This window comes from Pseudomonas sp. NPDC087598 (genome assembly GCF_044743525.1).
GTDB lineage: Bacteria > Pseudomonadota > Gammaproteobacteria > Pseudomonadales > Pseudomonadaceae > Aquipseudomonas.
Window position 1 is genome coordinate 1 of sequence record NZ_JBIUWQ010000004.1, and the last position, 57,671, is coordinate 57,671.

The 57,671-nt window shown below is 60.7% G+C and carries 32 protein-coding genes, 1 rRNA gene and 3 pseudogenes; 21 read left to right on the plus strand and 15 right to left on the minus strand.

Going from position 1 to position 57,671, the window contains the following annotated elements:
* The first annotated feature begins 154 nt into the window (after nucleotides 1-154).
* A 5S ribosomal RNA gene (gene rrf, locus ACIOWE_RS03575) occupies nucleotides 155-270 on the plus strand.
* A 72-nt stretch (nucleotides 271-342) separates the two neighbouring features.
* Here the strand turns inward: rrf and ACIOWE_RS03580 are convergent.
* The 4 genes from ACIOWE_RS03580 to ACIOWE_RS03595 form a co-directional block, all read right to left on the minus strand.
* Nucleotides 343-1,521, minus strand: coding sequence for a PepSY-associated TM helix domain-containing protein (locus ACIOWE_RS03580; RefSeq protein WP_401387454.1), 1,179 nt, complete (start codon nucleotides 1,519-1,521; stop codon nucleotides 343-345).
* 77 nt (nucleotides 1,522-1,598) lie between these two features.
* Nucleotides 1,599-4,103: a TonB-dependent siderophore receptor gene (locus tag ACIOWE_RS03585; protein WP_401387457.1), complete on the minus strand. Its 2,505-nt coding sequence runs from the start codon at nucleotides 4,101-4,103 to the stop codon at nucleotides 1,599-1,601.
* Nucleotides 4,104-4,190: 87 nt separating this feature from the next.
* Nucleotides 4,191-5,192, minus strand: coding sequence for a FecR domain-containing protein (locus ACIOWE_RS03590; RefSeq protein WP_401387460.1), 1,002 nt, complete (start codon nucleotides 5,190-5,192; stop codon nucleotides 4,191-4,193).
* Nucleotides 5,192-5,692 (minus strand): sigma-70 family RNA polymerase sigma factor, encoded by a 501-nt coding sequence (locus ACIOWE_RS03595; RefSeq protein WP_401387463.1) that lies wholly within the window; start codon nucleotides 5,690-5,692, stop codon nucleotides 5,192-5,194. Before ACIOWE_RS03595 ends, ACIOWE_RS03590 begins: the two co-directional genes overlap by 1 nt.
* Nucleotides 5,693-6,021: 329 nt before the next feature.
* On the opposite strand from ACIOWE_RS03595, the pseudogene ACIOWE_RS03600 reads away from it, so the two are divergent.
* A pseudogene (locus ACIOWE_RS03600) lies at nucleotides 6,022-7,047 on the plus strand (cache domain-containing protein); the annotation flags it as partial.
* A 69-nt stretch (nucleotides 7,048-7,116) separates the two neighbouring features.
* The gene (locus tag ACIOWE_RS03605) at nucleotides 7,117-7,902 is read left to right on the plus strand and encodes a methyl-accepting chemotaxis protein (RefSeq protein WP_371857642.1); all 786 of its coding nucleotides are present in this window, start codon (nucleotides 7,117-7,119) and stop codon (nucleotides 7,900-7,902) included.
* 147 nt (nucleotides 7,903-8,049) lie between these two features.
* Here ACIOWE_RS03605 and ACIOWE_RS03610 read toward each other — a convergent pair whose 3' ends face one another.
* Genes ACIOWE_RS03610 through ACIOWE_RS03625 form a run of 4 tightly spaced genes read right to left on the minus strand, consistent with a single transcriptional unit; the run spans nucleotide 8,050 to nucleotide 13,651 of the window.
* Nucleotides 8,050-8,517: an SRPBCC family protein gene (locus ACIOWE_RS03610; RefSeq protein WP_401387466.1), complete on the minus strand. Its 468-nt coding sequence runs from the start codon at nucleotides 8,515-8,517 to the stop codon at nucleotides 8,050-8,052.
* 22 nt (nucleotides 8,518-8,539) lie between these two features.
* The gene (locus tag ACIOWE_RS03615) at nucleotides 8,540-11,935 is read right to left on the minus strand and encodes an amino acid adenylation domain-containing protein (RefSeq protein WP_401387468.1); all 3,396 of its coding nucleotides are present in this window, start codon (nucleotides 11,933-11,935) and stop codon (nucleotides 8,540-8,542) included.
* A gap of 13 nt (nucleotides 11,936-11,948) precedes the next feature.
* Complete coding sequence (locus tag ACIOWE_RS03620) at nucleotides 11,949-12,878, minus strand: diiron oxygenase (protein ID WP_401387471.1); 930 nt, start codon at nucleotides 12,876-12,878, stop codon at nucleotides 11,949-11,951.
* Nucleotides 12,875-13,651 carry a DUF3050 domain-containing protein gene (locus ACIOWE_RS03625; protein WP_401387474.1) on the minus strand — a complete coding sequence of 259 codons (777 nt, stop codon included), beginning with the start codon at nucleotides 13,649-13,651 and terminating at the stop codon, nucleotides 12,875-12,877. Before ACIOWE_RS03625 ends, ACIOWE_RS03620 begins: the two co-directional genes overlap by 4 nt.
* Nucleotides 13,652-13,677: 26 nt before the next feature.
* On the opposite strand from ACIOWE_RS03625, the gene ACIOWE_RS03630 reads away from it, so the two are divergent.
* A complete protein-coding gene (locus tag ACIOWE_RS03630) occupies nucleotides 13,678-13,968 on the plus strand; it encodes a hypothetical protein (RefSeq protein WP_401387477.1) in 291 nt (96 codons plus the stop codon).
* A gap of 451 nt (nucleotides 13,969-14,419) precedes the next feature.
* Here the strand turns inward: ACIOWE_RS03630 and ACIOWE_RS03635 are convergent, their stop codons facing one another.
* Nucleotides 14,420-15,130 carry a GntR family transcriptional regulator gene (locus ACIOWE_RS03635; RefSeq protein ID WP_401387480.1) on the minus strand — a complete coding sequence of 237 codons (711 nt, stop codon included), beginning with the start codon at nucleotides 15,128-15,130 and terminating at the stop codon, nucleotides 14,420-14,422.
* A gap of 197 nt (nucleotides 15,131-15,327) precedes the next feature.
* Between ACIOWE_RS03635 and lapG the strand changes: the two genes are divergently transcribed.
* On the plus strand, nucleotides 15,328-16,020 hold the full coding sequence (gene lapG, locus ACIOWE_RS03640; protein ID WP_103306851.1) for a cysteine protease LapG: 693 nt from the start codon (nucleotides 15,328-15,330) through the stop codon (nucleotides 16,018-16,020).
* Nucleotides 16,021-16,034: 14 nt separating this feature from the next.
* The gene (lapD, locus tag ACIOWE_RS03645; RefSeq protein ID WP_401387484.1) at nucleotides 16,035-17,981 is read left to right on the plus strand and encodes a cyclic di-GMP receptor LapD; all 1,947 of its coding nucleotides are present in this window, start codon (nucleotides 16,035-16,037) and stop codon (nucleotides 17,979-17,981) included.
* A 125-nt stretch (nucleotides 17,982-18,106) separates the two neighbouring features.
* Here lapD and ACIOWE_RS03650 read toward each other — a convergent pair whose 3' ends face one another.
* From ACIOWE_RS03650 to ACIOWE_RS03660, 3 genes and pseudogenes are all read right to left on the minus strand, one after another.
* Complete coding sequence (locus ACIOWE_RS03650) at nucleotides 18,107-18,445, minus strand: hypothetical protein (RefSeq protein WP_038369138.1); 339 nt, start codon at nucleotides 18,443-18,445, stop codon at nucleotides 18,107-18,109.
* A gap of 148 nt (nucleotides 18,446-18,593) precedes the next feature.
* Entirely contained in the window at nucleotides 18,594-24,140 is a 5,547-nt protein-coding gene (locus ACIOWE_RS03655; protein WP_401387768.1) for an immunoglobulin-like domain-containing protein, read from the minus strand.
* Nucleotides 24,141-24,179: 39 nt separating this feature from the next.
* Nucleotides 24,180-35,732: pseudogene (locus ACIOWE_RS03660) on the minus strand (retention module-containing protein); the annotation flags it as partial.
* A gap of 358 nt (nucleotides 35,733-36,090) precedes the next feature.
* Between ACIOWE_RS03660 and ACIOWE_RS03665 the strand changes: the two are divergent.
* The 11 genes from ACIOWE_RS03665 to ACIOWE_RS03715 all read left to right on the plus strand — a co-directional run bounded on the left by ACIOWE_RS03665 (nucleotide 36,091) and on the right by ACIOWE_RS03715 (nucleotide 50,565).
* A complete protein-coding gene (locus ACIOWE_RS03665; RefSeq protein WP_201236082.1) occupies nucleotides 36,091-37,443 on the plus strand; it encodes a TolC family outer membrane protein in 1,353 nt (450 codons plus the stop codon).
* A 34-nt stretch (nucleotides 37,444-37,477) separates the two neighbouring features.
* On the plus strand, nucleotides 37,478-39,634 hold the full coding sequence (locus ACIOWE_RS03670; protein WP_201236081.1) for a type I secretion system permease/ATPase: 2,157 nt from the start codon (nucleotides 37,478-37,480) through the stop codon (nucleotides 39,632-39,634).
* Nucleotides 39,624-40,991 carry an HlyD family type I secretion periplasmic adaptor subunit gene (locus tag ACIOWE_RS03675; protein WP_401387487.1) on the plus strand — a complete coding sequence of 456 codons (1,368 nt, stop codon included), beginning with the start codon at nucleotides 39,624-39,626 and terminating at the stop codon, nucleotides 40,989-40,991. The genes ACIOWE_RS03670 and ACIOWE_RS03675 overlap by 11 nt, the downstream gene beginning before the upstream one ends.
* 352 nt (nucleotides 40,992-41,343) lie before the next feature.
* The gene (locus ACIOWE_RS03680) at nucleotides 41,344-42,240 is read left to right on the plus strand and encodes a TauD/TfdA dioxygenase family protein (protein WP_401387489.1); all 897 of its coding nucleotides are present in this window, start codon (nucleotides 41,344-41,346) and stop codon (nucleotides 42,238-42,240) included.
* Nucleotides 42,241-42,258: 18 nt separating this feature from the next.
* On the plus strand, nucleotides 42,259-43,284 hold the full coding sequence (locus tag ACIOWE_RS03685; RefSeq protein WP_401387492.1) for an ABC transporter substrate-binding protein: 1,026 nt from the start codon (nucleotides 42,259-42,261) through the stop codon (nucleotides 43,282-43,284).
* 5 nt (nucleotides 43,285-43,289) lie between these two features.
* Complete coding sequence (locus tag ACIOWE_RS03690) at nucleotides 43,290-44,150, plus strand: ABC transporter ATP-binding protein (protein WP_401387495.1); 861 nt, start codon at nucleotides 43,290-43,292, stop codon at nucleotides 44,148-44,150.
* Nucleotides 44,151-44,170: 20 nt separating this feature from the next.
* Entirely contained in the window at nucleotides 44,171-45,037 is an 867-nt protein-coding gene (locus ACIOWE_RS03695; RefSeq protein ID WP_401387498.1) for an ABC transporter permease, read from the plus strand.
* A 173-nt stretch (nucleotides 45,038-45,210) separates the two neighbouring features.
* Nucleotides 45,211-46,128 carry a LysR family transcriptional regulator gene (locus ACIOWE_RS03700; RefSeq protein WP_401387501.1) on the plus strand — a complete coding sequence of 306 codons (918 nt, stop codon included), beginning with the start codon at nucleotides 45,211-45,213 and terminating at the stop codon, nucleotides 46,126-46,128.
* A 221-nt stretch (nucleotides 46,129-46,349) separates the two neighbouring features.
* A complete protein-coding gene (locus ACIOWE_RS03705) occupies nucleotides 46,350-47,888 on the plus strand; it encodes an MFS transporter (RefSeq protein ID WP_401387504.1) in 1,539 nt (512 codons plus the stop codon).
* A 26-nt stretch (nucleotides 47,889-47,914) separates the two neighbouring features.
* Nucleotides 47,915-48,985: an HlyD family secretion protein gene (locus ACIOWE_RS03710; protein WP_401387507.1), complete on the plus strand. Its 1,071-nt coding sequence runs from the start codon at nucleotides 47,915-47,917 to the stop codon at nucleotides 48,983-48,985.
* Complete coding sequence (locus tag ACIOWE_RS03715; RefSeq protein ID WP_401387510.1) at nucleotides 48,982-50,565, plus strand: efflux transporter outer membrane subunit; 1,584 nt, start codon at nucleotides 48,982-48,984, stop codon at nucleotides 50,563-50,565. Before ACIOWE_RS03710 ends, ACIOWE_RS03715 begins: the two co-directional genes overlap by 4 nt.
* Here ACIOWE_RS03715 and ACIOWE_RS03720 read toward each other — a convergent pair.
* Nucleotides 50,546-51,234 (minus strand): annotated as a pseudogene (locus tag ACIOWE_RS03720) (NYN domain-containing protein). The gene ACIOWE_RS03715 and the pseudogene ACIOWE_RS03720 overlap by 20 nt on opposite strands.
* A gap of 486 nt (nucleotides 51,235-51,720) precedes the next feature.
* Here ACIOWE_RS03720 and ACIOWE_RS03725 point away from each other — a divergent pair.
* The 4 genes from ACIOWE_RS03725 to ACIOWE_RS03740 are packed head-to-tail and all read left to right on the plus strand — an operon-like array spanning nucleotide 51,721 to nucleotide 56,420.
* Complete coding sequence (locus tag ACIOWE_RS03725) at nucleotides 51,721-52,500, plus strand: efflux RND transporter periplasmic adaptor subunit (RefSeq protein ID WP_401387513.1); 780 nt, start codon at nucleotides 51,721-51,723, stop codon at nucleotides 52,498-52,500.
* On the plus strand, nucleotides 52,497-53,816 hold the full coding sequence (locus ACIOWE_RS03730; RefSeq protein WP_401387516.1) for an efflux RND transporter periplasmic adaptor subunit: 1,320 nt from the start codon (nucleotides 52,497-52,499) through the stop codon (nucleotides 53,814-53,816). The genes ACIOWE_RS03725 and ACIOWE_RS03730 overlap by 4 nt, the downstream gene beginning before the upstream one ends.
* A complete protein-coding gene (locus ACIOWE_RS03735) occupies nucleotides 53,817-55,913 on the plus strand; it encodes a biotin/lipoyl-binding protein (protein WP_401387519.1) in 2,097 nt (698 codons plus the stop codon).
* Between the two features lie 12 nt (nucleotides 55,914-55,925).
* A complete protein-coding gene (locus ACIOWE_RS03740; RefSeq protein WP_401387522.1) occupies nucleotides 55,926-56,420 on the plus strand; it encodes a GNAT family N-acetyltransferase in 495 nt (164 codons plus the stop codon).
* Nucleotides 56,421-56,516: 96 nt separating this feature from the next.
* Here ACIOWE_RS03740 and ACIOWE_RS03745 read toward each other — a convergent pair whose 3' ends face one another.
* Together ACIOWE_RS03745 and ACIOWE_RS03750 are read right to left on the minus strand one after the other, a co-directional pair.
* Nucleotides 56,517-56,828 (minus strand): DUF6916 family protein, encoded by a 312-nt coding sequence (locus tag ACIOWE_RS03745; protein ID WP_401387525.1) that lies wholly within the window; start codon nucleotides 56,826-56,828, stop codon nucleotides 56,517-56,519.
* Nucleotides 56,829-56,882: 54 nt separating this feature from the next.
* Nucleotides 56,883-57,470, minus strand: coding sequence for a phage tail protein (locus tag ACIOWE_RS03750; RefSeq protein ID WP_401387528.1), 588 nt, complete (start codon nucleotides 57,468-57,470; stop codon nucleotides 56,883-56,885).
* Between the last annotated feature and the right edge of the window lie 201 nt (nucleotides 57,471-57,671).

Genomic DNA, 57,671 nt, shown 5'->3' on the forward strand with positions numbered 1-57,671 from the left:
CCGATGGTAGTGTGGGGTTTCCCCATGTGAGAGTAGGTCATCGTCAAGATTAAATTCCGAAACCCCAATTGCGAAAGCAGTTGGGGTTTTGTTTTAGTAGAAGTTCCCCTTTTTACTGGCTTGTTACCGTGTTGACGGGCCAGGTACAGAATTTCTTGACGACCATAGAGCGTTGGAACCACCTGATCCCATCCCGAACTCAGAAGTGAAACGATGCATCGCCGATGGTAGTGTGGGGTTTCCCCATGTGAGAGTAGGTCATCGTCAAGATTGAATTCCGAGACCCCTGTCTGCTAACGCAGACAGGGGTTTTCTCGTTTCAGGGCCTACAGAATCAAACGATCAAACGGCTTTACGAGCCTTGCTGATGCGACGGGCTTGCCACTTGCGCCACCAGATGTAGACGCCAGTCCCTGACAATCCCGCAATCAAGACACCTAATACCGCGATCATTACTTGACCAGTGAAACCAATGATCCGTCCCCCATGTATCGGCAGCTGCAACCGATAAAACCGCTCTCCCAACGTCCCCTGTCCTGCGATTTCCTGCCCTAACAATCGGCCGTCCGTACCATGAAAGAACAACCAGGATTTGCCATGGGCCTCGGTGTCGTGCTGTCCAAACCCTGCGCCGTAAAAGTTGTACTCAAAGCTGTAATACAACTCCCCGATCGCCGCTGTCAGCCCCAACCTTTTCCCCTCCTGCAATGCCCTGTCGTACGCCTGTTGATAACTCAATTGCGTCACTCCAAGCTCTTCGGGAGGCATTCGTCCTCTAGCCTCGTAGACGCTCGGTTCAATGGGTGAAAACAACGACACCGCAGGCTTGAACACCTGGCTTGGCAAGTTCATGGCCACGCTGCTGATCGCGATCGGCAGCAACAACAGCCATAGCCATAGTCCCCCGGCACGGTGCAGATCGAAGTTGAGACGATAGGCATGTCCGCCCTTTACCTTCCAAGCAGTCGACCACTTCTTCCAGAACGGCTTTCCACGCGGCAATGTCAGCCACAACGCCACAAAACAATCGATCACCCAGGCGATGGCGACCAGCCCCATCAACAGCAATCCCCAGTTACCAGGCAGCGTCAGGTTGTAGTGAAATTCGAGAATGAACGGGACAAAATTCTCTCGGGCAAAACAGCACTCTCCCCAGTAACGTTGCCCCTTCTGTTCTGCACTGACCGGGTCCAGATAGAACACCTGATTACGCTCATTGAACGGCTTGCCGGTTGCCGGATCATTGCGTGGAACCGCGGCCAGCAACGCGGTATGCCCGGCCTCACTCGGATACTCCATGTACCAGACCTGCAGTTTCGGATGAGCCGTCTGCACCGCATCGACCAGCGCGCCCGGTGCCAGTCGCTCACCCTCGGCAGACGCCGCATAAAACTGCGGATTCAACCACTCATCCAGCTCATGATTGAACGCCAGAATGCTCCCGGTGATCCCGGCCAGCAGCAGAAACACTGCCGTGGCCAACCCGATATAGCGATGCAACAAAACCAGAAATGCGCGCACGAAAAATTTCCCTACAGAGACGACAAAGCCAGCCCCTGAAGATCAGGGGCTGGCTTTTTTATGCACAAGGCAATGGTTTAGAACTGGTAGCTGACGGTCGCGGCGACGTTGCGCTCTTCGCCCATGTAACAGAAGTTCAGACTGGCGCAGGAAGCCACGTAGGACTCGTTTGTCAGATTGTTCGCATTGAGACGTACGTCGACGCCCTTCAAACCGACTTTGCCCAAGTCATAGCCAATCGATGCGTCGAACAATGTGTAGGACGGCACCTTCAGGGTGTTCTCGGCATCTGCCCAGCTATAGCCGACATAACGCACACCACCGCCTAAACGAAGGCCATCCAGCGCAGCACTGTCGAACTTGTAGTCGGCCCACAACGAGGCCATATGACGCGGCGCCTGGGTCGGCGAGTTGCCTTTGTTTTCGATGACGTCGGTTGGCGTGCTCAAAGTACTGACCATCGACTTCGAGTACTCGATATCGGTGAAGGTATAGCTGCCGAGTACTTTCAGGTTATCGGTCAACTGCATGTGCGCTTCCAGTTCCAGGCCTTGAGAGCGAACAGCGCCTACAGCGCGATAGAAGTTTTCTTGCGGCAGTTTGGTCGCGAGGTTTTCCTGATCAATGCGGAACAGCGATGCGGTGAACAGGTTGTCGGTGCCCGGAGGCTGATACTTCAGGCCGACTTCCCATTGCGTGCCATCGGTCGGTGCCAATGGATTACCGGCACTGTCGGCATAGGAGTTTGGGTTGAACGACTCGGAGTAGCTGATATACGGCGCCAGGCCGTTATCGAACAGATACAGCGCGCCGGCGCGCCCGGTCAGCTTGGTGCGGCGGTCGTTGATTTCAGTGCCCTGCGGCCGTCCTGCTTCGGCGATGCGGTTTTCGTCAGAGGTCTCGACCCAGTCCTGACGCAGACCCAGCGAGAAGCGCCATTTGTCCATCTCGATCAGGTCTTGCAGGTAAACGCCGGTCTGCTCCAGGCGACGCAGGTAACTGGTCTCGCCGTACATGTCGATCGCCGAGTTGCCATAAACCGGGTTAAACGCATTGATCGGCGCGAGCCCGCCGCTGGTCCAGTCGACCACAGTTTTGCGTCGCTGATAATCCGCGCCCATCAGCACCGTGTGCTTGGTCGCGCCGGTGAAGAATTCGGCCTGGAGCATGTTGTCGACGATAAACGCATGCAAGCGCTCGTCACCGCCGGTGTAGTAGCGGTTCAGCTCGTTACTGGTTGGGGTGGTCCATCCATACGCGTAGACCTGATCCATGTTCACTTTCGAGTCGAGGTAACGGAAGTTCTGCCGTGCGGTGAAAACGTCATTGAAGCGATGTTCGAATTGATAACCGAACGACTGCTGATCTCGTGAATAGCCATCGATCCCCGGTTCGCCCTCGAAGAAGTGCGCAGAGATCCGCTCGCCATTGCGCTGATGAATCGTACCGTCGGCCGGTACACCGCCGTGGTAGCCGCCATCCGGGTCATGTTGCAGATACGCCTGCAGCGTCAGCGAAGTGTCTTCGCTGAAATCGATGCTGAGGGTCGGTGCGAGGGCGAAGCGCTTTTCCTTGTTGTGGTCGAATTGCGTGTCGGATTGGTCCGTCAAACCAGTCAGACGATAGGCGATGCGCTTGTCGTCATCGACCGGACCGCTGAAGTCAAAACCGACACCGCGCTGGCCCTGAGTGCCGACCGTGGCTTGTACCTGATGGTAGGCCTCATACAAAGGCTTCTTGCTGGTCAGTGCCACCAGACCGCCCGGCGAACTGCGGCCATACAGAACCGACGACGGACCTTTGAGAATGTCCACACGCTCAAGGAAATACGGATCGACCTGCATGGTGCTGTAGGTGCCGCTGTCACCCATCGACTTGAGGCCGTCGAGGTAGATGTTATCCACCGAGCCGTCGTTGAAACCGCGCATCGCCACGTAGTCATAACGGTGCGTGGCGCCATACGGGTTGGTCAGCACGCCCGGTGTGTAGCGCATCGCTTGCGAGACGGTTTGCGAGCCCTGGTCGTCCATTTGCTCACGCGTGACCACGGACACGCTTTGCGAGGTTTCCAGCAGCGCCGTACTGGTTTTGGTGGCGATCTGGCTGTGGGTCGCGTTGTAGCCGTCCATGCTGCCCAGCGCGTTGCCGAGGGCGAAGCCTTTGATGTCCGTGGTCGGCAGGGCCAGCGCTTCGGTTTCGGCTACCGGACGCAGCACATAACTGCTGCCATCCTGACTGACCGCTTCCAGACCCGAACCACCAAGCAAGTGGCTCAGTGCCTGATCGGTGGAATACTCACCCTGTACGCCCGGGGACTGCCGACCCTGAGTCTGCTGTGGCGTCATCGACAAGGTGATGCCGGCCTGACGCGCAAACTGATTCAACGCTTCACCCAACGGTCCGGAGGCGACGTTGTAGCGATGGCTGATCTCACCGGCACTGGCGCCCGCCGCCAGGGTCAAGGCTGGCACGACACCCATGCCCAATGCAGTGGAGAACAGCGCAGCCCGAACGGCGTGGCACAACAGGCCCGATTCGGCAGTGAAATACAGAGGGTTCTTACAGGTAGCGCGGACAGTCATTGTGGGTTTCCGTAGGAAGTCGCGAAGGCTGAGTTGAAGTGCTTACTGACTAAGCCGGACTTGCTGCGAAAACCCGCCAAAATAATTTCAGGCCACACGTTCCAGGGTCACCCACCAGCGAGTGCGATAGCGCAATTGCACCGGCAGGGTCTGCGGCAGGATGGCCAGCAGTTTGTCGGTGTCTTCCAGGCGGAATACGCCGGACAAGCGCAAATCGGCCACATCCGACGCACAGTTCAGAAAGCCCTGACGGTAGCGACCGACCTCACTCAGGAAATCACCCAGACGCATATTGCGGGTGACGATCAAGCCATCGACCCAGGCACCGACGTCCATATCCGCCATCGGTGCCGGGCGCACTTGATGGTGATCGATCAGATAACTCTGCCCGGCGAGCGCTTCAATCGAGCTGCCGGCGGCGTGAATGGCGACGCGGCCACTGGTGACGCTCAGCCGCGTGCAATCACTGTCCTGCCGCAGGATGAACCGCGCAGCCTGCGGCTCATAAACGCCATGGCGACTTTGTACACGCAACGGTCGCTCGACCGACGCACCTTCGTCCGCACCGCCACAAGTGACGATGATTTCGCCACGTGTCAGTTTGATCAGCCGTTGTTGCGCCGTGTAATCGAGGTCTACCGCACTGGCGGTGTTGAGTTCGATCCGCGTGCCGTCCGGCAACTGGAAGCCACGTCGTTCGCCGGTAGCCGTGGCGTAATCGGCGCTCCACTGCTGCCACGCAGAAGTATCTTTCGCCAGCCATGCCGCCGAGCCCATCAACACGGCGCCCGACAACAGCTTCAAGGCTTGTCGGCGACCCAGCCCCTGCGCACTGTTTTCGAGCGTATTGAACGCCACTTGCGCGCCGGGCACTGCGCGCAGGTTGTTGCTCAACTCGGCTTGCAGCGACTGCACCCGTTGCCACGCCAATTCATGCTCATGATGTTCGGCACGCCACTGTTCGCACTGGCGGTTCAACCGCGAATTGCCGTGGTTGTTGCGCAGGCGCAGCAGCCAGTGAATGGCCTGCTTGACTACTTGCGGCTGGGGCTCGGCCCGGCGTCCGAGGGAGAGGTTATCCACAGGCATCAGCTTTCGTACCGCAGCACATAACAGTGATAGAGCGCATCGGCGACGTAGCGCTCCACCGAACGCAGAGACAAGCCCATGTGCTCGGCGATCTGCTTGTGGGTCAACCCTTCGCACTGCGCCAGAAGAAATGCCTGACGCACTTTCGGCTTCAGTCCTTCAAGCATGCGCGCGATGCTCTCGAGCAACTCGATGACCAGCGCCCGGGCCTCGGCACTCGGTGTTTCGGCTTCGGGCAGATGGGCGATGGTTTCCAGATAGGCGCGTTCGATTTCTTCGCGGCGCCAGTGGTCGATCACCAGACCCCGCGCGATGGTACGCAGGAAGGCGCGCGGTGCCTTGAGTTCGAGGCGTTCGGTACGTTGCAGCAGGCGCACGAAAGTGTCCTGCGCCAGATCTGCGGCATCGGCTGCGTTGCCCAGCCGCGCGCGCAGCCAGGCGTTGAGCCAGCCGTGATGACTACTGTAGAGCGCCTGTACTGCAAACTCAGGTGAGGACATGAACGCGACAGCCCGAACGTCATAAATGATAATTAGTCGCATTGTCATCAAGGGTTACAGAATTTGCAACTGCCGCTCAAACATCGCTCATAAAAAACTGCTCAGCGGGTGCTCTATTACGCCGTTCGGCGGGAATCTGGCACAAATGCCATCCATTTCTTCCACAACCCTAAGATTTCCGCGAATGGTGCCGACAGACTGGTGAGACATGCGTGCACCAAAGTAGAGCGGCCATCAGAACGCTGCCTGCCAGCTATTGGACATTTGGAGCTACATGGAATGTTGCATCCCCGAACGCATCCCCACTTTTGCATAAGAAGTCCCATGAAATGAATCTCAAGTTCAGCCATAAAATCCTGTTGGCCGCCTCGGGCGTCGTGGTCCTGGCTTTCGCTTTGTTCACCCTCTACAACGACTACCTGCAGCGAAATACCATTCGCCAGAACCTGCAGTCGTCCGTGCAGCAGGCCGGCGATCTGACCGCCAGCAGTGTGCAGAACTGGATGAGCGGGCGGATCCTGGTGCTGGAAAACCTCGCGCAGAACGTTGCCCACCAGGGTAAGGACGCCGACTTCCCGGGACTGGTTGATCAACCAGCCTTCACTTCGAACTTCCAGTTCACCTATGTCGGCCAGGCTAACGGTGTGTTTACCCAGCGCCCTGACGCGAAGATGCCGGACGGTTACGACCCACGTCAGCGTCCTTGGTACAAACAAGCGGTCGCCGCCGACAAAACCATGCTGACGCCGCCCTACTTGGCCGCTGTCGGTGGTCTGGTGGTGACCATCGCCATGCCGGTGAAAAAGAACGGCGAACTGCTCGGCGTAGTCGGCGGTGACCTGAGCCTGGAAACCTTGGTGAAGATCATCAACTCGGTGGACTTCGGTGGCCTCGGCCATGCATTCCTGGTCAGCGCCGACGGTCAGGTGATCGTCAGCCCGGATAAAGATCAGGTGATGAAGAACCTGAAGGATATCTACCCGAACGCCAACGTGCGCATCGAAAAGGGCAATCAGAACGTGGTGCTCAACGGTCAGGAGCGCATCCTGTCGTTCACCCCGGTCACTGGTCTGCCGAATGCCGAGTGGTACATCGGTCTGTCGATCGACCGCGACAAAGCCTACGCCGCACTCAGCCAGTTCCGTACCTCGGCGCTGATCGCGATGTTCGTCGCGGTGGGTGCCATTGCCGTGTTCCTGAGCCTGTTGATTACCGTGTTGATGCGTCCGCTGACCACCATGGGTCGTGCGATGCAGGACATTGCTCAGGGCGAAGGCGACCTGACCCGTCGCCTGGTCGTGGAAGGCAAGGATGAGTTCGCTGAACTGGGCAGCTCGTTCAACCAGTTCGTTGAGCGGATTCACGCGTCGATCTCTGAAGTGTCGTCGGCCACCCGTCAGGTGCATGACCTGTCGCAACGGGTGATGGCATCGTCCAACGCCTCCATCGTCGGCTCCGATGAGCAAAGTGCGCGCACCAACAGCGTCGCCGCCGCGATCAACGAACTGGGCGCCGCCACTCAGGAAATCGCCCGCAACGCTGCCGACGCCTCGCAGCACGCCAGCGGCGCCAGCGAGCAGGCCGATGACGGCCGTCAGGTGGTTGAACAAACCATTCTGGCGATGACCGAGCTGTCGCAGAAAATCAGCCTGTCGTGCACCCAGATCGAAACGCTGAATGCGAGCACCGACAACATCGGCCACATCCTCGATGTGATCAAAGGCATCTCGCAGCAGACCAACCTGTTGGCACTCAACGCAGCGATCGAAGCGGCGCGTGCCGGTGAAGCGGGTCGTGGTTTTGCGGTGGTGGCGGACGAGGTGCGCAACCTCGCTCACCGCACCCAGGAATCGGCGGAAGAGATCCACAAGATGATCACGTCCTTGCAGGTCGGTTCGCGTGAAGCGGTCAGCACCATGAACGCCAGTCAGGCGTCCAGCGAGCAGAGCGTCGAAGTGGCCAACCAGGCCGGTCTGCGCTTGGTCAGCGTGACCCAGCGCATCGGCGAAATCGACGGCATGAACCAGTCGGTAGCAGCCGCGACGGAAGAGCAGACGGCGGTGGTGGAAACCCTCAACGTCGACGTCAACCAGATCAACCTGTTGAACCAGCAGAGCGTCGCCAACCTCAACGAGACGTTGAAGGATTGTGATGCGCTGTCGCAGCAGGCTAACCGGTTGAAACAGTTGGTCGATAGCTTCAAAATCTGACATCAAGTCAGACCGCGTTATCGTTCATCGCGGGCAAGCCCGCTCCCACAGGATTTCTGGCGAACACAACATTTGTGACCGACCTGGAACCTGTGGGAGCTGGCTTGCCAGCGATAGCGGTGGCTCAATCACCGCAGTACTGAAGCTTTACACAAACAGCTTCAGCACATTCCCCATCGCATCATCCGCAAACCCCTGCACGAAATCCTTGAACCCCGGCAGTGCCTCGGCGCCGCCACTGGCCGGTTCCGCGATGATCGTCCAGGTCGCTCGCGCCTTGCCATCTCCCAGCGATTCGACATTCATCGCCGCCCACAGATTGGCCACGCCCAAGGTGTTGTAGATCGTGGTCCAGGTCATGCTCCGCGCCTGCTCATCGCGGGAGTTGAGTTGCTCGACCACCACGTTGCCATCCTTGAAGAACTTCTTGCGCAGCGAGGACACGCCCTCGCCGGTCATTTCGATGTGCGACAGCGCCGGAATGAATTGGTCGAAGCCGCCGAAGTTGCCGACCACCGCCCAGACCTGCGCCGCGTCCGCCGGCACTTCTACCGAAGAAACCACGTGGCAGCCGTGAGGGTTTTTGATCAGGGTGTCAGGTTGCAGAGTGCTCATGGTGTTGCTCCTTTTTGATGAACTAGATGAAGTTGATTTCTTTCAGGTAATCGCAGCCGCGACGCAGCAGCGCCGGGGATTTCTGCGGGTAGTGCGCGCCCATCTGCTGCACGCCGGCTTGCGCGTTGGCGTGACCGATCAGGGAGATGTCGCCGATGTCTTCTTCGAAGCCGTTGAGGTAGAAGCCGAGCACGCCAAACAGCGCGTTGTCGGCGTCGACTCGCCCCAGTTGCTGCTGCCAGTCGGCGACGCTGACCAGCGAGAACTCGCTGCCGGTTTCGCGGAACGAAGCGACGTAGGCGTCCCAGCTCAGCGGTTCGGGGTTGTGCAGATTGAACACCGCTCGTTCGGACGAATAACGGCTGGCATGGAAGGCAATGAAACGGGCGAGAAAGTCCACCGGCATCAGGTCGAAATTCAGCGCGAAGGCCGGCACCTGACCGAGCTGGATCGAGCCTTTGAGCATCAGCATCAAACGATTTTTGTGTGGCTGGCAGACGCCGCTGAGACTGTTGAAACTGATGTTGCCGGGGCGATACAGGTTGACTCGCACACCGCGCTCGCGCGCCCGTTCCAGGATGCGTTCGCCGACCCATTTCGACAGGTTGTAGCCGTTGCGAATGTAGATCGGTGGCGTCGTTGCAGCGGGCAATTCCAGCACGCGACCCTCGGCGTCAACGGTGCTGGAAGCCGACAGCGTCGAGACGAAATTGAAGACCTTTTTGCTCTGTCCTTCACACAGGCGCAGCAGTTCGAAAATCGGCTCGACGTTGTCCGCTGCCAGCGACTCGTAATCGAGGACGTGATTGACGTTGGCGGCGTTGTGCACCAGCGCACCGAACTCGCGATCCAGCCGTTGATAATCGGCGTCGGTCAGCCCCAGTTGCGGGCGGCAGATGTCGGCCGCATAGACACGCACCCGACTCAGATCGAGGTGTTCGAGCCGGTTCTCGTACAGTGCCTGAGCAAAGCGTTGCGCCGCTGTCTGCCCGCCGCCGTCGCGTACCAGACATGCCACTTCGCTGGCGCCCCAACCGAGCAGCGCCTCGACGATGTGCACGCCGACAAAACTGTTCGCGCCCGTGACGATAACCTTGTGCACGTCGCCCATTCGACTGATCGGCAGCGGCTCGATATCCAGCGCCCGTTCGGCGTCGGCCATGGCCTGCGCGCTGAGCACGGCGCTGTCATCGGTACCGCGTACCAGGGTTGCGAGTTTGACGATGGTCGGCAGTTCGATGAAGCGGTTGATCGAGATGCTGCGGCCGAACTCTTCGCGCAAGCGCAGCAACATCCGTGACAGCAGAATCGAGTGACCACCGAGATTGAAGAAGCTTTCGTCGGTGGAAATATCGCTGGTCGGCAGCTCCAGTAACTCCGCCCAGATCTGCAGCAGCAGCGCTTCGTCCTCATTGGCCGGCAGGCATTTCGGCCCGCTGTCCTGCACGCTCACCGGCAATGCCAACAGCGCTTTGCGGTCGACCTTGCCGTTGCTGGCGAACGGCATGTTCGGCAGTTCGGTCCATGCCACCGGTTGCATGTAGTCCGGCAAAAATTGCTGGGCATGGGCCTTCAGTGCATCGCGGGCGGTGTCCGATTGAGGCTGGGCGAGGAACGCCAGAATCCGCCGCTGACTGTCGATCACCACGGCGATTTGCCGATACAACTGGCTCTCGCGCAGGCAACGCTCGATCTCCTCCGGCTCGACCCGAAAACCGCGGATCTTTACCTGATTGTCGCGCCGTCCGCACAGCTCGATGCCGTGCTCGCCCCACTTGGCCATGTCGCCACTGCGGTAGGCGCGAAGCTGTTGGCCATCCGGCAACTCAAGGGTCAGATAGCGCTCGGCGGTCTGCTGTGGATTGTTCAGGTAACCGAGACAGACGCCGGGGCCGGCGATGAACAACTCGCCGACGGTGTGCTCGGCTACCGGTTGCAGGTCGTCATCGAGAATCAGCACCTGGCTGTTGGCGATCGGCGCGCCGAGGCTGCGGTTGCTGTCGCCGGGTTTCAGTTGCCGGGCGGTGATCAGCACCGTGGCTTCGGTGGGGCCATAGAGGTTGTGCAGTTTGCCTTGCCGGGTCAGTTGCTCGATGACAAACGGTTCGCAGACATCGCCGCCCGTCATCACCTGTTGCACGCCCTGCAGTTGTTCCAGCGGCAGGATGCTCAACAGTGCCGGCGGCAGGAAGGCGTGGGTCAATTGTCGGCGGCGGATCAGCGCCACCAGTTGCAGCGGATCACGCCGCTGCGTGTCGTCGGGCACCACCAGCTCGGCGCCGGTGAGCAGGGTCGGGAAGATGTCGATCAGTGACGAATCGAAACTCAGCGAAGAGAACTGCAACACCCGACTCTCGGCGCGCAACTGCACGTAATCGGCGTACCACGCGGTGAAGTGCGCCAGGTTGGTCTGGCTGAGCAGCACACCTTTCGGATGCCCGGTGGTGCCGGAGGTGTAGAGAGCCATGCACGGCGCGTCGAGTTCGGGACGCTGGCGCATCAACGGTGACGAGAGGTCGGCATCAAGGCTGTCGATGCGACTGACGTCCAGCCCGGGTATCGACTCGCTGAGCGGATGTAAACCGTTGTGCAGCAACAGCAACGCGCCGGCGTTTTGCAGGATGTATTGCTGGCGCTGCAACGGATGGCTCGGCTCCAGCGGCAGGTACACCGCACCGCTGCCGAGAATCGCCAGAATCGAGGCGAACAGCGCGGGGCTTTTCGGCAGGCAGATGCCGACAACCCATGGCTGCGGATGCTGGTCGAGCAGGGACTGCAAGCGCTGTTGAATCGCCCGACTGTGCGCATGCAACTGGCGATAGCTGATCGACTGCTCGGCGAGGTGCAGCGCCGGACGGTCAGCGTGATGGATCAGGCTCTGTTGCAGACGCTCGATCAGCGGGATCTGCGCTTGTTGCAGCAGCGACGCATGCGCCGTGTCGTTGAGGCGATGGACGTAAGCCAGGCTGTCGAGGAACAGCAGGTTTTCCATCCGTTCGAAATCCGGCGCAGTCACTGCAGCGACCTGCTGAAAATATTCCGGATCGCGGGAGTAGCGGCTGACCAGCAATGACACTTCGTCCACCACTTGCGTCAGCGCCCTTTGACGCAGTGCCTGGCCGTTGCCGGACGGCTCGTCGGCGATCGGCACGCGACTGATCAGTGACGAGCCGAGGAAGCACAGCAGGTCGAGTGACGGCAGACCTGCAACGGTCTGCGCCCCGACACCCAAACGCAGATGCAGGTGGGGGATGGCGCAGAAATCGCCGGCGCCGATGAAGCCTTCGTCGATGATCAGATCCACCGTCGGTTGCGCGGCGCCGCTGCGCGCCAATGCGTGACCGTGTTGTTCAAGTTCATGCGCCAGGTCGGTCATGGCCTGACTGACGCCAATCAGCAAAATGTCGAGACGTTTCATGTCGGCCTCCTCATCAAACCAGGTAGTCGTGCAGGGCGTGCTGCACGCACGGTGTGTCGAGCAGCGAACTGTTGTGGAAGAACTTGACGATGTTGCCCACCAGCGGATGGTGGCGATTGATCGGGAAAGCCAGCCCGGCCATTTCCTCTCTCAGCGAATGGCGTGTGGTCTCGCTGACCGGCAGGGCATCGATCAGGCGCAGGTCGAAGGATTTCTGGATGTCGTTGGTCAGGTAGTGGCCGATGAATACCGGCAGGATCTGTGCGATGGTTTCGCGATCCGCTTCGCTCGCGGTGTGCCAATAGATGCGCACCATCCGCGCCCAGAAGCTCGAATGACGACCCTCATCAAGCAAGTGGTCGGCCATCAGCCCTTTGATCGACGGCTTGACCGTGTCGTCCCGGGCGAACGCCGCGACATCGCCGGTCACGGTGTTCTCGGCGATGGCCACACAGATCAATTCGACGGCGCTGCGCAGGTGTTCCGGGGCCCGCGCGACGGCGGCAGGGATGGCCCGGCTGAGCTCGATTTCATCGGGCAGTTGAATCGGCTCGATGCCGGTCATGGCCACCGTTTGCTGCATGAAATCCATCGCCACCAGCGCGTGGTAATCCTCGTCTACCACCACCGTCATCGCGTCGTAGCGGCAGGCAAAAGGAAACGCCAAGGCAAAGCGATCCTTGGCGATGCTGCGCGCAGTCTTGTCGACGATTTCCGTCTCGAAAATCACCACGTCGTTGATGAACTTGTACAGCGTCTGCACCAGGGCGAAATCACGCTGCTGCGGGCACTCCCGCAGGAAGGTGTCGCTGAGCACCAGCGGTTGGCGGCTGAGCGGATAGATCAGGCGCTCGTCGTTTTCCAGCATCCGCCGCGGACGGGTGCGGATGGTCGCGCGGCTTTCCCAGGCATCGGCGAAGGATTGATAGTCGGCGGCGTTCATTGGGCCACCTCCGCCAACGGTTCGCGCATGCTCACGCGCAGGCCATCCCACAGCGCGATGCGGCTTTCTACAGCGGCGATCGCGCTGGCGTACACCTCGGCTTCGCGCTGCGGATCGCCATCGACCAGACGCTCCAGCAGTTGCTCCGCCGCCGGGCCGTGATCCTCGGAATCGACCTCGATGTGCCGTTCCAGGTAATAGCGAAAGGTCGGTGCCTGTTCGATGCCGATGCCCCAGTCGTCGAGGATGCGCTGGAACATGGTCGGGATCACACTTTCGCGGCCATGCAAAAACGCGGCGGCGACGCTGTGCCCCGGCGCATGCAGCGCGGTGCGCAAAGTGTCTCGGACAAACTGCGCGGCGGCCGGATCGACTTCGACGCTTTGCAGCGCCACGTCATAACTCACGCCTTCCTGTTGCAGCGCGACGAAGCGTTCCGCTGCTGCGGTGCTCGCACCGACTTCGCGCATGGCATCCAGATACAGTTCGAAATGGCTGTAATGACCGTGGTTCAAGCGGTCATCGGACTCCTCACCGAGGACAATTTCGTTGATCAGTCGGGCTGCATGCGGATCACGCGGCGGCAGCCATGGCAGACGGGTGCAGGTCAGTTCCTGCTGCAGGCGCTTGGTCAGCGACATGAAATCCCAGACGGCGAACACGTGGGTTTCCATGAAGCGGCGCAAGACAGTCATTGAATTGATTTCGGCGAAGATCGGGTGAGCGCTGAGTTCAGCTTTCTTCAGGGCGAGTTGGTGCTTTTCTTGAGACATGACGAGGCCTTTATCCTTGATGTTAAGTGGGTGTGTTGTTGCAACTTCGCAATCAATGGAACGGCGGCTTGTTATTCTTTTTCCAGGCGAACGACGGCCGCATACAAATCAATGAAGTTGAATTAAATGTATGGACGCTGCTGCAGGGCGTTCAGGCATTGCTCTGCCCGTTCGTCCCCTTGCTGTTGGCCGGTGCTCGCCTGGGTCAGGTAGTTCAAGCTCGGCGGAGAAAAACTAATACATCGCCAAACAACTTAACAAGTGTAATTTTAATTATTTTTAGTTTGTTGTTTTTCAAGTATGAGAGTGTCCGATAAAACTATTGAGTTAAGTTTTATTTGGGTGAAGTTGCTCCTTTCGGCTAATTAAGACCAAAATAGAATAAACAGAGTGAATGCCTCACTCGAAGCAACTTTTTAATAAAGAGAATGAAGTTATTTGAGGGGATGGAAGTTGGCCCGGAACGACGCCGATTCTTTCCTTTTCCCGTGACAAGGCTCCTTCCGTAGGTTCCTGTTGCGGGGACTGCGCCGGCGGTGCGGTGCGTCGCCCGTTCTTTTTTGGGTTGGCTGTTCAAGAGTGCGGGTAAATGGCCGCCACGGCTATTACCGATTTTTCATTGCAGGAGTGCAATTTTCGGGCTGATCGGCGCAGGGAGGGTAGAGCGAAGACGGGGATATGCCAGCGGATTCGTGGCTGTCAGCAGGAGGGATTTGTAAGCGGGTTATTCGCCGGGCAGACGCATCGATCGGGCCCGGCGTCGAGGACTCAGCGCAGGGCTTTGCGCTGTTGTGCGGCCGGGCTTGCGAGATAACGGGTGATGACCTCGACACCGCGGTTGAGGTGCTGTTTGAGCAGTGCGACGGCGTGGTCGACATCGCGCTCGATCACCGCTTGCAGCATGGCGCGGTGATCGTCCTGAGAGAGTTTGCCCAGGCCCATGGCTTCAAGGTTGAAGCGCAGGAAGCGCTCTTCCTCGTTGAGTCCTTCCTCGACCAGGCGCAACAGTCGCTGGTTGGGGGCTTTGCAATACAACGTCATGTGGAACAAGCGGTTGAGGCGGCCAATTTCGGTGTAGTCGTGTTGCGTCTCGAGTTCTTCGATATAACCGGCGGCGCGTGCGTGATCGGTCGGGGTCAGCAGCGCGATGGACTGGCGCATGGCTTCGGTCTCGAGCAGGATCCGCAATTCGTAGGTTTCGGTGGCATCGCCCTGAATCAACGCCGCAACCACGGCGCCTTTGTGTGCCGTAACGCTGAGCAGCTCCTGCGCTTCGAGCTGGCGCAGGGCTTCGCGCACGGGCATGCGACTGACACCGAACAGATCGGCCAGATCCTGCTGGCGCAGGGCGGTGCCGCAGGGCAAACGACCATCGAGGATGGCGGCGCGCAGGGTTTCTTCGATGATTGAGCGGGCCAGGTGCGCGGGAATCGGCCCATCGACTTTGATGCTCTGTAGCGGTTTGGGCTTCTGTGTCACGACTACGCACCCTGTATGTCGGCTGAATTTGGATCCAAAGGACACTAGTGATTGCTCTACAAGTTGTCAAACCGTGTAAAGGTTCAGTGCCTGAAAACAGTTTAGCGCGCTAGAGGTGATCTCATGGTGCCATTGTTTTTTACCGGGCTAAGCTTCACCATCAAACGCTTTCCTTCCTGCCCCCCTGGAAACCTGCTGTGGCGGTACGTTTCGCGATCCCCCGGACTCTGCGCTGGCTAGGCTGCGCACTGCTGCTGGCCAGCCTCATGCTGGGCGGTCTGCATGCCGATTGGGATTTTTCCGCAATCAGCCGCAAGGCCACCGCCCTCTATGGCCCGCTGGGTGCCGGCCAGCAGCGGATCGACGCCTGGCAAAATCTGTTGGCCACGCAGAAACAAGTCAGCGAAATGGAAAAACTCAAAGTGGTGAACCTGTTTTTCAACAAACAGATGCGCTATGTCGAGGACATCGACCTGTGGCACGAGGTCGACTATTGGGAAACACCGATCGAGGCGCTGTGGAAGGGCGCCGGTGACTGCGAAGACTATGCGATCGCCAAATATTTCAGCCTGCGCCATCTCGGGGTTTCCAGTGACAAGCTGCGCATAACCTACGTCAAGGCCCTGCGCCAGAACCGCGCGCACATGGTGCTGACGTACTATGCCACTGCCGATGCCATGCCGTTGGTCCTCGACAGCCTGATCGATCCGATCCAACCGGCGTCGCAGCGAACCGACTTGCTGCCGGTCTACTCTTTCAATGCCGAAGGGTTGTATCTGCCGGGCGCCAAGGGCAACAAAAAGGTCGGTGATACCAAACGCCTGTCACGCTGGCAGGATGTGTTGAAGAAAATGCAGGCCGAAGGTTTTCCGGTCGAAACGATTAACTAGGAGCACGCGCTCAGATGTCTTTGTTCAAACAGCTGTTGATCGCTATCTGTCTGTTCCTGGTGGTCGCCTTCACCGGCAGCTTCATGGTCAGTCTGGAGAGCTCGCGCACCCAGTACGTCAATCAGTTGCGCTCCCACGCCCAGGACGCCGCCACGGCGCTGGCATTGTCGCTGACGCCGAATATCGACGACCCGGCGATGGTCGAGTTGCTGGTCAGCTCGATCTTCGACAGCGGTTATTACGCGAGCATCCGCGTGGTCGATCTGAAAACCGACCAGACCATTGTCGAGCGCAGTGGCATTCCGGCGGTCACTAATGTGCCGGACTGGTTCGTCAAGCTGATTGGTCTGGAACCGGCCGGTGGCGATGCGTTGGTCAGTCGTGGCTGGGAGCAGGCGGCGCGGGTCGAAGTCGTCAGCCATCCGATGTTCGCCGTGGCCAAGCTCTGGCAGAGCGCTTTGGGCAGCCTTGGCTGGTTGCTGATCTGCGGTGCGGTGAGTGCCGTGCTGGGGGCGTTGTTGCTGCGCCGGCAGTTAAGGCCGCTGGATTACATGGTCAAACAGTCTCACGCCATCGCCCGGCGTGAGTTTCTCAGCCTGCCGGAGCTGCCGCGCACTCCTGAGTTGCGTCGTGTGGTGCAGGCGATGAATCAGATGGTCGAGAAGCTCAAGGCGCTGTTTCAGGAGCAGGCCGAGCGCAGTGAAAAACTGCGCGCCGAGTCCTATCAGGACAACCTCACCGGCCTGGCCAACCGGCGCTATTTCGAGATGCAGCTGAACAATCGGGTGAGCAACCCGGAGCAGGCCAGTTCCGGCTATCTGCTGCTGTTGCGGGTCAAGGACCTGGCCGGGCTCAACCAGCGCCTCGGTGGTCAGCGCACCGACGAATTGTTGAAAGCAGTCGGTGAGCAGCTGTCGCGCGAGTGCGCCAAGTACCCGGAAACGCAAAACCTCGTCACCCGTATTCGCGGCGGTGAATTCGCTGTACTGGCGCCGGGGTTGGTGCGCGAGGAAGCGCTGCAATTGGCGCAGAACCTCGACAATGCCCTGAGCAGTCTGCACGCCACGGGTGCGACGGATGTGCCGGCGGTCGCCTCCATCGGCCTCGCGCCGTTCGCCCATGGCGACTCGCCGCAAGCCGTGCTGACCCTCGGCGATCAGGCGCTGGCGCAGGCCGAGGGGCAGGGCGAGCAGAACTGGGCATGCATCGATCAGAGCCTGACGGCGGACGTCGGTGACGATCACCATGCCTGGCATCGCCTGCTTGATCAGGCTTTGAGTCAGCAACGCTTCGAGCTGTATTTCCAACCGGTGGTGGCCGCGCAGGACACGCAACTGGTGCTGCATTACAAAGTGCTTTCGCGCTTGCTCGATGAGCAGGGCAATACTATTCCGGCCGGGCGTTTTCTGCCGTGGCTGGAGCGCTTCGGCTGGACCGCACGCCTGGATCGCCTGATGCTCGAACGTGTTCTCGAGCAGATGAAAGAGCATGAGGATTCGCTGGCGTTGAACCTGTCCTCGGCGACGCTGGCGGATTCGCAGGCGCTGAACAAGGTCTTCGAGATCCTGCGCGCGCATTCCAACCTTGGCCCGCGCCTGACCCTGGAAATCGGTGAAGAGCAATTGCCGGAGCAAGCGGTGCTGGAGCAGTTGACCCGACGTCTGCGTGAGCTGGGCTTCTCGCTGAGCCTGCAACGCTTTGGCGGACGCTTCAGCATGATCGGCAACCTGGCGCGGCTGGGCCTGGCGTACCTGAAGATCGACGGCAGCTACATTCGCGCGATTGATCAGGAGAGCGACAAGCGTCTTTTCATCGAAGCGATCCAGCGCGCAGCGCACAGCATTGACCTGCCGCTGATTGCCGAGCGGGTCGAGACTGAAGGGGAGTTGTCGGTGATTCGTGAGATGGGGTTGTATGGGGTTCAGGGGCAGTTGCTGGGTGAGCCCAAGCCCTGGAGCTAAATCTTTGAATTCGAGTCGTTAGTTAAGCCGCCTTCGCGAGCAGGCTCGCTCCTACAGTGATTGGGTTTCAATGTGGGAGCGAGCCTGCTCGCGAAGAGGCCGAAACAGTCGATCAAAATCTTTGATCAGATCAACCCGCCCTCATCCTCATCAATCAACTGACTCAACCCGCCCAACGCTTCCCGCGCCTGGGTCCGGTCCATCAGCTTGGCTTGCGCCGCCGGCGGCAGGTCGGTGACGCGGATCACGCCTTTCTGGGTCAGCACCTGAATCAGGTCGTCGAGTACCCGAATCATTTCAAAGTCGCTCTGCTTGAGCTGTTTGAGGCTGTTTTCCACGGCTTCGTTGGCGTACCACGCCTGGATTTCGTGGTGGTCGGCCGGCAGCGTTTCCGTGGCCTCGGCGTACGCCGCAGCTTCCACGCGAATCAACTGGCCTTGCGCATCGCGTTGCACGTAAAACATTGAGCATCCCTCGGAAATGAACCAGCGTCATGCTGTCAGCAGCATAGCCAACTGCGCGCAAGTATGCGGTGCGGTGACGCAATCGTCACCGGGGTGGGCAGCGCAAACGTGACGGCCGCCCCATTGGGGCGGCCGTTTTGTTCACGGATCAGCTGTTGTTGTGGTCGACCTTGATGGTCGGGTCGCTGCCGGCAATCAGGTTGTGAATGTTGGCGCTCGACCAGTTATTGCCTTCCAGTTTGATCGTCACATCCGGTGTCGCGGCTGCCGCGTCACCCGAGTTGAACTTGCCCGTCGAGCTGACTTGCAGCGACGACGTGCCGTCGACCGTGGTGATCTTCAGGAAGTTGTCGATGGTGCTGCCGGTTTCGCCCTGCAACAGATCACGCAGGTCGATGCGGTCGCCTTCGCTGGCCTTGAAGTCCTTGATCACGTCGTTGCCGGTGTCGCCCGCCTTCCAGACGAAGGTGTCGGCACCGGAACCACCAATCAGGATGTCGTTGCCTTGACCGCCAATCAACGTGTCGTTGCCGGTACCGCCGAGCAGGATGTCATTGCCCTTGCCGCCGTCGAGCAGGTCATTGCCGCCCGAGCCGAACAGGATGTCATTGCCCGCGCCACCCAACAGCGTGTCGTTGCCGTCATGCGCGCCGGATACATCGAACGCCTGATAGTGCTCGGTGATGTACTGGTGCACGTTGCTGGTGGTGACTTTGCTGACGTCGACACCAGTCTGCTGGGCAACGAATGCCTGCATCGCCTGATAACCCTCGCCGGCAATGCCGTTGAAGCTCACTAGGTCGCCGAACAGGATGTCGTTGCCGTCGCCACCGCTGACGGTGTCGTTGCCTGGCAGCGTTGCTTCGGTGTGGCCGATGATCGAGTTGGCCAGGTCCTTCGGATCGATGTTGGTTTGCGGCGTCTTGTCCGAGTCGTACGGTTTCAGGTCGTTGAGGCTGACGCCGCTGTTGAGGCCGATGGCTTCGACGTTCGACAGGCCGCTGAGCAAGGCGAAGCTGGTGGTCGAGTTGTCGGTGGTGGTCGACGTGGTGCTGCTGCCGCTGCCGGCCAGGCTCGACAGCTCGTAAGTGCCGTCACCCTGAGCGTGAACGGTGCCCAGGTTGGTCGTCGACCAGCCGTAACGGCTGGTGTAGGTCTGCAACTGGGCAACGCCGTTGGAGTTGATGCTCAGGTAGTGCGTGTTGTCGATATAAGTGCTGAAAGTGTCGCCCAGCTTGTAGTTGCTGGTCGTCACCACGCTATCGAACTTCACGCTGCCGTACAGCGTCGGGTTGGTCTGCTCGCCGCTCTGGTAGTAAGTCGGCTGGCCGTCGGTGATGAAGTACGTGAGGTTCTTCGCCCCGGTATTGGCCACGGCGTCAGCGCTCTGGAACCAGTTAGCCGTGGTTTTGAACACGTCCTCATAGTTGGTGCCGCCGCCGGAAGTCATCGAGTCGAGCACGGCCTTGAGCTGGGTCAGCGCGTTCGGATCGTTGAGGTTCACCGATACCGATTTGTTGACCTGGGTGTCGAAGTCCACCAGGAAGATGTTCACCGTGCCCGAGTTGCTGCCACCCAGGCTCTGCTTGAGGGTGTTGAACACCGAGGTCAGCGAGTCTTTCGCCGCACTGATCGACGACGCGCTCATGCTGCCCGAGCTGTCGACCATGAACGCGATGTTGTAGTTGGTGCCCGGCACCACGGTCAGACCGCCGATGTCGGCAACAATGATGTCATTGCCATCGGTACCGGTGACGGTGTCATCGGCCGAGGTCGCGACAATGGCGTTATAGACCGCCGGTACCACGGTGACCGGAATGGTCGCGGTGCTGCTGGCCGAACCGCCGACCTGTTCGGTGGAGGTCGAAGTCACGGTCAGGTTGAACTGGCCGTTGTAGTACGGCGGTGGTGTCACGGTCAGGCTGCCGAGGTTCCAGCCGGTGACGTTGGCATCGCCGCTGGTCGCGGTGACCGTGAAGGTATGGCCTGCGCCGTCGCTCAGCACCGAGCCGACCGGCGCGCCACTGATCTTCACGCTCAGGGTTTCCGAACCGTCGGTGTCGGTCAGCGCAGTGCTGATAGCCGACAGTTTCACCGTGGTGCCTTCGGCGCCGGTGTTGAGTTTGTAGCCGTCGTAATAGCCTTCGCCATTGGTGCCGTGCAGATCGGAGACGGTCACGCCCGAATTGATCAGATCCTGCACGCCGGTGTAGATCGGCACGCCTGTGTTGCTCAGATCGATCGGCGTGCTGCCGTTGACCGACAGGTTGACGTCATAGCTGCCCGGGCCGCTCTGGTTGTGGTGGTAGATGTCGAGGGTGTAGTAGCCGCTGGTGGTCGGGGTGAACGAACCGCTGATCGCACCGCCCGCGCCCCAGGTACCCGACGCCACGTTCTTGCCGCCGATGGTGATCAGCAGGCTGTCATCGGCGATGCCGCTGAAAGAGTAAGTCTTGCCGGCTTCGAGGTAGATCAGGCCGGAAGTCTTCGACGCCGTGCCTGCCGCCACGCTGCCATCGGATTGCACGTTGGTCACGCTGCCGCTGGAGTTCGGCGTGCCGGCGCCGTCGATCACGTTTTTCAACGTGGTCGAATCCGCGCCGTTGCCGCTGGTGCCGAGGCCCGCCAGACCGGTCCAGACTTCCTTGATCAGGCCAGTGGACTTCACGCTGTTGTCCGCCACGCTCACGGTCGGGGCATCCGCCACTGGCGTGATGTCGATCTTCACGGTGCCGGTGTTGCCCAGCAGTTGGCCGTCGGTTGGCTGGAACTTGATCTGTGCGTAGTCGGCCTGGTTGTTGCCCATGCCAGTGCCGCCGTAACCGTTGACACCCGACTCGTTGGCATCCGGCATGAAACGCAGTTTGCCGGCGTCGATGTCAGCCTTGCTGAAGGTCTGGTTGTTGGCGACGTCTTTCCAGGTCGAGCCGTCCAGGTACTGCAGTTTGCCTTCGCCCGGCAGCTGGGTGATTTTCACACCGAGGCTGCTGGCCGGGCTGTCGACGTCGGTCACACCGAAGGTCGACCAGCCGAGGATCAGCGGGGTGTCTTCAGTACCGGTGACGTTGCTCGGTGCGGCAACCGGTGCGTCGTTGACCGCCACCACGTTGACCGTGGTGGTCGCGGTGTTGGAGTAATTGCCGCCATCGGTCACGGTCACGGTGATGATCCGTGGCACGGTGCTCGGGTTTTCACTGCCGTTGGTGAAGCTGATGTTCTTGATGGCCTGCATGTAGTCGGCCAGCGTTGCATTGCCCGACAGGGTCAGGGTCACAGTGCCGTTGGTGCTGTTGGCATTGATGGTGATGCCGTTGACGCTGTTGCCCAGGTTCAGCGCATCGCCGTCCTGACGGTTGGTCAGCACCACGGTGGCGCCGGTCAGCATGGTGCTGTCCGGGTCAGTGATGCTGATGTCGGTGTCAGCAATCGACACGCCGGCGCCCGGAGTGTTTTCGGTGAAGGTCACCTTGTAATCGGCACCAGTCGCGCCGCTGGAATTGTTGGCATCCAGGTCGATGACCGGCGGCGCGTCGTTGTCGATGATCGAGGTGCTGACGCTGCCATTGGTGCTGCTGACCGCGAGGTTTTCGAAGTTGCCGCCGGTAGCCGAGTCGATCTTGACCACGAAGTTCTCGGTGCCTTCGGTGATCTTGTCATCGATGGTGGCGACGTTGAACTGCGCGCTGCTGGCGCCTGCCGGGATCTTCACGGTGTACACACCGGTGAAATCCGAACCGTCGGCAGCGGTGCCGCTGTAGACGATTTTCAGGGTCACTTCGGTTTGCGCCGGGTGGTTCAGGCTGACCGTGTAGCTGGCGGTCTGGCCTTCGGTCACCGAGGTACTGCCGGTGATGCTGACCGTGGTGGTATCGATGGTGTCGGTGACGTTGGTCACCGCTGGTGTGTTGCTGGTCACCAGGTTTTCGAAGCTGCCACCGCTTGTGCCAGTGATGGTTGCCTGCACGGTGCCCGCGTCTTTGTAAACGTCGTCAGCCGGAGCGGGAACAGTCACGGTGCCGGTGGTTTTGCCGGCGTCGATGGTGATCACCGAACCGTTGGACAGCGTCACGGTGACTGGCGAACCAGCCGCGTTGGTCAGCGTCGCGGTGTAGGTGATCTGGCCACCCTCGGCCACGGTGCCGGTCGCGCTGAGCGTCAGGTTGGTGGTGTCGATGGTGTCGGTCACGGTGGTGCTGACCGGCGTCTTGTCGGCAACCAGATTCTCGTAGTTGCCGCCGCTGACGTTGGTGATCGAGTTGGTCAGTGGCGCATGACCGGTCAACGCGTCGTTCGGTGCCGTGGTGGTCACGGTGCCGGTGGTTTTGCCGATGTCGATGGTGATCTGCTGACCATTGGCCAAGGTCACGACGACCGGCGAACCGGTCACGGCTGCGCCGACGGTCGCGGTGTAGACGACGTTGCCGCCTTCAGCCGCCGTGCCGGTTGCAGTCAGTTTCACCGTGGTGGTGTCGATGGTGTCGGTGACGCTGGTCACGGCTGGTGTGTTGCTGGTCACCAGGTTTTCGAAGCTGCCACCGGTGGCGGTCTTGATCGTGGCCTGGACGGTGCCGGCGTCTTTGTAGACGTCGTCAGCCGGAGCAGGAACGGTCACGGTGCCGGTGGTTTTGCCGGCTTCGATGGTGATTACCGAGCCGTTGGACAGCGTCACGGTCACTGGCGAGCCAGCGGCGTTAGTCAGGGTCGCGGTGTAGACGATCGAGCCACCTTCGGCCACGGTGCCGGTCGCGCTGAGCGTCAGGTTGGTGGTGTCGATGGTGTCGGTCACGGTGGTGCTGACCGGGGTTTTGTCAGCCACGAGGTTTTCGTAGTTGCCGCCAGTGACGTTGGTGATCGAGTTGGTCAGCGGAGCGTGGCCGGTCAACGCATCGTTTGGTGCGGTGGTGGTCACGGTACCGGTGGTTTTGCCGATGTCGATGGTGATCTGCTGACCATTGGACAGCGTCACGACCACTGGCGAACCGGTGACAGGCGCACCGACCGTCGCGGTGTAGACGACGTTGCCGCCTTCAGCCGCTGTGGTGGTCGCGGTCAGTTTCACCGTGGTGGTGTCGATGGTATCGGTAACGCTGGTGACGGCCGGCGTGGTGCTCGGCACCAGATTTTCGAAGTTGCCACCGGTGGCGGTGCTGATCGTCGCCTGCACGGTGCCGGCGTCTTTGTAGACGTCGTCAGCCGGAGCGGGAACAGTCACGGTGCCGGTGGTTTTGCCGGCGTCGATGGTGATCACGGCACCGTTCGACAGTGTCACGGTCACTGGCGAGCCAGCGGCGTTGGTCAGGGTCGCGGTGTAGACGATCGAGCCACCTTCGGCCACGGTGCCGGTCGCACTGAGCGTCAGGTTGGTGGTGTCGATAGTGTCGGTCACGGTGGTGCTGACCGGGGTCTTGTCGGCTACGAGGTTTTCGTAGTTGCCGCCGGTTACGTTGGTGATCGCATTGGTCAGGGGTGCATGACCGGTCAGTGCGTCGTTTGGCGCAATGGTGGTCACGGTACCGGTGGTTTTACCGACTTCGATGGTGATGTTCTGACCGTTGGCCAACGTCACGGTGACTGGCGAACCGGTGACCGGAGCACCCACCGTCGCGGTGTAGGTGACGGTGCCACCCTCGGCTGCGGTTGTGCTCGCAGTGAGTTTCACGGTCGTGGTGTCGATGGTGTCGGTGACGCTGGTCACTGCTGGTGTGGTGCTGGTTACCAGTTTCTCGAAGTTGCCACCGGTGGCGTTGCTGATAGTGGCCTGGACGGTGCCGGCGTCCTTGTAGACGTCGTCAGCCGGTGCCGGAACAGTCACGGTGCCGGTGGTTTTACCTGCTTCGATGGTGATCACCGAACCGTTGCTCAGGGTTACGGTGACTGGCGAGCCAGCGGCGTTGGTCAGAGTCGCGGTGTAGGTGATCTGACCACCTTCAGCGACAGTGCCGGTCGCGCTGAGCGACAGGTTTGTGGTGTCGATGGTGTCAGTGACCGTGGTCGAAACCGGCGTCTTGTCAGCAACCAGATTTTCATAGTTGCCGCCGCTGACATTGGTGATCGCGTTGGTCAGTGGCGCATGACCGGTCAACACGTCATTCGGCGCGGTGGTGGTCACGGTGCCGGTGGTTTTGCCCACTTCGATGGTGATGTTCTGACCGTTGGCCAGAGTCACGACCACAGGCGAACCGGTGACCGGTGCGCCAACTGTCGCGGTGTAGGTAACGGTCCCACCCTCAGCCGCCGACTCGGTCGCGGTCAGTTTGACCGTGGTGGTATCGATGGTGTCGGTGACGTTGGTCACGGCTGGAACGGTGCTCGGCACCAGGTTCTCGAAGTTGCCACCGGTGGCGGTGCTGATCGTGGCTTGCACGGTGCCGGCGTCTTTGTAGACGTCGTCAGCCGGGGCTGGAACGGTCACGGTGCCAGTGGTTTTACCGGCCTCGATGGTGATCACGGCACCGTTGGACAGCGTCACGGTCACTGGCGAGCCAGCGGCGTTGGTCAGGGTCGCGGTGTAGACGATTGAGCCACCTTCAGCGACCGATGGCGTAGCACTCAGCGCCAGATTGGTGGTGTCGACGGTGTCGGTGACGTTGGTCGAAACCGGCGTCTTGTCGGCAACAAGGTTCTCGTAGTTGCCACCGGACACGTTGGTGATCGAGTTGGTCAGCGGCGCGTGGCCGGTCAGCGCGTCATTTGGCGCCGTGGTGGTCGCGGTGCCGGTGGTCTGGCCAACACCGATGGTGATGGTCTGACCGTTGGCGAGGGTCACGGTGACCGGCGAACCGGTGATTGGAGCACCCACAGTTGCAGTGTAAGTGACGTTGCCACCCTCGGCTGCGGTTGTGGTCGCAGTGAGTTTCACGGTCGTCGTGTCGATGGTGTCGGTAACGCTAGTGACTGCCGGTGTGGTGCTCGGCACCAGATTCTCGAAGTTGCCACCGGTGGCGGTGCTGATCGTCGCCTGCACGGTGCCGGCGTCTTTGTAGACGTCGTCCGCTGGCGCCGGAACGGTCACGGTGCCAGTGGTTTTGCCGGCCTCGATAGTGATCACGGCGCCGTTCGACAGGGTTACCGTCACTGGCGAGCCAGCGGCGTTGGTCAAGGTTGCGGTGTAAACAATCGAGTCACCTTCGGCCACGGTGCCGGTCGCGCTCAGCGACAGGTTGGTGGTGTCGACGGTGTCGGTGACGTTGGTCGAGACCGGTGTCTTGTCGGCAACAAGATTCTCGTAGTTGCCACCAGTCACGTTGGTGATCGAGTTGGTCAGCGGTGCGTGGCCAGTCAGTGCGTCGTTTGGCGCAGTGGCGGTCGCGGTGCCGGTGGTCTGGCCAACACCAATGGTGATGGTTTGACCGTTGGCCAGCGTCACGACAACTGGGGAGCCGGTAACCGGAGCACCGACAGTCGCAGTGTAAGTAACGGTGCCACCCTCAGACGCCGATTCAGTCGCGGCCAGTTTGACCGTGGTGGTATCGATGGTGTCAGTGACGTTAGTCACTGCCGGTACGGTGCTCGGCACCAGATTCTCGAAGTTGCCACCGGTTGCGGTCGAAATGGTTGCTTCGACTTTGCCCGCATCTTTGTAGACGTCATCAGCCGGTGCCGGAACGGTCACGGTGCCAGTGGTTTTGCCCGCTTCAATGGTGATCACGGCGCCGTTGGACAGGGTCACGGTCACTGGCGTGCCGGCCGGGTTGGTCAGCGTGGCGGTGTAAATGATCGAACCACCTTCAGCGACCGAATTGGTAGCGCTGAGCGACAGATTGGTGGTGTCGACGGTATCGGTCACGGTGGTGCTGACCGGCGTTTTGTCGGCCACGAGATTTTCGTAGTTGCCGCCGGTTACGCCAGTGATCGCGTTGGTCAGCGGCGCGTGGCCGGTCAACACGTCGTTCGGCGCGGTGGTGGTCACGGTCCCCGTGGTTTTGCCCACTTCAATAGTGATGTTCTGACCGTTTGACAGGGTCACGACGACAGGCGAACCGGTGACTGGAGCGCCCACGGTGGCGGTGTAAGTGACAGTACCGCCTTCGGCCGCCGACTCGGTCGCGGTCAGTTTGACCGTGGTGGTGTCGATGGTGTCGGTGACGTTGGTCACGGCCGGTACAGTGCTCTGCACCAGGTTTTCGAAGTTGCCGCCGGTGGCAGTCGAAATGGTCGCTTCAACCTTGCCCGCGTCTTTGTAAACGTCATCAGCCGGAGCCGGAACGGTCACTGTGCCGGTGGTTTTACCCGCTTCGATGGTGATAACCGCGCCGTTCGACAGGGTCACGGTCACTGGCGAGCCAGCGGCGTTGGTCAGGGTGGCGGTGTAAACAATCGAACCGCCCTCAGCGACAGAGCCAGTGGCGCTCAGCGACAGATTGGTGGTGTCGACGGTGTCGGTGACAGTGGTCGAAACCGGCGTCTTGTCGGCAACGAGGTTCTCGTAATTGCCGCCGGTTACGCCAGTAATTGCGTTGGTCAGCGGTGCGTGGCCAGTCAGTGCGTCGTTCGGCGCGGTGGTGGTCACGGTACCGGTGGTTTTACCCAGTTCGATGGTGATCTGCTGACCATTGGACAGGGTCACGACCACAGGCGAACCGGTGACTGGAGCGCCTACAGTGGCGGTGTAGGTGACAGTACCGCCTTCAGCTACGGACGTATCGGCAGTCAGTTTGACCGTCGAGGTATCGATGGTGTCGGTCACTTCGGTCACGGCCGGCGTCGTGCTCGGCACCAGGTTTTCGAAGTTGCCGCCAGTCGCGGTGGAAATGGTTGCTTCGACCTTGCCGGCGTCTTTGTAGACGTCGTCAGCCGGGGCTGGAACGGTGACGGTGCCAGTGGTTTTACCCGCCTCGATGGTGATCACGGCACCGTTCGACAGTGTCACGGTCACTGGCGAGCCAGCGGCGTTGGTCAGGGTGGCGGTGTAGATGATCGAGCCACCTTCAGCGACCGATGGGGTAGCGCTGAGCGACAGGTTGGTGGTGTCGACGGTGTCGGTCACAGTCGTGCTGACTGGAGTTTTGTCTGCCACGAGGTTTTCGTAGTTGCCGCCGGTTACACCAGTAATGGCGTTGGTCAGCGGTGCGTGGCCAGTCAATGCGTCGTTTGGCGCAGTGGCGGTCGCGGTGCCGGTGGTCTGGCCAACACCGATGGTGATGGTCTGACCGTTGGTCAGCGTCACGACGACAGGCGAACCGGTAACTGGCGCGCCAACGGTGGCGGTGTAGGTAACGGTGCCACCTTCGGCTGCCGATTCGGTAGCCGTCAGTTTGACGGTGGTGGTGTCGATGGTGTCGGTAACGTTGGTGACCGCCGGAACAGTGCTCGGTACCAGACTCTCGAAGTTGCCGCCCGTCGCGGTGGAAATGGTTGCTTCGACCTTGCCCGCGTCTTTGTAGACGTCGTCAGCCGGGGCTGGAACCGTCACGGTGCCGGTGGTTTTACCGGCCTCGATGGTGATCACGGCGCCGTTCGACAAAGTCACGGTCACTGGCGAACCAGCGGCATTGGTCAACGTCGCGGTGTAGGTGATCTGACCACCTTCGGCCACAGTGCCGGTCGCAGTCAGCGACAGATTGGTGGTGTCGACGGTGTCGGTGACATTGGTCGAAACCGGCGTTTTGTCGGCAACCAGATTCTCGTAGTTACCGCCACTCACGTCGGTGATCGAGTTGGTCAGCGGCGCATGACCGGTCAACGCGTCGTTTGGCGCGGTGGTGGTGACAGTGCCAGTGGTTTTACCCACTTCGATGGTGATGTTCTGACCATTGGCCAGAGTCACGACCACAGGCGAACCAGTAACCGGCGCGCCAACCGTGGCGGTGTAAGTAACGGTGCCACCTTCGGCTGCCGATTCGGTAGCCGTCAGTTTGACGGTGGTGGTGTCGATGGTGTCGGTGACGTTGGTCACCGCCGGAGCGGTGCTCGGCACCAGGTTCTCGAAGTTACCGCCAGTGGCAGTCGAAATGGTTGCTTCGACTTTCCCTGCATCTTTGTAAACGTCATCAGCCGGTGCCGGAACGGTCACGGTACCGGTGGTTTTACCCGCCTCAATCGTGATGACGGCCCCGTTCGACAGGGTCACAGTCACTGGCGTGCCGGCCGGGTTGGTCAGCGTCGCGGTGTAAACAATCGAACCGCCTTCAGCCACCGAATCGGTCGCGGTCAGGTTCAGGTTGGTGGTGTCGGTGGTGTCCGAAACCGCGGTGTCAGCCGACTTGCCGTCGGTCACCAGTTTTTCGTAGTTGCCACCAGTCGCGCCGTCGATGGTCACGCTCAACGAGCTGCCGCCCGCCAATGGGCTGTTCGGCGCAACGAAGTTCACGGTGCCGGTGGTTTCACCGACAGCGATGGTGATGGTCTGGCCGTTGGACAGGGTCACGACGACCGGCGAGCCAGTCACAGGCGCGGTCACGGTCGCGGTGTAGACCACGGTTTCGCCTTCGGCGACGTTAGCCGTGGCAGTCAGCGACACAGTGGACGTGTCGATGGTGTCGTTGACGGTGGTGACCGCTGGAGTGGTGCTGGTGACGAGGTTCTCGAAGTCGCCACCGGTCGCGCCCTTGATGGTCGCTTCAACGGTGCCGGCGTCTTTGTAGACGTCGTCCTTCGGTGCATCGACGGTCACGGTGCCGGTGTTTTTACCGGCCTCGATGGTGATGGTCGCGCCATTGCTCAACGTTACGGTGACCGGGCTGCCGGCAGCGTTGGTCAACGTCGCGGTGTAGGTGATCTGGCCACCTTCGTTCACCGCGCCAGTGGCGCTCAGCGACAGGTTGGTGGTGTCGACAGTGTCGGTCACGGTAGTGCTGACCGGGGTTTTGTCGGCCACGAGGTTTTCGTAATTACCGCCGCTGACGTCAGTGATCGAGTTGGTCAGCGGCGCGTGGCCAGTCAACGCGTCGTTTGGCGCGGTGGTGGTGACGGTGCCGGTGGTTTTGCCGACTTCGATGGTGATGTTCTGGCCGTTGGCCAACGTCACCACGACCGGCGAACCGGTGACTGGCGCGCCGACAGTGGCGGTGTAGGTGACGGTGCCACCCTCGGCAGCCGACTCGGTGGCCGTCAGTTTTACGGTCGAGGTGTCGATGGTGTCAGTGACGTCGGTCACCGCTGGCGTGGTGCTCGGAACGAGGTTCTCGAAGTTGCCGCCGGTAGCGTCCTTGATGGTGACTTCGACTTTGCCGGCGTCTTTGTAGACGTCGTCGGCTGGCGCCGGAACAGTCACGGTGCCGCTGGTTTTACCGGCCTCAATGGTAATGACGGCGCCATTGGACAGGGTCACGGTGACCGGCGAACCCGCCGCGTTGGTCAGCGTCGCGGTGTAAACGATCGAACCGCCTTCAGCCACAGTCCCGGTCGCAGTCAGCGACAGGTTGGTGGTGTCGACAGTGTCGGTGACGTTGGTCGAAACCGGGGTCTTGTCGGCCACCAGGTTCTCGTAGTTGCCGCCGCTCACATCAGTGATCGCGTTGGTCAGCGGCGCGTGACCGGTCAACGCATCGTTTGGTGCGGTGGTGGTGACGGTGCCGGTGGTTTTGCCGACTTCGATGGTGATGTTCTGACCGTTGGCCAGAGTCACGACCACCGGCGAACCGGTAACCGGCGCGCCAACAGTCGCGGTGTAAGTAACGGTGCCACCTTCAGCAGCCGATTCTGTCGCGGTCAGTTTGACCGTGGTGGTGTCGATGGTATCGGTGACTTCGGTGACGGCCGGAACGGTGCTCGGCACCAGGTTCTCGAAATTGCCGCCAGTGGCAGTCGAAATGGTCGCTTCGACTTTGCCTGCGTCTTTGTAAACGTCATCAGCCGGGGCTGGAACGGTGACGGTGCCGGTGGTTTTACCCGCCTCGATGGTGATCACGGCGCCGTTCGACAGGGTCACGGTTACTGGCGAACCAGCAGCGTTGGTCAGTGTCGCGGTGTAGGTGATCGAACCGCCCTCGGCGACCGAGTTGGTGGCGCTGAGCGACAGGTTGGTGGTGTCGACGGTGTCGGTGACGCTGGTCGACACCGGGGTCTTGTCGGCCACGAGGTTTTCGTAGTTGCCGCCGCTGACGTTGGTGATCGAGTTACCCAGCGAGGCCTGACCGGTCAGCGCGTCGTTTGGCGCGGTGAAGGTCACGGTGCCGGTGGTTTTGCCGACTTCGATAGTGATTTGCTGACCGTTGGCCAGGGTCACAACGACAGGCGAACCGGTAACCGGCGCACCAACAGTCGCGGTGTAAGTGACGGTGCCACCTTCAGCCACGGTGGTATCTGCGGTCAGTTTCACGGTCGAGGTGTCGATGGTGTCAGTGACATCGGTGACGGCTGGCGTGGTGCTCGGAACGAGGTTCTCGAAGTTGCCGCCGGTAGCGTCCTTGATCGTGACTTCGACTTTGCCGGCGTCTTTGTAGACGTCATCGGCAGGCGCCGGAACGGTCACGGTGCCGGTGGTTTTGCCCGCTTCGATGGTGATCACCGAGCCATTGCTCAGGGTCACGGTCACTGGCGTGCCAGCCGGATTGGTCAGGGTCGCGGTGTAAACGATCGAACCACCCTCGGCCACAGTCCCGGTCGCGCTCAGCGACAGGTTGGTGGTGTCGGTGGTGTCGGTCACGCTGGTGCTGACCGGGGTTTTGTCGGCGACCAGATTTTCGTAGTTGCCGCCGGTAACGCCGGTAATCGAGTTACTCAGTGGCGCCTGACCTACCAGTGCATCGTTCGGTGCAGTGGTGGTGACGGTGCCGGTGGTTTGGCCGACTTCGATTGTGATGCTCTGGCCGTTGGCCAGGGTCACGACCACCGGCGAACCGGTGACTGGCGCGCCAACCGTCGCGGTGTAAGTGACGGTGCCACCTTCAGCCACGGTGGTGTCGGCAGTCAGTTTCACGGTCGAGGTGTCGATGGTATCGGTGACTTCGGTAACGGCTGGAACGGTGCTCGGCACCAGGTTCTCGAAGTTGCCGCCAGTCGCGGTGGAAATGGTCGCTTCGACCTTGCCCGCGTCTTTGTAAACGTCATCCGCCGGCGCCGGAACCGTCACGGTGCCGCTGGTTTTGCCAGCCTCGATGGTGATGACGGCGCCGTTGCTCAGGGTCACGGTGACTGGCGAGCCAGCCGCGTTGGTCAGGGTCGCGGTGTAAACAATCGAGCCGCCCTCAGCCACGGAACCGCTCGCGCTCAGCGACAGGTTGGTGGTGTCGACGGTATCGGTGACGCTGGTCGAAACCGGCGTCTTGTCGGCCACGAGGTTTTCGTAGTTGCCGCCGCTGACTTCAGTGATCGAATTACTCAACGGCGCGTGGCCGGTCAGCGCGTCGTTTGGCGCAGTGGTGGTCACGGTGCCGGTGGTTTTACCCACTTCGATGGTGATCTGCTGACCGTTGGCCAAGGTCACCACGACAGGCGAACCAGTGACTGGCGCGCCAACGGTAGCGGTGTAAGTGACGGTGCCGCCTTCAGCCACGGTGGTGTCGGCAGTCAGTTTCACGGTCGAAGTATCGATGGTGTCAGTGACATCGGTAACGGCCGGAACGGTGCTCGGTACCAGATTCTCGAAGTTGCCGCCGGTGGCGTCCTTGATCGTCACTTCGACTTTGCCGGCGTCTTTGTAGACGTCATCGGCAGGCGCCGGAATGGTCACGGTGCCCGTGGTCTTGCCCGCTTCGATGGTGATCACCGAGCCGTTGCTCAGGGTCACAGTGACGGGCGAACCAGCAGCGTTGGTCAGCGTGGCGGTGTAAATAATCTGGCCACCTTCAGCCACGGAACCGGTCGCGCTCAGCGACAGGTTGGTAGTGTCGGTGGTGTCGGTCACGCTGGTGCTGACCGGGGTTTTGTCGGCCACGAGGTTTTCGTAGTTGCCGCCGGTGACGCCAGTAATCGAGTTGCTCAGTGGCGCCTGACCTACCAGTGCGTCGTTTGGCGCGGTGGTGGTGACGGTGCCAGTGGTTTGGCCGACTTCGATGGTGATGCTCTGGCCGTTGGCCAACGTCACCACGACAGGCGAACCGGTGACTGGCGCGCCAACGGTAGCGGTGTAAGTAACAGTGCCGCCTTCAGCTACTGTCGTGTCGGCGGTCAGTTTGACCGTCGAGGTGTCGATGGTATCGGTGACGTCAGTGACGGCTGGCGTGGTGCTCGGAACGAGGTTCTCGAAATTACCGCCCGTTGCGTCCTTGATCGTCACTTCGACTTTGCCAGCGTCTTTGTAGACGTCATCGGCAGGCGCCGGAACGGTCACGGTGCCGGTGGTCTTGCCTGCTTCGATGGTGATCACCGAGCCATTGCTCAGGGTCACGGTCACTGGCGAACCAGCCGCGTTGGTCAGGGTCGCGGTGTAAGTGATCGAGCCACCTTCGGCTACCGTGCCGGTTGCGGACAGCGACAGGTTGGTGGTGTCGACGGTGTCGGTCACGGTGGTGCTAACCGGGGTTTTGTCGGCTACCAGGTCTTCGTAGTTTCCGCCAGAAACGCCGGTGATCGAATTGGTGATCGGCGCGTGGCCGGTCAATGCGTCGTTCGGTGCAGTGGTGGTCACGGTGCCGGTGGTTTTACCGACTTCGATGGTGATGTTCTGACCATTGGCCAGGGTCACAACGACAGGCGAACCGGTAACCGGTGCACCGACAGTAGCGGTATACGTGACAGTCCCGCCTTCAGCCGCCGACTCGGTAGCGGTCAGTTTGACGGTGGTGGTGTCGATGGTATCGGTAACGTTGGTGACCGCTGGCGTGGTGCTCGGAACGAGGTTCTCGAAGTTGCCGCCAGTGGCGTCCTTGATGGTTACTTCAACTTGGCCGGCGTCTTTATAGACGTCATCGGCAGGCGCCGGAACGGTCACGGTGCCAGTGGTTTTACCGGCCTCAATGGTGATCACCGAGCCATTGCTCAGGGTCACGGTCACTGGGGTGCCGGCCGGATTGGTCAGGGTCGCGGTGTAAACAATCGAGCCGCCCTCAGCCACGGAACCGGTCGCGCTCAGCGTCAGGTCGGTGGTGTCGGTGACGTCAGTGACGGTGGTCGAAACCGGGGTTTTGTCGGCCGCCAGGTCTTCGTAATTACCGCCGGAAACACCGGTGATCGAGTTGGTCAGCGGTGCATTGCCGGCCAACGCGTCGTTCGGCGCGGTGGCGGTCACGGTACCGGTGGTTTTACCGATGTCGATGGTGATCTGCTGACCGTTGGCCAGGGTTACGACCACAGGCGAACCGGTGACTGGCGCGCCAACGGTGGCGGTGTAAGTGACGGTGCCACCTTCTGCCACGGAGGTGTCGGCGGTCAGTTTGACGGTCGAGGTGTCGATGGTGTCAGTGACTTCGGTGACGGCCGGAACGGTGCTCGGCACCAGATTCTCGAAGTTACCGCCCGTGGCGTCCTTGATCGACACTTCAACTTTGCCGGCATCTTTATAGACGTCATCGGCAGGTGCCGGAACAGTCACGGTGCCGGTGGTCTTGCCCGCTTCGATAGTGATTACCGAGCCGTTGCTCAGGGTCACGGTTACCGGGGTTTGCGCGGCATTGGTCAAGGTTGCGGTGTAAACGATCGACCCACCCTCGGCAACGGAGCCGGTAGCGCTGAGGCTAAGGCCAGTGTTGTCGATCGAGTCGGTCACGGTGGTGATCGCTGGCGTCGTGTTCGGCACCAGGTTCTCGAAGTTGCCACCGCTAGTACCGGTAATCGTGGTGCTGACGGTGCCGCCATTGTTGTAGACGTCGTTCGGCGCGGTTGGCACGTTGACGCTGCCGCTGGTCTTGCCGGCTTCAATGGTGATGGTCGAGCCGTTCGACAGGGTAATGGTGACCGGTGTCTGCGCAGCGTTGGTCAGGGTCGCGGTGTAGGTGATCTGGCCACCTTCGACGACGGTACCGGTGGCGGTGAGGCTCACGCTGGTGGTGTCGATCGAATCGGTCACGGTGGTGGTCGCTGGCGTCGTGTTCGGCACCAGGTTCTCGAAGTTGCCGCCGGTTGCACCGGTAATCGTGGTGCTGACGGTGCCGCCATTGTTGTAGACGTCGTTCGGCGCGGTCGGCACGTTGACGGTGCCGGAGGTCTGGCCGGCTTCAATGGTGATGGTCGAGCCGTTCGACAGTGTGACGGTGACCGGCGTCTGCGCCGGGTTGGTCAGGGTCGCGGTGTAGGTGATCTGACCACCCTCGACGACGCTGCCGGTAGCGGTCAGGGTCAGGCCGGTGTTGTCGATCGAATCGGTGATGGTGGTCACCGCCGGTGTCGGGTTCGGCACCAGGTTTTCGAAGTTGCCACCCGTGGCACTGGTGATGGTGGTGGTGACGGTGCTGCCGTTGTTATAGACGTCGTTGGCCGGGGTCGGCACGTTGACGGTGCCAGTGGTCTGGCCCGCGCCGATGGTGATGGTCGAGCCGTTCGACAGGGTGACGGTCACCGGCGTTTGCGCCGGATTGGTCAGGGTCGCGGTGTAGGTGATCTGGCCGCCTTCGGTGACGCTCGGGCCCGCCGTCAAGGTGACGGTGGTGGTGTCGATGGTGTCGGTGACCTGGGTCGTGGCCGGAGTGGTCGGCGGGGTCACGGTGATGCCGTTGCCGCCAGTGGTGCCGGTGACGGTCACGTCGATCTGGGTCGGATCGTTATAAACGGTGTCGTTCGGTGCCAGCGGCACGTTGACGGTGCCAGTGGTGGAGCCGGCCGGAATCACGATAACCGCGCCGTTGGACAGGGTGATGGTCAGGTCGGTCAGCGGTGCCTGGGTCAGGGTCGCGGTGTACACCAGCACGCCGCCGGCTTCGGTGATGGTCGGCGTGGCGCTGAGGCTCAGGGTCGACTCACGCAAGGCGTTGGTGGTGGTGTCGGTGGTCTGGCCACCGGTGATGTTTTGCGCCGCTTGCGCGCCTGAGTTGATCCCCGCCGTCGGGAAACCAATGGTCGGATCAACGCGGCCCGCCGTGGCATCAAGCATCACGAAGCTGTGGCCACCGCCAGCCGCACCGCCAGTACCCGCGGCCGTAGGGCCGGCAGCGGTGGCTTCAAGGGCGGTAGTCGGGTCGACACCTGCGGCGATGGCTTGCTGCAGTTCTGCTACTGATGGCGCAGCTTGCGCGGTGGCTTCGGCCAGGTCAGTGCTGGAGTCAGGGGCGTTGGCGCTCCACTGGGTTTCGCGGCCCAGATCGAGGGTGCGGCCATCAGCCAGTTCAAGCGACACGGCGCCGGAGAGGCCAGTGTCGATCTGGTCGCCGACATACAGGCGATCGCCTTCAACGAGTACACGGCGTACGCCCTCTGGGGACACCACGAATACCTGACCGACAATGCTTTTGACGACGGCAACAACACTGCTCATTGAAGACTCTCCGGGGTGTCACGTTCAGTTGACTTCCATGGACCTGATGGCATGGATGCCGATTCAGTCTGGACGTACTTTAAAAAAATGCGAAACAAGTTTGACGCATACATTCGTCAATAATTTGGCTAGATTCTTTCGCTATTAACTTTATGCCAAACTATTGACCTTCTGGGTGCCATCCTAAACAATCGCCCCACTAATGTCACATTGATATTTCCGCGGCGACCTGTCCTTCAGCGTGTGATCCAGTTCCTGTTTTGAACTTTCCGACATACGGTCATTCCGGTTGCCATCATCCGCCGCAGCAGCACGTTTTGCTGTGATTCAAGACAAGTAGTTCTGGGAAATCGTTACCATGCGTTCGCATTTGTTCAAGGCTCTACCTTTCGCTCTCGCCGCTTCATTCGCCCAAGCACAATCCTTACCAGAGGCTATGCAACAGGCCTTGGATGTCCATCCGGAAATCCAGGCAGGGGTCAACAGTCGTTTGGCCGCGGATTATCAGTTAAAGGCTGCAAAAGGTGGATACCTGCCCAAGGTCGATCTGCTCGGCGGTTATGGCCGTGAAGGCACCGACAGCGTGACCACCCGTGCCAACGGTGGTGGCAATCACTGGGAAACCCTGAACCGCAGCGAGTCAAGTTTACGTCTCTCGCAAATGGTCTTTGACGGTTTTGCGACGTCCAGCGAAGTCGGCCGTCAACAAGCCACCGTCAACTCCCGCGCCTACTCGTTGCTCGGCACCTCCGAGCGCACCGGCCTGACCGTCGCCCAGGTATACCTGGACGTGCTGACCCGCCGCGAATTCGTGCGACTGGCCGAGGACAACCTCAAGAGCCATCAGCGTATCTACGACCAGATCCAGTTGCGCACCCAGCGCGGCGTCGGCAGCGGTGCCGACCTCGATCAGGCCGAAGCGCGGATGGCCCAGGCCCGCAACAACCTGATCACCGAACAGACCAACCTGGCCGACTCGGAAACCAACTTCCTCAGCGCTGTTGGCCAGATGCCTGACCAACTGGAGCGTCCGGCACCGTTCATGGCCATGATGCCGGCCAACCTCAATGAAGCGCGCCAGCAGATGCTGGAAAACAGCCCGATCCTGCGCTCGGCCGAGTCCGATATCGCCGCTGCCGAAAAGCAGTACGAAACCGCCAAGTCGACCTTCTACCCGCGTTTCGATGCTGAATTGGGTCGTACTGCCGACAACGATCTCGACGGCCAGAACGGTCACAATAACGAATGGCAGGCGATGCTGCGCATGCGCTTCAACCTCTATTCGGGTGGCAGCAACAAGGCGGATCTGGAATCCAAGTCGTACCTGTCGAACCAGGCGCTGGACATCCGCAACAACGCCCTGCGTCAGTTGAACGAAGAACTGGGCCTGGCCTGGAACGCCTTGAACAACGCTAACGCGCAAGTGCCGATTGCTCAGCAGTACGTCGATCACAGCACCTCGGTGCGCACCGCGTACCAGCGCCAGTTCAGCCTCGGCGAGCGTACCTTGCTCGATTTGCTCGATAGTGAAAACGAGTTGTTCACCGCTTCGCGGCGTCTGGCTGAAATCAAAAACATTCAGTTATTTACTCAGTATCGAATCAAGGCGACCATGGGCGAGTTGCTCAGAAGCCAGGGAGTGGTCGCACCGTTGGCATCCGTTGTGCAGAACGACGTGAAGCCCAAGGTCCAGCTGCCTGGGATGAATTGAGTTATCCCTTTTCAACTGTCAAAGAGTGTCGAGCGTGGAATCAGAAGTCAGTCGAGTTCATCTCAGTCATGATCCACGCGCGTTGCACGACGATCCGTTACTGGATGGTCTGCTCGCCCTTTGCATGCTGCACCAGAAGCCCGCCAGCGCGGCAATGCTGACCACCGGCCTGCCGCTGCCCAAACAACGTCTGAGTGTCGAGTTGCTGCCCCGCGCAGCGGCTCGCGCTGGCCTGCAAGGTCGGGTGCTGCAACGCAAGCTGGAAGAAATTCCGGCGATTGCGATGCCGGCGCTGTTGCTGCTCAAGGACGGTCGCAGTGCCGTCCTGCTCGGCTGGCAAGGTGAAAACGAAGCGCGGGTGCTGCTCAGCGAAAGCGATGGCGGCGAGTCCGTGGTCAGCCGCGAACTGCTGACCGACGACTACACCGGCAAAGTCTTCTTCGCCCAGCCGCAACACAAATTCGACGTTAATCACGGCACGCTGATTCCGCGTGCGCGCTCGTGGTTCCGCGACACCCTCAAGCGCTCGCGCTGGCTGTATGCCGATGCGATCGCCGCCAGTTTCCTGATCAACATCATCGCCATGGCCGCGCCGCTGTTCGTGATGAACGTCTACGACCGCGTGGTGCCGAACCAGGCTGAGGCGACCCTCTGGGTACTCGCTCTGGGCATCACCGGCGCCTACATCTTCGACCTGATTCTGAAGAGCCTGCGCGCCCTGTGCCTGGACCTGGCCGGGAAGAAAACTGACCTGATCATCTCGGCCACGCTGTTCGAGCGCATCGTCGGCATGGCGATGAAATACCGCCCGGCGCGGGTCGGCAGCTTTGCGCAGAACATCCATGAGTTTCAGAGCCTGCGCGACTTCCTTGCGTCGCTGACCCTGACCAGCCTGATCGATCTGCCGTTCACCATCCTGATCTTTATTGTCATCGCGATTCTCGGCGGGCATCTGGTGTGGATCCCGGTGCTGGCATTCCCGATTGCCCTGTTGATCGGCTACGCCTTGCAGAAGCCGCTGGTGGCAACCATGGAACGCACCATGGCGCTGGGCGCCGAGCGTCAGTCGAGCCTGATCGAAACCCTCGCCGGTCTCGACGCGGTCAAGGTCAACAACGCCGAAAGCGAACGCCAATATCAGTGGGAACAGACCATCGGCACCCTCAGCCGCCTCGAACTGCGGGTGAAAATGCTCTCCGGTCTGGCGATGAACATCACCCTGCTGATCCAGCAGCTGGCCGGGGTGATCATGATCGTTTTCGGCGTTTACCAGATCATCGACGGCCACTTGAGCATGGGCGGTCTGATTGCCTGCTACATGCTCAGCGGTCGTGCGCTGAGTCCGCTGGCGTCGCTGTCCGGTCTGCTGACCCGTTACCAGCAAGCCCGCGTGACCATGACCTCGGTCGACCAGATGATGGAGCTGCCGCAGGAGCGCAACTTCGAAGAGCGCCCGCTGAGCCGCAAGGTTCTGCAAGGCGCCATCGAATGCCGCCAGCTCAATTTCACCTACCCGGAACAACAGAATCCGGCGCTGAAGAACATCAACCTGGTGATCCGTCCCGGCGAGAAGATTGGCATCATCGGCCGCAGTGGTTCGGGCAAGAGTTCGCTGGCCAAACTGCTGGTCGGCCTGTATCAGCCGGACGACGGCGCGTTGCTGGTCGACGGTGTGGATATCCGCCAGATCGACGTCAGCGAACTGCGCTACAACATCGGCTACGTGCCGCAGGACATTCAACTGCTGGCCGGCACCCTGCGCGACAACCTCGTGTCCGGTGCGCGTTATGTCGAAGACGAACTCGTCCTGCAAGCCGCCGAACTGGCTGGTGTCCATGAATTCGCCCGTCTGCACCCTCAAGGTTATGAACTGCAAGTGGGCGAGCGCGGGCAGAACCTGTCCGGTGGCCAACGCCAGAACGTCGCACTGGCCCGGGCGCTGCTGCTCAATCCGCCGATCCTGTTGATGGACGAGCCGACCAGCGCCATGGACAACACCGGCGAAGAACGTCTCAAGCAACGCCTCGCCGCCGTGATTGAAAACAAGACCGTGGTGCTGGTGACGCACCGGGCATCACTGTTGTCGCTGGTGGATCGCCTGCTGGTGATCGACCGTGGACAGATTCTCGCCGATGGCCCGAAAGCCGCCGTGATGGAAGCGTTGAAGAAGGGGCAGATCAGTGTTGCTTAAGTCGGGTTTCAAGGATTCGATCCGTCGCTACTTCAAAGGCTCTGCATCCTTGCAGGGTCAGCCGCTGCCTGAGGTCAACAAAGCGCTGATCGAAGACGCCCCGCGCGTCGTGCGCCTGACGATCTGGGCGATCATCGGCTTCTTCGTGTTCCTGCTGCTCTGGGCCAACTTCGCCGTGATCGACGAAGTAACCAAGGGTGACGGCAAGGCGATTCCTTCGTCGAAGATTCAGAAAATCCAGAACCTCGAGGGCGGGATCGTCTCCGAACTGTTCGTCAAGGAAGGTCAGATCGTCGAGGCCGGCGCACCGCTGATTCGGCTGGATGACACGCGATTTGCTTCCAACGTCGGCGAAACCGAAGCCGATCGACTGTCGATGCTGCTGCGCGTCGAACGCCTGAGCGCCGAGGTTGATGACCGTCCGCTGAATTTCCCCGAAGACGTGCTCAAAGCGGTGCCGGGTCAGGCGAAAAGCGAAGAATCGCTTTACGTCAGCCGCCGTCAGCAGTTGCACGACGAGATCGGCGGCTTGCAGGAACAGTTGATTCAGCGCCAGCAAGAGCTGCGCGAATTCGGCTCCAAGCAAGCACAGTATCGCCAGCAACTCGGCTTGCAGCGTCAGGAAATCAACATGTCCGAGCCGCTGGTGGCGCAGGGCGCGGTGTCCCCGGTGGAAGTGCTGCGGCTCAAGCGTGCCGAAGTGGAAACCCGTGGGCAGCTCGACGCCACCACGTTGGCAATCCCGCGTGCGGAGTCGGCGATCAAGGAAGTGCAGCGCAAAATTGATGAAACCCGTGGCAAATTCCGCAGTGAAGCGCTGACCCAGCTCAACGAAGCGCGCACCGACCTGAACAAGGCCAGCGCGACGGGTAAGGCCCTGGAAGATCGCGTCAGCCGTACATTGGTCACCTCGCCAGTGCGCGGCATCGTCAACAAGTTGCTGGTCAACACCATCGGCGGCGTGATCCAGCCGGGCAGCGACATGGTGGAAATCGTCCCACTGGATGACACCTTGTTGGTCGAAGCTAAAATTCGCCCGCAAGACATCGCCTTCCTGCATCCGGGGCAGGAAGCGATCGTGAAATTCACCGCCTATGACTACACCATCTACGGCGGGCTGAAGGCCCAGCTGGAGCAGATCGGTGCTGACACCATCACCGATGAAGACAAGAAAACCACTTACTACATGATTAAGGTGCGCACCGAGCGCAGCCACTTGGGCACCGATGACAAACCCTTGCTGATCATCCCGGGGATGGTCGCTTCGGTGGATATCATCACCGGCAAGAAGTCGGTGTTGAGTTATCTACTCAAGCCGATCATTCGCGCCCGGGCCGAGGCCCTGCACGAGCGTTAATTCTCTAGTGGCTTTGCTGGCCCAATCGCTGGCAAGCCAGCTCCCACAGGGTTCTATGCCGGGCACAAATCCCTGTGGGAGCTGGCTTGCCAGCGAAGGCGTCAGCCAAATCACACATCTCTGTCAGGAAGTGACAAAAACCGTCACTCACCACCCAGTCCATTCCTCACCATTCGCCATATCGTTATTCGCTAACGGTATTTAATTTCCAATTCTTATAGCTATAAAGTCACTCCCCTGCGTACCTGCCGACCAATCGGCGCGCCGCACGACCCGAACCAACACGCAATCCAGCGTGAGTTTCTGATCGACGAGCGCGCCTGTGAGCGCGCCGTGCGTGGGAGATTGAAAGATGTCCGCAGCTACTGCCACCCCTAGCGCCGCGACCGCCGCGCCGCAAACCTTCGAAATTCGCCCGTTCAGTGGTGCCGTTGGCGCCGAAATCATCGGCCTCGACCTGACCCGTCCGGTCAACGATGAGGACTTCGCCCGCATTCACCGTGCGCATCTGGATCATCACGTCGTGGTGTTCCGTGACCAACGCATCTCCCCGCAACAGCAGATCGATTTCAGCCGCCGCTTCGGCGTGTTGCAGATCCACGTGCTCAAGCAGTTCCTGCTGGCCAATCATCCGGAAATCCTCATCGTTTCCAACATCGTCGAGAACGGCCAGAACATCGGCCTCGGCGATGCCGGCAAATTCTGGCACTCCGATCTCTCTTATAAAGAGCTGCCAAGCCTCGGCTCGATGCTCCATGCGCAGGAGCTGCCGTCAGAGGGCGGCGACACGCTATTTGCCGACATGCACAAAGCCTGGGACAACCTGCCCGAAGCGCTGCGCAAAGCGGTCGAAGGGCGTTCTGCCGCGCATTCCTACACCGCGCGCTACAGCGAAACCAAATTCGAGGGTAACTGGCGCCCGACCCTGACCCCGGAGCAGCTGGCGCAGGTCGCCGAAGTGGTGCACCCGATCGTCCGTACTCATCCGGAAAACGGCCGCAAGGCGTTGTTCGTCAGCGAAGGCTTCACCACGCGCATCGTCGGCCTGCCGGCAGACGAGAGCCAACAACTGCTCGCCGAGCTCTACGCCCACAGCGTGCTGCCACAAAACATCTACCGCCATCAGTGGCAGCCCCACGACATGGTGTTCTGGGACAACCGTTCGCTGATCCATCTCGCCGCCGGCTGCCCTGCGCACCTGCGCCGCAAACTGTTTCGCACGACCATCCAGGGCGACGCGCCTTTCTGATTTGCCGGAGATTCGATCATGTCCAAACGTCTTCCATTCGCACCGCTGGCCGCCGCCATTGGCCTCGGTTTCAGTCTGATCGCCGGCAGCCTGCTGGCGCCGACCGTGGCCCACGCTGAAGGTGAAATCCGTATCGCCGAACAGTTCGGCATTGTCTATTTATTGCTCAACGTGGTGCGTGATCAGGGATTGATCGAGAAGTACGGCAAGCAGGAAGGCCTCGACATCAAGGTCGACTGGACGCAGCTCTCCGGCGGCGCGGCGGTCAACGACGCGCTGTTGTCCGGCTCCATCGACATTGCCGGCGCCGGTGTCGGGCCGTTGCTGACTATCTGGGATCGCACCCATGGCAAGCAGAACGTCAAAGCCGTGGCCTCGCTGGGCAACTTCCCTTACTACCTGGTGAGCAACAATCCCAAGATCAAAACCATCGCCGATTTCACCGAGAAGGATCGCATTGCGGTGCCGGCAGTCGGGGTTTCGGTGCAGTCGCGTTTCCTGCAATACGCGGCGGCCAAGCAGTGGGGTGACAAGGAGTTCAACCGCCTCGACAAGTACACCATCGCCGTTCCGCACCCGGACGCGACCGCTGCGTTGATCGCCGGCGGCACCGAACTGACCGGGCATTTCTCCAATCCGCCGTTCCAGGATCAGGCGCTGCAGAACCCGAATGTGCACGTGGTGCTCAACTCCTACGACGTGCTCGGCCCGAATTCGCCAACCGTGCTGTTCGCCACCGAGAAGTTCCGCAACGACAACCCGAAGACCTACAAGGCCTTCGTCGAGGCCCTGACCGAAGCCGCGCAATTTGCGCAGAACGATAAAGGCGCGGCAGCGGACACTTACATCCGCGTGACCAAGGCCAAGATCGACCGCGCCGAATTGCTGAAAATCATCGACAACCCGCAATTCGAATTCAGCGTCACGCCGAAAAACACTTATCCACTGGCCGAATTCCTCTACCGCGTTGGCGCGATCAAGAACAAACCTGAATCGTGGAAGGACTACTTCTTCCAGGACGCCAAACCGCTGCAAGGGAGCTGACTGAAATGAACGCCCCTTTGCCAGGCCACGCGGCCAGCAACCTGCTCGCCAGCACGCAAGCGCTGCTGGCGGTCGATCAAGTCAGTCTCGAATACCGCACGCCGCAACGTGTCGTGCGGGCGACTCATCAGGTCAGTTTCGAGGTCGATCAGCAGGATCGTTTCGTGCTGCTCGGCCCGTCCGGCTGCGGCAAATCGACCTTGCTCAAAGCCGTTGCCGGGTTCATTGCGCCATGTGAAGGCGAGATTCGTCTGCAAGGTCAGCGCGTCGATGCGCCGGGGCCGGACCGCATCGTGGTGTTTCAGGAGTTCGATCAACTGCCACCGTGGAAAACGGTGAAGCAGAACGTGATGTTCCCGCTGCTGGCCTCGCGCACCCTGAAGAAAAAACAAGCCGAAGAGCGCGCGCTGCACTATCTGGAAAAGGTTGGTCTGGCGGCGTTTGCCGATGCTTATCCGCATACCTTGTCCGGCGGCATGAAAGCACGGGTAGCGATTGCCCGAGCGCTGGCAATGCAGCCGAAAATCCTCCTGATGGACGAGCCGTTCGCCGCGCTGGACGCGCTGACCCGACGCAAGATGCAGGAAGAGTTGTTGCTGCTCTGGGAGGAAGTGCGCTTCACGCTGTTGTTCGTCACGCACTCGATCGAAGAGGCACTGGTGGTCGGCAATCGCATCCTGTTGCTGTCGCCGCATCCGGGGCGGGTGCGCGCCGAAGTGCACAGCCATCAATACGATCTGCAGAGCCTCGGCGGTGTGGCGTTTCAGGAATCGGCGCGGCGCATCCATCGGCTGCTGTTCGACGAAGGCCAGTCGCCGGAAACCGAACTGGATCATGACTTCAACGACATTCGCATCGCTTATTGAGCGGCCAGGAGGATTGCCCGATGAGCCATTCATCGTCTGCACGACAAGAGTTCGAAACGGTTCTCGAGCCGCTGACCAGCGTGCCGGTCGAGCGCGAATTACCGCTGGGCCAACGGCTGTGGCAACAGGGTTGGTTGCGTAAAAGCCTGATCCTGATTTTGCTCGCGATCATTTGGGAAATCGTCGCCCGGGTACAGAACAACGATTTGCTGCTGCCGAGCTTCGTACAGACCAGTCATGCGCTGTACGACGGTCTGCTCAGCGGTGAATTGCTGGGCAAGGTGTGGATATCACTGGTGGTGCTGCTCAAGGGTTACCTGATCGGCATCGTCCTGGCGTTTGCCCTGACCACGCTGGCGGTGTCGACTCAGTTTGGGCGGGACCTGCTAAGCACGCTGACCTCGATGTTCAATCCTCTGCCGGCAATTGCCTTGCTGCCGCTGGCCCTGCTGTGGTTTGGACTGGGGCAAAACAGCCTGATTTTTGTGCTGGTGCATTCGGTGTTGTGGGCGCTGGCTCTCAACACCTACGCGGGGTTTCTCGGTGTGTCGGAAACCCTGCGCATGGCCGGGCGCAACTACGGGCTGAAGGGCATGCGCTTTGTCTTGTTCATCCTGATTCCGGCGGCGCTGCCGTCGATTCTCGCCGGACTGAAAATCGGCTGGGCGTTTGCCTGGCGTACGTTGATCGCGGCTGAGCTGGTGTTCGGGGCGACCAGCGGTAAGGGTGGATTGGGCTGGTACATCTTCCAGAATCGCAATGAGCTGTACACCGACAAGGTGTTTGCCGGGCTCGCCGTGGTGATCCTTATTGGTTTGCTGGTGGAGAATCTGGTGTTCGACACCTTGGAACGGGTGACGGTGAAGCGTTGGGGCATGCAGCGCTGATTTGTCGCGCCCAGACCCGCCCATTCGCGAGCAGGCTCGCTCCCACATTTGAAATGCATTCCCATGTGGGAGCGAGCCTGCTCGCGAAAGCGTCCAACCGGCCACCGCCTCATTAGCTGAATGTTTGCTAGCATTGCGCGTAGATCAATCCAGATCTGCCACGAGTGCTTAGCATGCAACTCCCGGACATGAACCTTCTGGTTGCCCTCGACGCCCTGCTCGATGAGGGCAGCGTGGTTGGCGCCGCCAGACGGATGAACCTCAGTCCGGCGGCTATGAGTCGCACGCTGACGCGCATCCGCGAAGCCATCGGCGATCCGATTCTGGTGCGCGCAGGTCGGGGCCTGGTGCCAACGCCCAAGGCCCTGGAGTTGCGCGAACAAGTGCGCGATGTGGTCGAGCGGGCCGCGCTGCTGTTCCGCTCGGCTGACGACGTCGATCTGAGCACCTTGCGTCGCCGCTTCAGTATTCGCGCCAACGATTTTTTTATCGGCGTGTACGGTGGCAAGCTGTTCGACACCCTTGATCAAAAGGCCCCGCATTGCGAGCTGCGCTTCGTTCCGGAGGGTGATGGCGACGACGAAGCGCTGCGCGAAGGGCGGATTGATCTGAGTGTCAGCAACAATCGCCCGGTCAGTCCGGAAGTCAAAGTGCAGAACCTCTTCTCCACGCATTTCGTTGGCCTGGTGCGCGAGGATCACCCACTACTCGACGATGAAATCACTGCGGAACGCTATGCCGGGTTTTCCCATATCAGCATGTCGCGCCGGGGTATTGCCCGCGGCCCGATCGATACCGCGCTGAATGCGTTGGGGCTGGAGCGGCGGGTGGCGGTGATTGCGCCGAGTTTCCACGCAGCGATGTTTGCCTTGCCCGATTCCGACCTGATTTTGCCGGTACCCAAAGAAGCGCTGCTCAGCGTGCGAAGGTTGGGATTGAAGCTGCGCTCGTTCAACCTGCCGATCCCGTTGCCGACCATGATGCTGACCCAGGCCTGGCACCCGCGCTTCGACAAGGACCCGGCGCACCGCTGGCTGCGCGAGACCCTGAAGACTTGCTGCGACGAAACCTGGTTGGCCGCCCAACCCTGATTCGAAAACCTCACAACCCCCCCCTGTAGGAGTGAGCCTGCTCGCGATAGCGGTGTATCAGTCGCCGACAATCTCGACTGAAATGGCGCCATCGCGAGCAGGCTCACTCCTACAGGGAATAGTTGCGCCAGACGCACTTATAAACTGCCAATAAGTCAATTTTCGTCAGCACAAAGCCCGACTAAGATGCTCCGGTATTTTCCTCCCGGAGTAGCTATTTCATGACATCCCTGACGGTCACGGCGTCCATCGCTGCGGCCAGCCCGGCGACGGTGGCGACGCCACCGTCATTCGGGGCGCGGATTATCATCGGCCTGGTTGGCGTACTGCTGGCGGTGCTGGTGTCGGGCCTCAACGAGATGGTGACCAAGGTCGCCCTGGCCGATATTCGCGGCGCGCTGAACATCGGCTACGACGAAGGCACCTGGCTGGTCGCCAGTTACACCGCCACCTCGGTGGCGGCCATGGCGTTTGCGCCGTGGTGTTCGGTGACCTTTTCGCTGCGCCGGTTCACCCTTTGTGCAATCAGCCTTTTTACGCTGCTCGGCGTGCTCTGTCCGTTCGCCCCGAACTACGAAAGCCTGCTGTTGATGCGCACCCTGCAAGGCCTGGCCGGCGGGGCGTTGCCGCCGATGCTGATGACCGTTGCCCTGCGCTTTCTGCCGGCCAATTTCAAACTCTATGGCCTGGCCGGTTACGCGCTCACCGCAACCTTTGGTCCGGGGCTCGGCACGCCGCTGGCCGGCTTGTGGACCGAATACGTCGGTTGGCAATGGACGTTCTGGCAAATCATCGTGCCGTGCCTGATCGCCATGGTCATGGTCGCTTACGGCATACCCCAGGATCCGCTGCGGCTGGAACGCCTCAAAGCGTTCAACTGGAAAGGCCTGCTGCTGGGCTTCCCGGCGATCTGCATGTTGGTGATCGGCCTGTTGCAAGGCAATCGGCTGGACTGGTTCGAGTCGAAACTGATCTGCGCGCTGCTCGGCTCGGGATCGCTGTTGCTGGTGGCGTTTCTGATCAACGAGTGGTCGCAGCCGATTCCGTTTTTCAAGTTGCAGATGCTCGGTATCCGCAACCTGTCATTTGCCCTCATGACCCTGGCCGGGGTGTTGGTGGTGCTGCAGGCGGTGGTGTTGATTCCGTCGAGTTATCTGGCACAAGTACAGGGTTATCGCCCGGTACAGACCGCGCCGATCATGTTGATTGCTGCGCTACCGCAATTGATTGCGTTACCGCTGGTGGCAGCGTTGTGCAACCTGCGTTGGGTCGATTGCCGCTGGGTGCTGGGGGCAGGTTTGAGCATGTTGATGCTGTCCTGCCTCGGTGGCTCGCTGCTGACCTCGGAGTGGATTCGCGACAATTTCTACGTCCTGCAATGGCTGCAGATCTTCGGCCAGCCGATGTCAGTGTTGCCGCTGTTGATGCTCTCGACCGGCAGCATCCAGCCAATGGATGGACCGTTTGCCTCGGCATGGTTCAACACCGTGAAAGGCCTGGCGGCGGTGGTGGCCACCGGGGTAATCGAGGCGCTGACCACGGCCCGGCTGCATTTCCACTCGACCATGTTGGTCGACAGCCTCGGCAACTCGCCACTGGCCGATCGCAGTGATCCGGGCCTTGCCCATCGCTTGCACGAACAGGCCGTGGTGCTGACTTCTTCCGATCTTTATCTGTGCATGGCCGGCGTCGCGGTGGCGCTGGTCCTGCTGATTTTCTGGCTGCCGACGCGGATCTTTCCGCCGCGCGCGCCGACCTGATGGCTGTAATGAAACAGAAGGTTTTTATGACAACTCAAGCAAAGCAAAAAATCGCGGTCGCCGTGGCGGCTGCACTGGCTGTCGGCGTGCTGCTGTATCTGGCAGTGCCGGGTCTGTTCGGCAAACGTACGCAGCAAAACACCAACGATGCTTTCGTCTCCGCTGACTTCACCTTGGTCGTGCCGCGTGTGGCCGGGTTCATCAAGGAAGTGCTGGTGGAAGATAACCAGCAAGTGAAGGCCGGGCAGTTGTTGGCGCTGATCGATGACCGTGATTTGCGGGCTGCCGCTGAAGCGGCGGATGCGCAAACGCTGGTCGCCCGTGCGCAGTTGCAAAATGCCAAGGCGACGCTGGAGCGCCAGACCTCGGTGATCGCGCAAGCGCAGGCTTCGGTGGTGTCGGCCAAAGCCGAAATGGCCTTCGCCCAGCAGGAGCTGAACCGCTACAACCACCTCGCCGGCGTCGGTGCCGGCACCGTACAGAACGCGCAACAGGCTCGTACTCGCATCGATCAGGCCACGGCGCGTCTCGACACGGCCACGGCGAAACTGGCGGCCGAGCGCAAGCAGGTCGACATTCTTGCCGCGCAACGTGATGCCGCCGAAGGCACTTTGAAACACGCGCAAGCAGCGCTGGAAATCGCCAGTTTCGAGCTCTCCTACACACGCATCACCGCGCCACAGGACGGCATGGTCGGCGAGCGTGCGGTGCGGGTCGGCGCCTACGTGACACCGGGCAGCAAGCTGCTGGCGGTGGTGCCGTTGAAGGAGGCCTATGTGGTCGCCAATTTTCAGGAAACCCAACTGACGGATGTGCAGCCAGGGCAGCAGGTGCAAGTGCGTGTCGACAGCCTCGGCGGCGAGGCCCTGAGCGGTCGAGTCGAGAGTATTGCCCCGGCCACCGGCGTGACTTTCGCGGCGGTGAAGCCGGATAACGCCACCGGCAACTTCACCAAGGTGGTGCAGCGGATTCCGGTGAAGATTGTGCTGGCGCCAGGTCAGCCAATGGCCGAGCGGCTACGGGTGGGGATGTCGGTGGAGGCGAGTATCGATACCCGCAGCTCGGCGACGTCGGTGCGTGAGGTGACTCAGCGATGAAAGGTGTTGAATCGGCTGGCGCCATCGCTGGCAAGCCAGCTCCCACAGGGTTCCTCGGCGGGACCAAACAATTCGGGCAACCTGCGCAATCCCTGTGGGAGCTGGCTTGCCAGCGATTAGGCCATTTGCAGCCAATCACCTTGGGTGCCTTGCTCATGGCAAGCCTCACCGCTTGCTCAGTAGGCCCTGACTTTCAGAAACCCGAAGCCACCCAAATCGCCGACTGGGCCAAACCCGCCAAGTCAGCCCCCAGCCAAGCTGTCAGCGAACCCCTGAACGAACGTTGGTGGGAAGTCTTCAACGACCCGCAACTCTCGGCCCTGACCCAGCGCGCCGTACGCAGCAACCTCGACCTGCAACTGGCCAGCAGCCGTTTGCAACAAAGTCGTGCCGCGCGCCAGGTCATCAGCGCCGACCGCTATCCGAGCACCGCCGCCACCGGCAGCTACGCACGCGAACGCAACAGCGGCAAAGGCCTGAGCGACCCCTCCGGGCACAATGGCGATTCCGCGTTCAACCTGTGGGACGGCGGTTTCTCTGCCTCCTGGGAACTGGATTTCTGGGGCCGTGTGCGCCGGGAAACCGAAGCCGCCGACGCCAACCTCGAAGTCGCCGAAAACGACCGTCGCGGCGTGTTGCTGGCCGTGCTCGCCGACACCGCGCAGAACTACATTCAACTGCGCGGTGTGCAGAACACCCGCGCCGTCACCGAGCAGAACCTCGACGTGGCGCGGCACAGCCTGAAACTCTCGCAATTGCGTCTGAACGACGGTGTGGCGACCGATCTCGACGTCGCCGAAGCCGCCGCGCAAGTCGCAGCCATCGAGTCGCGATTACCTGCGCTGGAACAACGCCAATCGCAACTGATCAACGCCATCAGCCTGTTGATGGGCGAGCCGCCACAAGCTTTGGCCCAACAGTTATCCACCGATGCAGCGGTGCCGCAGTCGCCGTTGCAAGTTGCTATCGGCTTGCCGTCGCAACTGGCCGAGCGGCGTCCGGACATTCGGCAGGCCGAAGCGCGCCTGCACGCCGCCACCGCCAACATCGGCGTGGCCAAGGGTGATTTCTATCCGCGCATTACCTTGTCCGGAAACCTCAGTTCGCAAGCCATGCAGCTCAGCGATTTCGGTTCGTGGGGCTCGCGTGCCTTCGGCATCGGTCCGCAATTCAGCTTGCCGCTGTTCGACGGCGGACGCCTGCGCGGCATGCTGCAACTGCGCGAAGCCCAGCAACAGGACGCCGCCATTGGCTACCAGCAAACCGTGCTGCGCGCCTGGCACGAAATCGACGATCAACTGACCGCGTACAACGCCAGTCAACGCCGCCGCGACAGCCTCGCTGAAGCCGTACGCCAGAACCAGATCGCCCTGCGCACCGCACAACAGCAATACGTCGAAGGCGTAGTCGACTTCGTCAACGTCCTCACCGTGCAAGGCGCGTTGCTGGCCACGCAGGAACAGTGGGTGGAAAGCTCGACCGGGGTTTCACTGGCGATGGTGGGTTTGTACCGGGCGTTGGGCGGGGGCTGGGAGTCGGTGTATCCGATAGCGAAACCTGCTACCAGTAATCCGGTTTGATCGCCGGTTTCTTGTGCGTGGGCACTCGGTTTGGAAACTGATGAAGTTGCAGTTCTTCATTGGAAATAACGCGTCTCAACCAGTGCGAGTTATCTTTCAAAGAACCTGGAGGAGGGCGAATAGAACCAGTCCGATAAGGAAGGATCACTCCAATGACCAGGTCGGGAAAATCTGTTCGAAGGGCCTTCAGTGCAGGGGTCATATCGGTATCACTGGAAACCAGAATGATTTGATCAATACTCTCAGCACCCTCGAGCATTGTTTGTCGGCTCGCAGTGCGATACATGCTGATTGCTATATGAACATCGGTTTCTTTTCTTCCAGCTTCCAGATATCGACTTTGTCCTGACGTGACGCATGGGTGTTTTTATCTACAAACCTTGGCGCTTTGGCTGGCTCTAATTGATGTCTGCCGAAATGCACGGCGACCTTGCTGGCACGAAGGGCCCTCACGTATGCATCCTGAGCCTCTTTGGAAACGCGGCCACGGGTTGCCAACTGGGGTTTGATCGGAGAAGTGAAATAGTCAATCGATACGACTGAGCTTTGAGGGTTTTCGATGAAGGCTATGTGCGTCAGCAGGCTGTGCAGGTTCAGCCATTTATAGGGTGTACCAGCGAGCAAGCCGTAAAACAGGTTGTATCCATCAACGAAAAATGCGGTACGCACAAAAAATCCTCAGAAACGAAAAAACCGGCCTAAGCCGGTTTTTTCATCCCCAACTGCCAGCGAACTGAATCGCTACGTACGGGGTTGAGTAAGGCAATCCTAGATTGAGGGCGTCATGCAGGTCAACCACCAAATAATTGCAGGCTCACTCCGCTGATTTATCTTCAGCACCGGCTCGCCAGTTTTGGTTGCTAATACCAACCGGGGTCAAGCCATTTAAGGGCTTCTGTATTAGAGGTTGTTGCAGAGAAAGGTACATCTGGTCTGCGTTTCTTCTCGTTGGTAGTTTGTCTATCACCATTTTCGTAATGAGCAATTGGTAGCGTCCTCAATTCGTGTAGGAAGTCGGGGTTTGCCTACCTTTCTTAAACAACCATGGAGCAGCCCTCTCTTTTGAAACATTACATTTCCATGGAGTGATGGCCTTTCGCTTGACGCTAACCTCCGCTGTCGTAGACTCCGCACATCCGTCAGGGAGTAGCGGTTATGCAGCGTTTTCGTGGTTGGGTTTTTGGATTGACCTTAATAACGTGTGCAGTTCAGGCGCAAACGCCCGGGCCAGACGATCCGCTGCTGGATAACCCGGCGTCCGGCACGGCTGTCGCGAGCAGTGAAGCGCGGGGTGTGTTGCGCGCGCGGGATCAGGCGACGCTGGCCAGCGAGTTGTCGGGGCGGATTGTCGAGTTGCCGTTCAGCGAGGGTGAGTCCTTCAAGAAGGGCGATACCCTGGCGCGATTCGATTGTTCGGCCTATCAGGCCCAGCTCAATGCCGCGCAGGCCGCCAATCGTGGCGCCGGTGAAGAGTTGGCGCACAACAAACAGCTGGCCGCGCTCAACTCTGTTGGCCGTTTCGAAGTGGCGCGGGCCGAGGCCAAGGTCAGCGAGACCCAGGCGCAATCTCAGGTTTATCAGGTGCAGGTCAAACGTTGCAGCGTGATCGCGCCGTTCGATGGGCAAGTGGTGGAACGCAAGGTTCAGCGCTATGAAAGCGTGCCGGCTGGCGCGCCGCTGCTCGATGTGGTCGACAACCGCACCCTGGAAATTCATTTGCTGGTGCCGTCACGCTGGATGGCCCGGCTCAAGCCCGGCCAGTCCTTTAGCTTTGTCCCTGATGAAACCGGCCAACCCATCGACGCCACCGTAAAACGTCTAGGTGCGCGAATCGACGAAGGCAGCCAGACCCTGTTGCTGGTCGCGACTCTCCCTGAAGCCAAAGGATTGCTGGCCGGCATGAGCGGTACGGCGCGTTTCCCGGAGCTTAAGTGAACGCCCCGGTGAGCGGCGCCGCCGAGCAGGTGTTCGCGCGGTTCCTTGACCTTGAACGTCAGACCCGCGCCGCCCGTGACGCCTCGCAACTGGCCTACAGCCTGGTCAATGACGGCCAGTCGCTGTTCGGCTTTCGCCATGCGGCGCTGTTGATCGCCGGCAAGGTGCAGGCGGTGACGGGCGTCAGTGCGGTAGAGCCGAACGCGCCGTTCGTCGCGTTCGTCGAGCAAGCCGTGGCACACCTGTTCAAGCAGGATGTGTTGAAACAGGCGCGGGTGATTACGCCAGAGCTGGTCAGCGACTCGATCCACGCCGATTGGCGCAGTTTGTCTGCCGCGCAGGTGTTCTGGCTACCGTTGATTGATCGCGACGCTCAGGTCTTCGGCGGTTTGTGGCTGGCCCGCGATGTGCCGTGGAATCCCTCCGAACAAGTGCTGTTATCGCAACTCGGCGACACCTACAGCCATGCCTGGCTGGCGCTGCAACCACGCAAACCGTGGCGACTGCGCTGGACGCGCAAACGTCAGGTGGCGCTGGTCGCCGTGGTATTGCTCGGGCTGCTGATCCCGGTGCGCCAATCGGTGCTGGCGCCGGCCGAAGTGGTGCCGCTGGGCGGTCGCGTGGTGGCAGCGCCGCTGGACGGAGTGATCGCCGAATTTCTGGTCAAACCCAATCAGACGGTGAAAACCGGCGACGTCTTGGTGCGGTTCGAAAGCACCACGCTCAAGGCCCAGGCCGATGTCGCTGAACGCGCATTGGGCGTGGCCGAGGCGGAACTGAAATCCAATTCCCAGCGCTCGTTTGCCGATGCCGAATCCAGCTCACGCGTCGATTTGCTCGCCGCCCGCGCCGAGCAGAAACGCGCCGAACGCGACTACGCCCGCGAGTTGCTCAATCGCAGTGAAGTGCGTGCCGAACGCGACGGCATCGCAGTGTTTGCCGATGCCGAACGCTTGACCGGCAAACCGGTGCAGACCGGCGAACGGTTGATGGAAATCGCCGATCCGAACCAGGCCGAATTGCGCATCGAACTGGCGGTGGGCGACGCGATCTCGCTGGAACCGGGTGCGGAAATCTCGCTGTTTCTCGACAGCGATCCGCTGAAACGCCACCTCGCCACGCTGGAGCGCTCGGCCTACGAGGCGCAACCGACCGCCGGCGGGCAGCTTACTTACCGGCTGGACGCCAATTTCGCCGATGCCCCACCGCGCATCGGCCTGCGCGGCACGGCGAAAATATTCGGCGATCGCGCACCGCTGGCGCTGTACCTGCTGCGTCGGCCACTGGCCGGCCTGCGTCAGAGCGTGGGCCTGTAAATGCATCTGCCGAGCCTGCGTGCCGACCTGCAATTGTCGCCCGCGGCGCCGGCATTGGACGGCTCGCCGCGCTGGACGTTGGCCGATCCGGTGCGTGGTCGCTATTTCAAACTTGGAACGGCGGCGATGCGTCTGCTGCGTCACTGGTCGCTGGGCGATGCCGAACAAGTCTTGCGCGCCGCCAATCGCGAACCGGGCCTGCCGCTGGACGGCAGCGAGCTTGAGCAGTTGCTGGAGTTTCTGCGCGGTCACGATTTGATCAGCGCCATGGACGATCAGCAGCGCGCCAGTTATCGGCTCAAGGCCTTGGCGCAGAAGCAGAGTCTGTGGCAAATCCTGCTGCATCAATATTTGTTTTTCCGTATTCCCCTGTGGCGCCCGGACGCGTTTCTCAATCGCGCCTGGCCATGGCTGGAGCGCTTTGGTCCGCGCCTGTTGCGCTACGGTTTGCCGGCAACTTTGGCGTTGGGCGTGTTTCTGGTCTCGCGGGACTGGCAACGGTTTGTCGGTACGTTCCCGCATCTGTTCAGCCTCGGCGGCGCCCTGGCGTTCGGCGTGGCGTTGTTTTTCGCCAAGCTGTGCCACGAGTTCGGTCATGCGTTCATGGCCAAGCGTGCCGGCTGTCGAGTGCAAAGCATGGGCGTGGCGTTCATGGTGCTGTTGCCGATGTTCTACACCGATGTCAGCGATGCCTGGCGGGTCAATGATCGTCGCGCACGGTTGCTGATTGGCGCGGGCGGCGTGCTGGCCGAATTGCTTCTGGCCTGCATCGCGCTGCTGGTGTGGTCGCTGTTGCCCGATGGCCCCAGCCGCACGGCAGCGTTCATGCTCGCCAGCGCGACGTGGATCACCACGCTGGTGGTCAATCTCAATCCGTTCATGCGCTTTGACGGTTATTTTCTGATCAGTGATTTCTGGGAAGTCGACAACCTTCAGGGCCGGGCGTTTGCCTTGTGTCGCTGGCGCTTGCGCGAGTTTTTGTTCGGCTATGGCGCACCCGCGCCGGAGCCTTGGTCGCCGAAGATGCAACGGCGTTTGCTGATCTGGGGGTATGGCTCGTGGTTGTGGCGTGCGGCGTTGTTTTTCGGGATCGCGCTGGCGGTCTATCACCTGTTCTTCAAGGTGTTGGGGATCTTCCTGATGCTGGTGGAACTGGTGTGGTTCATCTTTCTGCCGATCATGCGTGAGTGGCGCCAGTGGTGGACGCGCCGCGAGCAGGCGCATGGTCCGCGGGTGTTGCTCAGCAGTCTGGCGGTGCTTGCGCTGTTGTTGGTGCTGATCGTCCCGTGGCGCAGTTCCGTGGAATTGCCGACGATGCTCGAAGCCGGGCGCGCCAGTGCTTTGCATGCGCCGACGGCGGCGCGGGTCAAAGCGGTGAAGGTGCAGGACGGTGAAAAAGTCGCGCAGGGCGATGTACTGATCGAACTTGAATCGCCGGATCTTGAGTCGCGACTGGCGATTGTCCGTCGGGAAATCCAGATCCAGCAGTTACTGATGCGCCGCCAGGCCGGTCGCAGCGAAACCGCCGCCGACGCCGGTATCGTCGAGCAACGGCTGGCCGAAGCCGTCGCTGAATACCGCGGCCTCAGCGCCCAGCGCGAGCGTTTGCTGCTGCGCGCACCGCATGCCGGCAATGTGCGGGATCTGCTGCCGAACCTCACGGTCGGCCGCTGGCTGTCGACCAAGGATGCGCTGGCGCGGGTCGTCGAGGGTGGCGCACGCCTGCGCGGGTATCTCGCCGAAGCCGAGTTGTGGAGGGTCAAGCCCGGTGCCAGCGGGCGGTTTATCGCTGATGATCCGATGCACCCGGCGCTCGCCGTGCAACTGAATGAAATCGACACCAACGGCGTGGCTTATGTTGATCAGGAAGCGCTGACGTCCGATCACCACGGGCCGATTGCCGTACGCCGTGATCAACAGCAACGGGCGGAACCGGTGCAGGCGCAATACGGCGCAAGGTTAAGTGCGCTGGATACGGCGCCGACACCGCTGCAACCGTTACGCGGCGTGGTGGTGTTGCAGGGCAGCGGTGAGTCGTTGCTCGGTGTCGCGTGGCGGCGGATGGCGGCGCTGGGAGTCAGGGAAAGCGGTTTCTAACGGAGAGCGGCGATGTCGGATAACGCAACAGTGGCGGTTGAGGGATTGGTGGTGCGGCCTTCGCGGGCAACGGACGGGCCATTTCTGCACAGTCTGTATCAGACGGCGCGGCCGGATCTGCAATGGATCGACGGCGAGCAGGAGCTGGTTCAGCAGGTGGTCGCCCAGCAGTTTCAGGTGCAGGAGCAGGGCATGGGCGACAGCTACCCCAACGCCATGCACTACGTGGTGGAAAAACTCGGCACGGCCATCGGTGCACTGAGCACTGATTTCGGTGCCAACGAGATTCGTGTGCTGTATCTGGCCTTTATCCCGCAGGCGCGTGGCCAGGGATTTGGGCGCGCCGTGCTGCAAGGGGTGCAGAAAGCCGCGCAACAGATTCGCTGCCCGGTGGCGACGGTGGTCTGGACCAATAATCCCCACGCGCGCCGACATTATCTGGCGTTGGGGTTCGCGGTAGAAGAAAGCAATCCAGCCGCCGAACGCCTCGTCTGGTACCCGCAATAACCCCGTGTAGGAGCTGCCGCAGGCTGCGATCTGTTGACCTTGATCTTAAAGGCAAGATCAAAAGATCGCAGACTTCGGCAGCTCACAAGAAACGAGTCAGTTGAAGGTGACGTGGAAGTAAGCCATCGCCGGGTCCCGGCCCATCGGTGGCACCCGTGAGACGAAGATACCCTCGACCCGTCCCAGTTCCGGTAACTCCAGGGCACACAAGCCGTCGACAAATTCAGTCGGTGCCAGAGTGTTCAATTCGACGCAGAACGGCATGCGTTCGCTGTAGCGCATTTTCGCCAGCGGTTTTTCTTCGAGTTCCCCGATATGGATTTGCAGCGTGCCGCCATCGGGCAGGTACAGGGTGCCGATCCGCCCGAGAAGTGCCTGAAAGTGTTGGCTTTTAACCGATTGCAGCATGGTTTCGCTCCGGCAAAGTGGGGAACCGGGGGAAGGTGATCCCCCGGTGGTCGATCAGTTACGCGAAGGGAAAATGCCGCTCAGCGCGATGCTGAAGTTGAGCACCAGATACGGGTTCATGATTGCCATCGGCAGGCCGTTGCCTGTGGGGCTGATGGTGCCGCTGATGGTGGTCGATGCACCCTTGAGCGGGATGGCCGAGGCGCCTTGCGCGTCGGAGAAGATATTCGCCAGCCCCGGCCCGGTGCCCGAAGCACCCATGTAGGAATTGGTGGCGGTGGGGATGCCTACCGGGTTGCTTGCCGGGTTGGCCAGTTGCACGGTGGTGGTGGCGGTGAGGCCGGCGAGGGTGTGGGTGTGGTTCGGCAGGTTGTTGAGGGTGGCGGTGACTTGTTCGGCGCCGGATATTTCTCCCATGACTCTCGGCGTCAGGCCCCCGCCATTGCCTTGGCAGATCGGCATGCGGCTCTGCAGGTTGGGCAGACCGAAGTTGACGGTGCCGTTGCCGCCGTAGGTGGTGCCCAGCAATGCAAACAGCGCCTGGTTCTGGTTGATTCCGATGATCTGACCATTGCACAAGGCCCAGCCGCTGGGCGCATAGTTGAAGGCAAACGTCAGAACAGTGCCCATGTAAACGTCCATAAAGTCCTCATCCTTCTGATTGGTGGTCGGCGGGCCAATCGTGGACTCCGGCAGTTCCGATGCCTTCGCCTGCCATGGCCAAGTCTCGCCACGCCAGAGCGTAGACGCGGATTGGCAAGGTTGCCGGATGTCGTGAAAGCGCTACCTGGCATCGACGGGTATCCGGTGACTGACCTACAGTGACTGTTGAGTTTCGACTCA

Bases quoted from the DNA above. Each gene is read 5' to 3' on its own strand.
- ACIOWE_RS03680 (WP_401387489.1), top strand. From the start codon at position 41,344: ATGTCCGCAGCTACTGCCACCCCTAGCGCCGCGACCGCCGCGCCGCAA.
- lapD (WP_401387484.1), top strand. From the start codon at position 16,035: ATGTCTTTGTTCAAACAGCTGTTGATCGCTATCTGTCTGTTCCTGGTG.
- ACIOWE_RS03625 (WP_401387474.1), bottom strand. From the start codon at position 13,651: ATGTCTCAAGAAAAGCACCAACTCGCCCTGAAGAAAGCTGAACTCAGC.
- ACIOWE_RS03725 (WP_401387513.1), top strand. From the start codon at position 51,721: ATGCAGCGTTTTCGTGGTTGGGTTTTTGGATTGACCTTAATAACGTGT.
- ACIOWE_RS03685 (WP_401387492.1), top strand. From the start codon at position 42,259: ATGTCCAAACGTCTTCCATTCGCACCGCTGGCCGCCGCCATTGGCCTC.
- ACIOWE_RS03590 (WP_401387460.1), bottom strand. From the start codon at position 5,192: ATGCCTGTGGATAACCTCTCCCTCGGACGCCGGGCCGAGCCCCAGCCG.
- ACIOWE_RS03605 (WP_371857642.1), top strand. From the start codon at position 7,117: ATGGCATCGTCCAACGCCTCCATCGTCGGCTCCGATGAGCAAAGTGCG.
- ACIOWE_RS03595 (WP_401387463.1), bottom strand. From the start codon at position 5,692: ATGTCCTCACCTGAGTTTGCAGTACAGGCGCTCTACAGTAGTCATCAC.
- ACIOWE_RS03610 (WP_401387466.1), bottom strand. From the start codon at position 8,517: ATGAGCACTCTGCAACCTGACACCCTGATCAAAAACCCTCACGGCTGC.
- ACIOWE_RS03585 (WP_401387457.1), bottom strand. From the start codon at position 4,103: ATGACTGTCCGCGCTACCTGTAAGAACCCTCTGTATTTCACTGCCGAA.
- ACIOWE_RS03650 (WP_038369138.1), bottom strand. From the start codon at position 18,445: ATGTTTTACGTGCAACGCGATGCGCAAGGCCAGTTGATTCGCGTGGAA.
- ACIOWE_RS03620 (WP_401387471.1), bottom strand. From the start codon at position 12,878: ATGAACGCCGCCGACTATCAATCCTTCGCCGATGCCTGGGAAAGCCGC.
- ACIOWE_RS03735 (WP_401387519.1), top strand. From the start codon at position 53,817: ATGCATCTGCCGAGCCTGCGTGCCGACCTGCAATTGTCGCCCGCGGCG.
- ACIOWE_RS03665 (WP_201236082.1), top strand. From the start codon at position 36,091: ATGCGTTCGCATTTGTTCAAGGCTCTACCTTTCGCTCTCGCCGCTTCA.
- ACIOWE_RS03750 (WP_401387528.1), bottom strand. From the start codon at position 57,470: ATGGACGTTTACATGGGCACTGTTCTGACGTTTGCCTTCAACTATGCG.
- ACIOWE_RS03615 (WP_401387468.1), bottom strand. From the start codon at position 11,935: ATGAAACGTCTCGACATTTTGCTGATTGGCGTCAGTCAGGCCATGACC.
- ACIOWE_RS03700 (WP_401387501.1), top strand. From the start codon at position 45,211: ATGCAACTCCCGGACATGAACCTTCTGGTTGCCCTCGACGCCCTGCTC.
- ACIOWE_RS03745 (WP_401387525.1), bottom strand. From the start codon at position 56,828: ATGCTGCAATCGGTTAAAAGCCAACACTTTCAGGCACTTCTCGGGCGG.
- ACIOWE_RS03690 (WP_401387495.1), top strand. From the start codon at position 43,290: ATGAACGCCCCTTTGCCAGGCCACGCGGCCAGCAACCTGCTCGCCAGC.
- ACIOWE_RS03705 (WP_401387504.1), top strand. From the start codon at position 46,350: ATGACATCCCTGACGGTCACGGCGTCCATCGCTGCGGCCAGCCCGGCG.
- ACIOWE_RS03710 (WP_401387507.1), top strand. From the start codon at position 47,915: ATGACAACTCAAGCAAAGCAAAAAATCGCGGTCGCCGTGGCGGCTGCA.
- ACIOWE_RS03715 (WP_401387510.1), top strand. From the start codon at position 48,982: ATGAAAGGTGTTGAATCGGCTGGCGCCATCGCTGGCAAGCCAGCTCCC.
- ACIOWE_RS03740 (WP_401387522.1), top strand. From the start codon at position 55,926: ATGTCGGATAACGCAACAGTGGCGGTTGAGGGATTGGTGGTGCGGCCT.
- ACIOWE_RS03695 (WP_401387498.1), top strand. From the start codon at position 44,171: ATGAGCCATTCATCGTCTGCACGACAAGAGTTCGAAACGGTTCTCGAG.